The sequence below is a fragment of the Sphaerisporangium rhizosphaerae genome (assembly GCF_042665155.1).
In the GTDB taxonomy this organism is placed as follows: domain Bacteria; phylum Actinomycetota; class Actinomycetes; order Streptosporangiales; family Streptosporangiaceae; genus Sphaerisporangium; species Sphaerisporangium rhizosphaerae.
Genome location: NZ_JBHTCG010000004.1, coordinates 286111 through 343781, shown reverse-complemented (window position 1 = coordinate 343781; position 57671 = coordinate 286111). Strand labels below are relative to the sequence as shown.

47 protein-coding genes and 3 pseudogenes (2 of these 50 only partly in view) are annotated in these 57671 nt (G+C 70.6%); 31 read left to right on the top strand and 19 right to left on the bottom strand.

The genetic code is table 11. The features are described 5' to 3' along the window. Positions 1-340 carry the 5' end (the start) of a copper resistance protein CopC gene (locus ACFQSB_RS08655; RefSeq protein WP_380825466.1) on the bottom strand. It extends 638 nt beyond the left edge of the window, so the window shows 340 of its 978 coding nt (coding positions 1-340); it begins with the start codon at positions 338-340; its stop codon lies off the left edge, out of view. A 223-nt stretch (positions 341-563) separates the two neighbouring features. Next, positions 564-1508 (bottom strand): RNA polymerase sigma factor SigJ, encoded by a 945-nt coding sequence (gene sigJ / locus ACFQSB_RS08650; protein ID WP_380825465.1) that lies wholly within the window; start codon positions 1506-1508, stop codon positions 564-566. Between the two features lie 225 nt (positions 1509-1733). Between sigJ and ACFQSB_RS08645 the strand changes: the two genes are divergently transcribed. After that, on the top strand, positions 1734-2489 hold the full coding sequence (locus ACFQSB_RS08645; RefSeq protein WP_380825462.1) for a ZIP family metal transporter: 756 nt from the start codon (positions 1734-1736) through the stop codon (positions 2487-2489). Between the two features lie 61 nt (positions 2490-2550). Here ACFQSB_RS08645 and ACFQSB_RS08640 read toward each other — a convergent pair whose 3' ends face one another. Both ACFQSB_RS08640 and ACFQSB_RS08635 read right to left on the bottom strand, forming a co-directional pair. Continuing rightward, positions 2551-3234 (bottom strand): class I SAM-dependent methyltransferase, encoded by a 684-nt coding sequence (locus ACFQSB_RS08640; RefSeq protein ID WP_380825461.1) that lies wholly within the window; start codon positions 3232-3234, stop codon positions 2551-2553. A gap of 227 nt (positions 3235-3461) precedes the next feature. Beyond that, positions 3462-4133 carry a CBS domain-containing protein gene (locus ACFQSB_RS08635; RefSeq protein ID WP_380825460.1) on the bottom strand — a complete coding sequence of 224 codons (672 nt, stop codon included), beginning with the start codon at positions 4131-4133 and terminating at the stop codon, positions 3462-3464. A 161-nt stretch (positions 4134-4294) separates the two neighbouring features. On the opposite strand from ACFQSB_RS08635, the gene ACFQSB_RS08630 reads away from it, so the two are divergent. Continuing rightward, the gene (locus ACFQSB_RS08630) at positions 4295-4957 is read left to right on the top strand and encodes a response regulator (protein WP_380825458.1); all 663 of its coding nucleotides are present in this window, start codon (positions 4295-4297) and stop codon (positions 4955-4957) included. Positions 4958-5092: 135 nt separating this feature from the next. On the opposite strand, the gene ACFQSB_RS08625 is transcribed toward ACFQSB_RS08630, so the two are convergent. After that, on the bottom strand, positions 5093-5659 hold the full coding sequence (locus tag ACFQSB_RS08625) for a hypothetical protein (RefSeq protein WP_380825457.1): 567 nt from the start codon (positions 5657-5659) through the stop codon (positions 5093-5095). A 184-nt stretch (positions 5660-5843) separates the two neighbouring features. Between ACFQSB_RS08625 and ACFQSB_RS08620 the strand changes: the two genes are divergently transcribed. Together ACFQSB_RS08620 and ACFQSB_RS08615 are read left to right on the top strand one after the other, a co-directional pair. After that, entirely contained in the window at positions 5844-6914 is a 1071-nt protein-coding gene (locus ACFQSB_RS08620) for an Acg family FMN-binding oxidoreductase (protein ID WP_380825455.1), read from the top strand. A 30-nt stretch (positions 6915-6944) separates the two neighbouring features. Continuing rightward, positions 6945-7802, top strand: a complete 858-nt coding sequence (locus ACFQSB_RS08615; protein ID WP_380825454.1) for a universal stress protein — start codon at positions 6945-6947, stop codon at positions 7800-7802. Between the two features lie 93 nt (positions 7803-7895). Here ACFQSB_RS08615 and ACFQSB_RS08610 read toward each other — a convergent pair. Continuing rightward, positions 7896-8183 (bottom strand): annotated as a pseudogene (locus ACFQSB_RS08610) (PEP/pyruvate-binding domain-containing protein); the annotation flags it as partial. A 132-nt stretch (positions 8184-8315) separates the two neighbouring features. Between ACFQSB_RS08610 and pflB the strand changes: the two are divergent. The 3 genes and pseudogenes from pflB to ACFQSB_RS08595 form a co-directional block, all read left to right on the top strand. Further along, positions 8316-10577, top strand: a complete 2262-nt coding sequence (gene pflB / locus ACFQSB_RS08605) for a formate C-acetyltransferase (protein ID WP_380825453.1) — start codon at positions 8316-8318, stop codon at positions 10575-10577. Between the two features lie 8 nt (positions 10578-10585). Then, positions 10586-11377 carry a pyruvate formate-lyase-activating protein gene (gene pflA, locus ACFQSB_RS08600; RefSeq protein WP_380825451.1) on the top strand — a complete coding sequence of 264 codons (792 nt, stop codon included), beginning with the start codon at positions 10586-10588 and terminating at the stop codon, positions 11375-11377. A gap of 43 nt (positions 11378-11420) precedes the next feature. Further along, a pseudogene (locus tag ACFQSB_RS08595) lies at positions 11421-12317 on the top strand (PEP/pyruvate-binding domain-containing protein); the annotation flags it as partial. 40 nt (positions 12318-12357) lie between these two features. Here the strand turns inward: ACFQSB_RS08595 and cydB are convergent. After that, complete coding sequence (cydB, locus tag ACFQSB_RS08590) at positions 12358-13329, bottom strand: cytochrome d ubiquinol oxidase subunit II (RefSeq protein WP_354842883.1); 972 nt, start codon at positions 13327-13329, stop codon at positions 12358-12360. Between the two features lie 11 nt (positions 13330-13340). Beyond that, positions 13341-14427: pseudogene (locus ACFQSB_RS08585) on the bottom strand (cytochrome ubiquinol oxidase subunit I). Between the two features lie 377 nt (positions 14428-14804). Between ACFQSB_RS08585 and ACFQSB_RS08580 the strand changes: the two are divergent. The 3 genes from ACFQSB_RS08580 (at position 14805) to ACFQSB_RS08570 (ending at position 20356) form a co-directional block, all read left to right on the top strand. After that, the gene (locus ACFQSB_RS08580; RefSeq protein WP_380825450.1) at positions 14805-17234 is read left to right on the top strand and encodes a bifunctional acetate--CoA ligase family protein/GNAT family N-acetyltransferase; all 2430 of its coding nucleotides are present in this window, start codon (positions 14805-14807) and stop codon (positions 17232-17234) included. A gap of 268 nt (positions 17235-17502) precedes the next feature. Next, complete coding sequence (gene adhE, locus ACFQSB_RS08575; protein WP_380825447.1) at positions 17503-20130, top strand: bifunctional acetaldehyde-CoA/alcohol dehydrogenase; 2628 nt, start codon at positions 17503-17505, stop codon at positions 20128-20130. A gap of 4 nt (positions 20131-20134) precedes the next feature. Beyond that, positions 20135-20356 (top strand): Na+/H+ antiporter NhaA, encoded by a 222-nt coding sequence (locus ACFQSB_RS08570; RefSeq protein WP_380825446.1) that lies wholly within the window; start codon positions 20135-20137, stop codon positions 20354-20356. Here the strand turns inward: ACFQSB_RS08570 and ACFQSB_RS08565 are convergent. After that, entirely contained in the window at positions 20262-22808 is a 2547-nt protein-coding gene (locus tag ACFQSB_RS08565; protein WP_380825445.1) for a cation-translocating P-type ATPase, read from the bottom strand. The two genes, ACFQSB_RS08570 and ACFQSB_RS08565, sit on opposite strands and share 95 nt — an antisense overlap. Before the next feature lie 292 nt (positions 22809-23100). On the opposite strand from ACFQSB_RS08565, the gene ACFQSB_RS08560 reads away from it, so the two are divergent. The 3 genes from ACFQSB_RS08560 (at position 23101) to ACFQSB_RS08550 (ending at position 29859) form a co-directional block, all read left to right on the top strand. Further along, positions 23101-25023 carry a multicopper oxidase family protein gene (locus ACFQSB_RS08560; protein ID WP_380825444.1) on the top strand — a complete coding sequence of 641 codons (1923 nt, stop codon included), beginning with the start codon at positions 23101-23103 and terminating at the stop codon, positions 25021-25023. Between the two features lie 116 nt (positions 25024-25139). Next, positions 25140-28241 carry a helix-turn-helix transcriptional regulator gene (locus ACFQSB_RS08555; RefSeq protein ID WP_380825441.1) on the top strand — a complete coding sequence of 1034 codons (3102 nt, stop codon included), beginning with the start codon at positions 25140-25142 and terminating at the stop codon, positions 28239-28241. 340 nt (positions 28242-28581) lie between these two features. Then, a complete protein-coding gene (locus ACFQSB_RS08550; protein WP_380825440.1) occupies positions 28582-29859 on the top strand; it encodes a chymotrypsin family serine protease in 1278 nt (425 codons plus the stop codon). A gap of 100 nt (positions 29860-29959) precedes the next feature. Here the strand turns inward: ACFQSB_RS08550 and ACFQSB_RS08545 are convergent, their stop codons facing one another. After that, positions 29960-30658, bottom strand: coding sequence for a CBS domain-containing protein (locus ACFQSB_RS08545; RefSeq protein WP_380825439.1), 699 nt, complete (start codon positions 30656-30658; stop codon positions 29960-29962). A 788-nt stretch (positions 30659-31446) separates the two neighbouring features. On the opposite strand from ACFQSB_RS08545, the gene ACFQSB_RS08540 reads away from it, so the two are divergent. Together ACFQSB_RS08540 and ACFQSB_RS08535 are read left to right on the top strand one after the other, a co-directional pair. Beyond that, complete coding sequence (locus ACFQSB_RS08540) at positions 31447-32040, top strand: CHRD domain-containing protein (protein WP_380825437.1); 594 nt, start codon at positions 31447-31449, stop codon at positions 32038-32040. 410 nt (positions 32041-32450) lie between these two features. Continuing rightward, positions 32451-33068: a hypothetical protein gene (locus tag ACFQSB_RS08535; RefSeq protein WP_380825434.1), complete on the top strand. Its 618-nt coding sequence runs from the start codon at positions 32451-32453 to the stop codon at positions 33066-33068. Positions 33069-33329: 261 nt separating this feature from the next. Here ACFQSB_RS08535 and ACFQSB_RS08530 read toward each other — a convergent pair whose 3' ends face one another. From ACFQSB_RS08530 to ACFQSB_RS08520, 3 genes are all read right to left on the bottom strand, one after another. Next, positions 33330-34712 carry an NAD-dependent succinate-semialdehyde dehydrogenase gene (locus tag ACFQSB_RS08530; RefSeq protein WP_380825433.1) on the bottom strand — a complete coding sequence of 461 codons (1383 nt, stop codon included), beginning with the start codon at positions 34710-34712 and terminating at the stop codon, positions 33330-33332. A gap of 59 nt (positions 34713-34771) precedes the next feature. Continuing rightward, complete coding sequence (locus ACFQSB_RS08525) at positions 34772-35410, bottom strand: adenylate kinase family protein (protein WP_380825431.1); 639 nt, start codon at positions 35408-35410, stop codon at positions 34772-34774. A 157-nt stretch (positions 35411-35567) separates the two neighbouring features. After that, entirely contained in the window at positions 35568-35906 is a 339-nt protein-coding gene (locus tag ACFQSB_RS08520) for a hypothetical protein (RefSeq protein WP_380825430.1), read from the bottom strand. A gap of 928 nt (positions 35907-36834) precedes the next feature. Between ACFQSB_RS08520 and ACFQSB_RS08515 the strand changes: the two genes are divergently transcribed. The 9 genes from ACFQSB_RS08515 to ACFQSB_RS08475 all read left to right on the top strand — a co-directional run bounded on the left by ACFQSB_RS08515 (position 36835) and on the right by ACFQSB_RS08475 (position 46685). Beyond that, positions 36835-37809, top strand: coding sequence for a DnaJ C-terminal domain-containing protein (locus ACFQSB_RS08515; protein ID WP_380825429.1), 975 nt, complete (start codon positions 36835-36837; stop codon positions 37807-37809). Continuing rightward, entirely contained in the window at positions 37806-38117 is a 312-nt protein-coding gene (locus tag ACFQSB_RS08510; protein WP_380825427.1) for a chaperone modulator CbpM, read from the top strand. The genes ACFQSB_RS08515 and ACFQSB_RS08510 overlap by 4 nt, the downstream gene beginning before the upstream one ends. Continuing rightward, on the top strand, positions 38108-40726 hold the full coding sequence (gene clpB / locus ACFQSB_RS08505) for an ATP-dependent chaperone ClpB (RefSeq protein WP_380825425.1): 2619 nt from the start codon (positions 38108-38110) through the stop codon (positions 40724-40726). Before ACFQSB_RS08510 ends, clpB begins: the two co-directional genes overlap by 10 nt. 2 nt (positions 40727-40728) lie before the next feature. Continuing rightward, entirely contained in the window at positions 40729-41172 is a 444-nt protein-coding gene (gene trxA / locus ACFQSB_RS08500; protein ID WP_380825424.1) for a thioredoxin, read from the top strand. Further along, complete coding sequence (locus tag ACFQSB_RS08495) at positions 41156-42829, top strand: FAD-dependent oxidoreductase (protein WP_380825422.1); 1674 nt, start codon at positions 41156-41158, stop codon at positions 42827-42829. Before trxA ends, ACFQSB_RS08495 begins: the two co-directional genes overlap by 17 nt. A 27-nt stretch (positions 42830-42856) precedes the next feature. Then, positions 42857-43306 carry a DUF1931 family protein gene (locus ACFQSB_RS08490; protein WP_380825421.1) on the top strand — a complete coding sequence of 150 codons (450 nt, stop codon included), beginning with the start codon at positions 42857-42859 and terminating at the stop codon, positions 43304-43306. Positions 43307-43496: 190 nt separating this feature from the next. Continuing rightward, positions 43497-44648 (top strand): glutathione-independent formaldehyde dehydrogenase, encoded by a 1152-nt coding sequence (locus ACFQSB_RS08485; protein ID WP_380825419.1) that lies wholly within the window; start codon positions 43497-43499, stop codon positions 44646-44648. Positions 44649-44758: 110 nt separating this feature from the next. Next, positions 44759-45235 (top strand): nuclear transport factor 2 family protein, encoded by a 477-nt coding sequence (locus ACFQSB_RS08480; RefSeq protein ID WP_380825416.1) that lies wholly within the window; start codon positions 44759-44761, stop codon positions 45233-45235. Between the two features lie 340 nt (positions 45236-45575). After that, positions 45576-46685 carry a DUF2267 domain-containing protein gene (locus ACFQSB_RS08475; RefSeq protein WP_380825414.1) on the top strand — a complete coding sequence of 370 codons (1110 nt, stop codon included), beginning with the start codon at positions 45576-45578 and terminating at the stop codon, positions 46683-46685. 115 nt (positions 46686-46800) lie between these two features. Here the strand turns inward: ACFQSB_RS08475 and ACFQSB_RS08470 are convergent, their stop codons facing one another. The 4 genes from ACFQSB_RS08470 to ACFQSB_RS08455 form a co-directional block, all read right to left on the bottom strand. Beyond that, positions 46801-47052: an MDR/zinc-dependent alcohol dehydrogenase-like family protein gene (locus ACFQSB_RS08470; protein WP_380825412.1), complete on the bottom strand. Its 252-nt coding sequence runs from the start codon at positions 47050-47052 to the stop codon at positions 46801-46803. Between the two features lie 204 nt (positions 47053-47256). Beyond that, a complete protein-coding gene (locus ACFQSB_RS08465) occupies positions 47257-47463 on the bottom strand; it encodes a heavy-metal-associated domain-containing protein (RefSeq protein WP_380825411.1) in 207 nt (68 codons plus the stop codon). 19 nt (positions 47464-47482) lie between these two features. After that, complete coding sequence (locus tag ACFQSB_RS08460; RefSeq protein ID WP_380825409.1) at positions 47483-47764, bottom strand: metal-sensitive transcriptional regulator; 282 nt, start codon at positions 47762-47764, stop codon at positions 47483-47485. Between the two features lie 59 nt (positions 47765-47823). Beyond that, a complete protein-coding gene (locus tag ACFQSB_RS08455; protein ID WP_380825407.1) occupies positions 47824-49209 on the bottom strand; it encodes an MFS transporter in 1386 nt (461 codons plus the stop codon). A 299-nt stretch (positions 49210-49508) separates the two neighbouring features. On the opposite strand from ACFQSB_RS08455, the gene ACFQSB_RS08450 reads away from it, so the two are divergent. From ACFQSB_RS08450 to ACFQSB_RS08435, 4 genes are all read left to right on the top strand, one after another. After that, positions 49509-49721, top strand: coding sequence for a heavy-metal-associated domain-containing protein (locus ACFQSB_RS08450; RefSeq protein WP_380825405.1), 213 nt, complete (start codon positions 49509-49511; stop codon positions 49719-49721). A 197-nt stretch (positions 49722-49918) separates the two neighbouring features. Next, positions 49919-50692: a hypothetical protein gene (locus ACFQSB_RS08445; protein WP_380825404.1), complete on the top strand. Its 774-nt coding sequence runs from the start codon at positions 49919-49921 to the stop codon at positions 50690-50692. A 20-nt stretch (positions 50693-50712) separates the two neighbouring features. After that, positions 50713-52950, top strand: a complete 2238-nt coding sequence (locus ACFQSB_RS08440; protein WP_380825403.1) for a heavy metal translocating P-type ATPase — start codon at positions 50713-50715, stop codon at positions 52948-52950. Between the two features lie 205 nt (positions 52951-53155). Next, positions 53156-53311 (top strand): hypothetical protein, encoded by a 156-nt coding sequence (locus ACFQSB_RS08435; protein WP_380825401.1) that lies wholly within the window; start codon positions 53156-53158, stop codon positions 53309-53311. Positions 53312-53464: 153 nt separating this feature from the next. Here the strand turns inward: ACFQSB_RS08435 and ACFQSB_RS08430 are convergent, their stop codons facing one another. Continuing rightward, entirely contained in the window at positions 53465-54415 is a 951-nt protein-coding gene (locus ACFQSB_RS08430) for a M56 family metallopeptidase (RefSeq protein WP_380825399.1), read from the bottom strand. Next, a complete protein-coding gene (locus ACFQSB_RS08425) occupies positions 54412-54786 on the bottom strand; it encodes a BlaI/MecI/CopY family transcriptional regulator (RefSeq protein WP_354842828.1) in 375 nt (124 codons plus the stop codon). The genes ACFQSB_RS08430 and ACFQSB_RS08425 overlap by 4 nt, the downstream gene beginning before the upstream one ends. A 283-nt stretch (positions 54787-55069) precedes the next feature. Between ACFQSB_RS08425 and ACFQSB_RS08420 the strand changes: the two genes are divergently transcribed. The 3 genes from ACFQSB_RS08420 to ACFQSB_RS08410 form a co-directional block, all read left to right on the top strand. Further along, positions 55070-56026, top strand: a complete 957-nt coding sequence (locus ACFQSB_RS08420) for a C40 family peptidase (protein WP_380825397.1) — start codon at positions 55070-55072, stop codon at positions 56024-56026. 69 nt (positions 56027-56095) lie between these two features. Continuing rightward, complete coding sequence (locus ACFQSB_RS08415; RefSeq protein ID WP_380825395.1) at positions 56096-56416, top strand: SHOCT domain-containing protein; 321 nt, start codon at positions 56096-56098, stop codon at positions 56414-56416. A gap of 102 nt (positions 56417-56518) precedes the next feature. After that, on the top strand, positions 56519-57671 hold the 5' end (the start) of the coding sequence (locus ACFQSB_RS08410) for a heavy metal translocating P-type ATPase (protein ID WP_380825393.1). It continues 1193 nt past the right edge of the window; 1153 of the gene's 2346 nt are visible here — the first part of the coding sequence; its start codon is at positions 56519-56521; the stop codon falls past the right edge of the window.

Genomic DNA, 57671 nt, shown 5'->3' with positions numbered 1-57671 from the left:
GGTACAGGTGCGGCTCCCAGGAGCCGTTGACCAGGAAGAACTCTCTGATCGGCTCGTCGAGGCGCCGCGGCTCGCCGTGCGACCAGTGCCGGTCGACCCGTGCGCCGTCCGGGGCGGTGACGGTGAAGTACGCGTACGACAGCGGCTTCTCGGTGAAGTACAGCGAGACCGCGTCCAGCGGCTCGGTGACCGTGGCGTCCTTGGCCGGCACCGACAGGGCGAGCTGCCCGTGGGCCTCGGCCGGCGTCGCCGGGACGACGAGCGCGAGAGACGCGATGACGGCCAGCAGCAGTACCCGCAGGGAGAGACCCTGGCCTTGTCCAAGCGCGGACGAGCGCAACGAGACCCTTTCCGGAACACGGGCGCCGACCACGTCGATGACGATCGAGATGAGTACCCGTCGAGGGCGCGGGTGCCGCCCGATTCCGCCCAACGGATATTGCGCCCACATTGTGGCCATGAACCGAAGGGAGCGTCAACCCTCCCGTCCGCGCCCCGGCGCACCGGTCCCGGCTTCGCGTTCATCGCGGCGGGCACGGCGCGCCAGGGACACGCCGCCGACGCTAGTGCTCCCGGTTCACCGTCCAGGGCCGGAGCTTGTCGGGGTTGCGTACCGCCCAGATGTGCTGGATCCGGTCACCCGCGACGTCGAACGCCGCCACCGTCACGGTGACGCCGTCCCGCTGGGCGACCAGGCCGGGCCGGCCGTTGACCGTACGCTCCAGGATCGTCAGTTCGGGGATCACGGCGGCGATCTCCAGGAACAGGCGCGCGATGCGCTCGCCGCCTTCGACCGGGCGCGGCACGGCGCTGACCACGCCGCCGCCGTCGGCGGTCACCCTGGCGCCGGGGTCGAGGAGCCTGACCAGGGCTTCGATGTCCTTGGCCTCCCAGGCCCGCTTGAAGTCCCTGACGATGCCGGCCTGCCTGGCCGCCGGAGTCGCGGCGGCCTGGGTCCCGCGGATGCGACGCCGGGCTGAGGAGGCCAACTGGCGGCACGCCGCCGGGGTACGGCCGACGATCTCCCCCACTTCGGCGAAGGAATAGCGGAAGACGTCGTGCAGGATGAACGCGACGCGCTCGGCCGGCGTCATCGACTCCAGCACGACCAGGAACGCCATGTTGACCGACTCGTCGAGGGTGACCCGGTCGGCCGGGTCCGCCGTGGCGCCGCCCGGCCGCCCGGCGATCCACTCCTTGGGGTCGGGCAGCGGCTCGGGGATCCATTCGCCCACATAGCTCTCCCGCCGGGCCCGTGCCGAGCCGAGCACGTCCAGGCAGATGCGACCGGCGACCTTCGTCAGCCAGGCGCCGGGCGACTCGATGGCCTCCTGCCGCTGCCGGGACATGGCGTACCAGCGCGCGTAGGTCTCCTGGACGACGTCCTCGGCCTCGGCCAGGGAGCCGAGGAGCCGATAGGCGAGATTGATCAGCTGGCGCCGCTCGCCCATGATCGCGGCCAGGCCCGGATCGGCCCGGTCGTCCTGCGGCCCTGATCGGGTGGTCATGGCGTCGCCGTCCTTTCCCTTCGTCGCATCCGCATCCGCATCCGCATCCGCGCCCACACCGGACCGACGAGGTGACCCCCCGGAATGTGAGGTCGACGTCTCACCCCGCATCACCGGCGGCGGTGTCGCCGGGTCGCCGGGTCGCCGGGTCGCCGGGTCGCCGGGCCACTGTGACACCATCCATCCTGAAGCGGCCCGGGAGCGGTGCGAGATGGAGGGGCCGGCATGCCGCAATGGTTGCAAGCAGGGTTGTGGGGGCTCGTCGCGGGAGGCGCGCTGGTCGCCGGGGCGGGGGTCGCCTGGCTGGTTCGGGTGCCGGCCAGGCTGATCGCCGCGATCATGGCTTTCGGCGCCGGGGTGCTGATCTCCGCACTGTCGTTCGACCTGGTCGACGAGGCGGAGCGTTCCGGCGGCCTGGGCGCGGCCGCGACGGGTTTCCTGGCCGGGGCGGTCCTGTACGTCGCGGCCAACGCCTGGCTGGCCCGCCACGGCGCCCGGCATCGCAAACGTTCCGGGCACCAGCAGGTCGACGAAGGTCAGACGCAGGGAAGCGGGGCGGCCATCGCGATCGGGGCCCTGCTCGACGGCGTCCCCGAATCGGTGGTGCTCGGCCTGTCACTGCTGAACGGCGGCGGCGTCGGGGTCGCCGTCCTGGCGGCGGTGTTCATCTCCAACGTGCCCGAAGGGTTGTCCAGCGCCTCCGGCATGAAGAACGCCGGCCGCGACGCGCGCTATGTCTTCGGAGTCTGGGGCGGCATCGCGCTGGCCAGCGGCATCGCCGCCTCGGTCGGCAACCTCACCCTGCGGACCGCCTCCCCGGCCGCCATCGCGATCATCACCGCCGTCGCCGCCGGAGCCATCCTCGCGATGATCGCCGACACCATGATCCCTGAGGCGTTCGAACGCGCACACGTCCTCACCGGCCTCATCACGACGATCGGCTTCCTCACCGCCTTCACCATCGAACGCCTCGGCCACTAGGGAGGGCCCCCGCCGATCCCCCGCCCGCCACCGTGCCGCCCGCTCGCGACGCCTTGACGGCTCAGGCCCTCTTCCGGGCTTTGACGGCCAGGACGATCGGGGTGGGGGAGGAGCCGCTCTCGGCGAACCGTTCGAGCGTCAGGCCGGCGTCGAGGAAGGTGTTGAGCAGTTCGGGCAATGGCCAGTGAGCGGCTCCGACCTTGACCCGGAGTCCGTGGTCGTTCCAGGACTTCTTGGTCCAGTGGCTGTCGAGGTAACCGGGGCTGATCACCACCGCCTGCGGATCGCGGCGGTCGGCGAAGGATCCGCAGTAGCACGGGTGGATGCCGATGTGCACGAACACTCCGCCCGGCCGCAGCACCCGGACCACCTCGCTCAGCACCGCCGGGTAGCCGGGCATGTCGCTGTGCGCCATCACCGCGATGGCGGCCGGGACCGAGCCGTCACGCAACGGCAGCCGCTCGGCGTCGGCCCGCGCGACCGCGAGCCGGCCACGGGCGTAGTGCAGCATCCGGCTGGACAGGTCGACGCCGACCGGGGTCCAGCCCAGTTCGCGTACGCGGGCGGCATGGACGCCGGTGCCGCAGCCGACCTCCAGGCAGACGCCCTCACCTTCGCCCAGCAGGTCGTCGAGCAGCCTGCCCAGGCCCAGGGGATTGCCGTCCCCCGCCGGGGCCTGCTGCGCGCCGAGGAATTCGCGTTCGTACCAGTCGGCGATCTCGTCGTACGCCGCCGTCACCGCCATCCGCCGCCCATCCTTTCGCCCCGCGGCCGTGCTCCGGCCACGGCGAGGACCTCCTCCAAGGGCGGCCATGGGTCGCCCACGGCCGCCTTCTCATTCAAGGGTCCGGCGCACCCGGACGCGAGGCCTTCCGCGCCCGGCGAAACCATCCCCGGACGCCGCTCCGCCCGTCCGGCGTTTCCCCGCGGCGATCTCGGCCGGCGCCGTGCGGGACGGGCCTTCGGGCGTTGTCACAGGTAGAGGGGGGAGATGGAGGCCTGGTCGTCCTGGAGGAAGGTGAGGTCGCAGACCAGGGCGATGACGCCGTCGACGGTCTCGGCCGACGCGGCGAGGCGGGCGGCCTGGGAGCGCAGGAGCGTCTGGCCGGTCAGCGTGACGACTCCCGCCTCGACGGCCACCTCCAGTCCTTCGCCGGTGATCTCCTGGGCCTCGATCAGCCGCCGGACCTCGCGCTCGATGTCGGCCGACGGGCGGGTGTAGATCTTGATCAGGTCCTTCTGGTGGACGGTCCCCGCGACGCGGCCGGTCAGCATGTTGATCACCGGCAACTGCTTGATGTGCGCGGCGTGCATCAGCCGGGCCGCCTCGCGGATCGAGGTGTCCTCGGTCACCGTTATGGCCGGGCTCGTCATGAGCTCCTGGGCCGTGGTGCCGGCGGCCTTGCGGTTCTCGCCGCGCCGTCTGCGGCTCTCGAACAGAGCGCCGGGGGCGGAACGAGGCCGGATCTCCTTCAGCAGGACGTCGTCGGTCGTGACGACTCCGACGGGACGCCGGTCGGGGTCGACCACCGTGACGGCGCCGACGTCGAACCGCCGCATCGTGGCGACCAGTTCGGCGAACGACGCGTCCAGCGGCACGGTGATGGCCACCTTTCCCATCACGTCTCTGACTTTCACCGTCATGACGAGCCTCCTTCTCTCCCTCCTCACGATGCCCGAAGGCGATCGCACCGGGCAGCGGTGAAAGTCCCTTGCTTCAGGGACTTTCGCTCGGTCGAGAAGGCCGGTCGTCTCCGGGAGTGGCGCCCTACCGTCACAGGCTCACCGGAGTTACTGTCCAAGACATGATTCGGGTGTTCCTGGTCGACGACCACGAGGTGGTGCGCCGCGGCGTCGCGGCGCTGCTGGATGCCGAGGATGACATAGAGATCGTCGGCGAGGCCGGCACGGCCGAGTCGGCGGTGGCGCGCATCCCGGCGCTCAAGCCCGATGTGGCGGTGCTCGACGTGCGCCTTCCGGACGGCAGCGGGGTCGACGTCTGCAGGGAGGTGCGCTCCAGGGTGCCCGAGCTGGCCTGTCTGATGCTCACCTCCTACGCCGATGAGGAGGCGCTGTTCAACGCGGTCATGGCCGGCGCCGCGGGCTACGTCCTCAAGCAGATCCACGGCTCCGACCTGGTGGGGGCGGTGCGCACGGTGGCGGCGGGCCAGTCTCTGCTCGATCCGAGGACCACCGCCACCATGTTGCAGCGGCTGCGCGAGCAGGCCGGCCGCAAGGACCCGCTGGCCGCCCTCACCGACCAGGAGCGGCACATCCTGGAGCTGATCGGCGAGGGGCTGACCAACCGCCAGATCGGCGACCGGATGTACCTGGCGGAGAAGACCGTCAAGAACTACGTGTCCAACCTGCTGAACAAGCTCAACATGCAGCGCCGTACCCAGGTGGCGGCCCTGGCGGCCCGGCTGAAGGCCGACCAGGGGGAGGGCGGCGACCGGACCGGGGGCTGACGCCCGATCCGGCCGGGGGCGCCGGCACGGATCCCGCCCGGTGGGTGGCCACGCCCGCCGGGCGTCCGCTGTGACCGCACGCGTCGGCGCCCGCTCCTCGTGGCGAGGAGCGGGCGCCGGGGCGGTCATGGAGGACTACTTGAGGACGGGGTGGCGCCGCACGATCGCGGTGCCGCTCCACCACCGGCCGATGCCGAGGGTGTCGCCGGCGCCTGCCAGGGCGAGGCCGGCCAGCACGATGGCGTAGATGATGTGCTCGTCCACGAACGGGTTGGTGGTGAGGGGCAGTTCGGCCGCCCACATGAACACCAGCAGGAGGCCGCCGGTGGCCGCGGCGATCCTCATGCCGGCGCCCAGGATCAGGGCGGCGCCGATGCCGGCCAGTCCGGCCATGAACAGCCAGTCGACCCAGGCCTGGCCGGCGAGGCCGCTGAAGAATCCGCCGAAGGCGTGCTCGGTGGTGCCCTTGAGGAAGCCGGTGGTCGGGCTGCCGCCGTTGATCCACGCCCGGGCGGAGGGGGTGGCGAAGCCCCAGCCGAACAGCTTGTCCAGGAAGGCCCAGAGGAAGACCCAGCCGATCGCGATGCGGGCGAGGGCGAAGACGTAGTCGGCCGGACGGGTCTCGTCGTGCGGCAGGCCGGCGTTCACCGCGGGGGTGCGGGGCGCGGCGTCACCTTCGTGGCGCCCTTGGGTGAGTGACATGGCTGGCCCTTTCATCGCGGGGCTGACGTGGTGTTCGCACTAATCACACCTTTTCCAGGTCTTTGCCAGCAGTGCCATACGGATCGCGTCGACCGGCCGGTAGGCCCGGCGCCTCCGGGACCTTCGGCCCTGCCGTCCATCCGGCGTCCGGCGGGAGCCTCGGAGTCGACGAAGGAGGCACGCCATGCCTGTCCCCACTGAGACCGACCTCGGTGTCCGCCGGCTGCTCGCCGCGGCCGGTCAGGCGCCCTCGATCCACAACACCCAACCGTGGCGCTTCCGGATCACACCGAACGCCGTGGAGCTGCTCGCCGATCCGGACCGCCGGCTCAGAACGACCGACCCGCGTGGCCGGTCGCTGCACGTCAGCTGCGGTGCCGCGCTATTCAACCTGCGCCTGGCCGTCCGCGTGGCCGGATACCGGCCGCTGTCGTGGCCGCTGCCCGACCCGCAGACCGACCCGCGGCTGCTCGCGGTCGTCCACATGCCCTACGCCGGCCCGCCCACCCCGCTGGAGCAGGAGCTGTACGCCAACATCGGCAAGCGGCGCACCAACCGTGAACCGTTCGACGACAGGCGGGTGCCTTCGTGGGTGCTGGCGGACCTGCGTATCGCGGCGTCCAGAGAGGGCGCCAACCTGGTGCTGCTCGGCGGGCGCGGCTCGGCGGACCTGCTGGACTATGTCGCCATGGCCGAGGGGGAGCTGGCCGGGGACCACGACTACCTCGCCGAACTGCGGGCGTGGACGATGAGGGGAAAGCACCGCGACGGCCTGCCCGGTTACGTGCTGGGCCCGCGCCCCGCCGGGGACTCGGCGGCGGTCCGCGACTTCGGCACGCATCCGGCCCGGCCCGACGCGCGTTTCGAGCGTCACCCGCAGATCGCGGTGCTCACCACCTCCGGCGACCGTCCCGTCGACTGGCTCCGGGCCGGGCAGGCGCTGCAGAGGGTGCTGCTGCTGGCGAGCGCGCACGGCGTGTCGGCTTCGTTCCTCAACCAGCCGCTGGACCTGCGGGACATGCGCCACCGCGTCGATCCGCACCACCGCCGCGGCCACCCGCAAATGATCATCAGGTTCGGGTACGGCCCGTGCGTGCCTCGCGCTCCGCGCCGCCCGCCCGTCGAACTGCGCACCGGCCGAGGCCTAAGACCCTGGCCGCGAGGACTTCCGGCTCGTCGATGTGGTGGACGAGATCGGTTACGACGAGGAGTACGACCCCAAGTGGTCCGGCTCGTAGCGGGTCAGGAGAACTGACGCCCGCCGAGCGGACGGAGAGGACAGAAGATGTTCGGAAAGATCGTGGTGGGCACCGACGGTTCACCCTCGGCGGTGGCGGCGCTCGACTGGGCCGCGGACGACGCCGCCCGTAAGGGCGTTCCGCTGCACATCGTCTCGGTGGTGGAGAACTGGCCCTACAGCATCGCGAGGTACCCGGCTCCGCCCGACGTCGGCGACAGCCTGGTCCGCGGCGCCGCGCGCGTGCTCGGCGAGGCCGAGGCTCGCGCCCGGCGGCGCCGCCCGGAGATCGAGGTCACGATCGCGGTCGTCGAGGGCGTCCCCGCCACGGTCCTGTGCGAGCAGGCGAAGGACGCCGCTGAGGTGGTGGTCGGCAGCAGAGGGCTCGGCGGCTTCGCCGGAGCCGTCGTCGGCTCGGTCAGCGCGCACGTCGCCGGCCATGCCCACGGTCCCGTGGTGGTCGTGCGCCCGGACGCCGAGGCCCGGGACGGCGGCGAGGTCGTGGTCGGCGTCGACGACTCCCCGCAATGCGGCCCCGCCCTCGTCTACGCCTTCGAGCAGGCCTCGCTGCGCGGCGCCGCCCTGCGTGCCGTGCACGCCTGGCGCCTGCCCGTGCACGCCTACGCCCCCGAGATCGCCTACGACATGGACGAGATCCGCCGGGCTCAGCACCAGGTCGTCTCCGACAAGCTGGCCGAGCTGAGCGGCGGGTATCCCGGCGTCACGGTGATCGAGGACGTGCCGTGCGCGCACCCCGTCGACGCGCTCGCCCAGGCCTCGGAGAAGGCCGATCTGGTCGTCGTCGGCTCCCACGGCCGCAGCGGCGTGGGCGCTCTCCTGCTCGGCTCGGTGAGCCGTGCGCTTCTGCACCACGCCTGCTGCCCCGTGGCCGTCGTCCGTCCATGAGTGAAGTCCCCGCGCCGCGGCGCCTCCTCCAGGGGTCTGGAGGAGGCGCCGTGTCGTCGTGCCCGGTCCTCACGCGGGGCGGCCCGAGCGCCGCGCGGCGAGGACCCCGGTGGCGATCGGCTTGGGCGCGCCCGACACGTTGAAGCGGGGGAACATGAGCCGCGCGAGCCGGGCGCCGTCCACCTGGAGCAGCGCCTCGTCCAGGTCGATGACGCCCTCGTCGACCAGTTGCGCGGCGATGGTGAAGGCGGCGGCGGCCGTGCGCTTGCCGACGCGGGTCTGCAGGAGCCAGAGCTTGCCGTCCTCGATGGTGAACTCGATGTCGCACAGGTCGCGGTAGCGCCGCTCCAGCACCGCCATCGCGGCCGTCAGCTCGTCGAAGCGGGCGGGCACACCTCGCGGGAAGCCGCGGCGGGAGGACTTTCGGCCCGCCGATCAAGGACCTCCGTTCGATGAGCCGGCGGGGGGACCGGACGAAAGTGGGAGCGAGACCCTGACACCGGGAGGTTCGCGATGACGGTCACAGCGGGACGGCGGCAGGCGACCGGGCTCGAGGCCTGGCGCGGTTTCCAAGGAACGGCCTGGCGCACGGCCATCGACGTCCGCGCCTTCATCCAGGACAACTACACGCCCTACCACGGCGACGAGTCGTTCCTGGCCTCCGCCACCGATCGCACGCTGGCCGTATGGCGCGAGATCGCCGGCATGCTCCCCGAGGAGCGGCGGCGCGGCGTCTACGACGTCGACGCCTCGACGCCCTCCTCGATCACGGCTCACCGGCCCGGGTACATCGACCGGGCCGACGAGCTGATCGTGGGGCTTCAGACCGACGCACCGCTCAAGCGGGCGATCATGCCCGCCGGCGGCCTGCGGATGGTGGAGAACGGCCTGGCCGCGTACGGCCACACCCTCGATCCGCGCGTGCGGGAGATCTTCACCAAGTACCGCAAGACCCACAACGACGGCGTCTTCGACGCCTACACCCCCGACATCCGCGCCGCGCGCCGTTCGGGGGTCATCACCGGCCTGCCCGACTCCTACGGCAGGGGCCGGATCATCGGCGACTACCGCCGCGTCGCGCTGTACGGCGTCGACCGGCTGGTCGAGGCCAAGAAGGCCGAGCTGCGCGGCCTCGACGGCGCCTTCTCCACCGACGCGGTGATCCGCGACCGCGAGGAGCTCTCGGAGCAGGTGCGCGCCCTGGCGGAGCTGCGGGAGATGGCCGCCTCGTACGGGTGCGACGTCTCCCGGCCCGCCGCCACCGCCCACGAGGCGGTCCAGTGGCTGTACCTGGCCTACCTGGCCGCGGTGAAGGAGCAGAACGGCGCCGCCATGTCGCTGGGCCGTACCGCGACCTTCCTGGACGTCTACCTGCAGCGCGACCTGGCCGAGGGCGCCATCACCGAGGAGCGCGCCCAGGAGCTGATCGACGACTTCGTGATCAAGCTGCGCATCGTCCGGTTCCTGCGCACCCCCGAGTACGACGAGCTCTTCTCCGGCGACCCCACCTGGGTGACCGAGTCGATCGGCGGCATGGGCGAGGACGGCCGGACACTGGTGACCCGTACGAGCTTCCGCTACCTGCAGACCCTGCGCAACCTCGGCCCCGCTCCCGAACCCAACCTGACGGTGTTCTGGTCGCCGCGGCTGCCCGAGCCGTTCAAGCGGTTCTGCGCCCGGCTCTCGATCGAGACCAGCTCGATCCAGTACGAGAGCGACGAACTGATGCGACCGTACTTCGGCGACGACACCGCCATCGCCTGCTGCGTGTCGGCCGCGCCGGTCGGCAGGCAGATGCAGTTCTTCGGCGCCCGGGTCAACCTGGCCAAGACCCTGCTGTACGCGATCAACGGCGGCCGCGACGAGATGACCGGCGAGCAGGTCGGCCCGGCCGTCCCGCCTCTGGAGGGCGAGTACCTGGACCACGACCAGGTCGCCGCCGCGTTCGACCGGATGATGGACTGGCTGGCCGCCACGTACGTAAACGCCCTCAACGTCATCCACTACATGCACGACAAGTACGCCTACGAGCGCATCGAGATGGCGCTGCACGACTACCCGGTGGCGCGCACTCTGGCCTGCGGCATCGCCGGGCTGTCGGTGGCCGCCGACAGCCTGTCGGCGATCAAGTACGCGCGGGTCAGGGTGGTCCGCGACCGGACGGGACTGGCGGTCGACTACGAGGTCGAGGGCGACTACCCGGCCTTCGGCAACAACGACGACCGGGTGGACCGCATCGCGACCGGCCTGGTCCGCTCGTTCATGGCCAAGGTCCGCCGCCACCCCGCCTACCGCGACGCCGAGCACACCCAGTCGGTGCTGACGATCACCTCCAACGTCGTGTACGGCAAGCACACCGGGAACACCCCCGACGGGCGCCGCTCGGGCGCGCCGTTCGCGCCGGGCGCCAACCCGATGAACGGCCGCGACCGGCACGGCATGGTCGCCGCCGCCCTGTCGGTGGCGAAGCTGCCCTACGACCAGGCCAGGGACGGCATCTCGCTCACCAACACGGTCACGCCCGAAGGACTGGGCCGCACCCCGGAGGAGCGGGTGGTGAACCTGGTCGGCGTCCTGGACGGCTACGCCGACGCCGGCGGCTTCCACATGAACGTCAACGTGCTGACCAGGGCCGTGCTGCTGGACGCGATGGAGCACCCGGACCGCTACCCGCAGCTCACCATCCGCGTGTCGGGGTACGCGGTGAACTTCGTCCGCCTGACGCGCGAGCAGCAGCAGGACGTCGTGGACCGCACCTTCCACGGGTCCCTGTGATGGTCGTGGTGAACGCCCGGGAGACGGTGCTGGGAGAGGCGGCGGGCGAACTCTGCTCGCCGCCCGGGGCGCCGGGCACCGGTGTCATCAGTTCGTGGGACATCTCGGTCGGCGTCGACGGCCCAGGGACGCGGTTCGTGGTGTTCACGTGCGGCTGCCCGCTGCGCTGCCTGTACTGCCAGAACCCCGAGACGTGGCGGATGCGCGACGGCCGCCGGGTGACCATCGACGAGGTCATGGCGGAGGTCGGCAGGTATCGCCGGTTCATCACCGTGGCCGGCGGCGGCGTCACCGTCAGCGGCGGCGAACCGCTGCTGCAGCCTCGCTTCACCGCGGACGTGCTGCGCCGCTGCCGCGACCTCGGCCTGCACACCGCGCTCGACACCTCCGGCCTGCTGGGCGACCGCGCGACCGACGCGATGCTCGCCGACACCGACCTGGTCCTGCTCGACATCAAGTCCGCGGACCCGGCGGGCTACCGGCGCCTGACCGGCGGCTCCCTGGAGCCGACTCTGCGTTTCGCCCGCCGCCTGGCCGACCTCGGCCGGCCCACGTGGATCCGTTACGTGCTGGTCCCCGGTCTCACCGACGACCCGGGGGACGTCGACCGGCTGGCCCGTTTCGTCGCCGGCCTCGGGAACGTCGAGCACGTCGACGTGCTGCCCTTCCATCGCATGGCGGCGGAGAAGTACCAGCGGCTGGGCCTGACGTTCCCCCTGGCCGACACCCCGCCGCCCGGCCAGGAGCTGCTCGACCGCGTCCACGCGCAGTTCCGCGCGCACGGCGTGACCAGCGTCTGACCGGCGGCACCAACGACCCGGATCCGAACGGAGGCGAGACGCGATGCGCACCTATGTGTACGACTTCGCGGACGGCGGCAAGGAGATGAAGGAGCTTCTCGGCGGCAAGGGCGCGAACCTCGCCGAGATGACCCGGCTCGGGCTCCCGGTCCCGCCGGGCTTCGTCATCACCACCGAAGCGTGCCGCGCCTACCTCGCGCGAGGTGAGGTGCCGGAAGGACTCATGGACGACGTCGCCGCCCACCTGAGGCGGGTCGAGGCGGTGATGGGGCGCCGGCTGGGCGATCCCGCGGATCCGCTGCTGGTCTCGGTCCGCTCGGGGGGCAGGTTCTCCATGCCGGGCATGATGGAGACGATCCTCGACATCGGCCTGACCGACGCCGGCGTCGCCGGCCTGGCCGCCGCGTCGGGGAACGAGCGCTTCGCCTGGGACTGCTACCGGCGGCTCATCTCCATGTACGGCTCGACCGTCGCGGGCGTGCCCGCCGAGGAGTTCGAGCGGGCGCTGGAGGCTCATCGCCGTGCCGCCGGAGTGAGCCACGATCCCGACCTCACCGCGCGCGACCTGCGCGACCTGGCGGAGGAGTACAAGAAGATCTTCCACGCGCACACCGGCGGGCCGTTCCTCCAGGACCCGCACGAGCAGCTGCGGGGCGCCGTCCTGGCGGTGTTCCGGTCGTGGAACACCGAGCGCGCGCGGATCTACCGCCGCGCCGAGCACATCCCCGACGACCTCGGCACCGCCGTGACCATCATGGCCATGGTCTACGGCAACCGCGGACCGGACTCGGGCACCGGGGTGGCCTTCACCCGCGACCCGGCGACCGGCGCCCGCGGCGTCTACGGCGTCTACGGCGACTATCTGCGCGACGCCCAGGGCGAGGACGTCGTGGCCGGCATCCGCGACACCCTCCCGCTCCAGGAACTGGCCGCGCTGGACCGGCGCTGCTTCCAGCCGGGCCGGGGCTCGCGCGCCGGGCTCAGCCGCCGGTGAGCCGCTTGCGGAACACCCAGTACGTCCACGCCTGGTAGGCCAGGACGATCGGGGTGAAGCTCACGGCGACCCAGGTCATGACGGTCAGCGTGTAGGGGGTGGAGGAGGCGTTGACGACCGTGAGGCTGTGGGCGGCGTCCAGGGCGGGCATGACGTCCGGCCACAGGTTCCCGAACAGCGTCGCGGTGACCGCGGCGATCGCCGTGGCGTTGGCGGTGAACGCCCAGCCGTCCCTGCCCCGGATCGTGGCGCCCAGGGCGCAGGCGACGCCGGCGGCCGCGACGGCGGCGGTGACCCAGGTGGCCGGCTTGCCGGAGTCGAGCTGGGTGAGCAGGAGGAACGCGCCGCCGATGACCAGGGCGAGCAGCCCGAGCTGCCGCGCCACCCGGCCCGCGGCCTGGCGCAGCTCCCCTTGGGTGCGCAGGGCCAGGAACACGGCTCCGTGCAGGGTGAACAGCGCCAGCGTCGCCGCTCCGCCGAGCAGGGCGTAGGGGTTGAGCAGGTCCAGCAGCGTGCCGGTGTACTCGTGATCGGCGTCCAGGGTCACGCCGTGCACGATGTTGGCGAAGGCCACTCCCCACAGGAAGGCGGGGACCACGGAGCCCCAGAACAGGGCGCGGTCCCACCCCCGGGTGCCGTCGCTCTTGTTGCGGTACTCCAGCGCCACCCCTCTGGCGATCAGCGCCAGAAGGATGAGGAACAGCGGCAGGTAGAAGCCGCTGAACAAGGTGGCGTACCACTCGGGGAACGCGGCGAAGGTCGCGCCGCCCGCGACCAGGAGCCAGACCTCGTTGCCGTCCCAGACGGGCCCGATCGAGGCGACGACGACGCGGCGCTCGGCCTCGTCGCGGGCCACGAGCGGCAGCAGCACGCCGACGCCGAAGTCGAAGCCCTCAAGGACGAAGTATCCGGTCCACAGGACGGCGATGAGCACGAACCAGACGGTTGTGAGTTCCATGGGACGGGTCCTCAGTAGGAGAGCGCGGGTACGGGGTCGTTGGGCTCGGCTTCCGTCTCGACGCCCAGCCGGACGAACTTCAACAGAAGCCGCACTTCGATGACGGCGAGCAGCCCGTAGACCAGCGTGAAGCCGACCAGGGTGAGCGCGACCTCGGGGACGTCCGCCCCGGGGACACGGCGGCCGCCGTGCGCATGACGCCGAAGACGGTCCACGGCTGGCGCCCCATCTCGGTGAAGATCCAGCCGAGGGAGTTGGCGAGGAAGGGCAGGCCGATGCCGAGCACGGCGGTCCGGTAGAACCAGCGGCTCGCCGGCAGGCGTCCGCGGCGGGTCAGCCACAACCCGGCCAGGGCGAGCAGCCCCGCCAGCAGCCCGAAGCCGATCATCAGGCGGAACGACCAGTACGCCGGCCCCACCACCGGCCGGTAGTCGCCCGGGCCGTACAGCCGCTGATAACGGGCCTGGATGTCGTTGATGCCCTCGACCTTGCGCTCACCCCGGCCACGAAGGCGCCCGCGGTGACGAACGCGCCGAAGATCACGTGGGGGAAGGTGACCAGGGTGGTGGGGTTGGTCAGGACGGCCCAGATGTCGGTCAGCTCGGCCCGGCCGCTCACCGGGTTGAGCCTGTACCCGACCGGGTGCTGCATCCAGGAGTTCGCCGCCAGGATGAAGGAGGCGGAGACCGCCGTGCCGGCCGCGGCCAGCCAGATCGTCGCCAGGTGCAGGCGCGGCGGGAGGCGGTCCCAGCCGAAGATCCACAACCCGAGGAACGTGGACTCCATGAAGAAGGCGATCAGCCCTTCCATGGCCAGCGGCGCCCCGAAGACGTCCCCGACGAACCTCGAGTACGCGCTCCAGTTCATGCCGAACTGGAACTCCTGCACGATTCCCGTGACGACGCCCATCGCGAAGTTGATGAGGAACAGACGCCCCCAGAACCGGGTCAAGCGCAGGTAGGCGAGGTTCTTCGTGCGGTACCAGGTGGTCTGCAGCCCGGCCACGATGAACGACAGCCCGATCGTCAGGGGGACGAACAGGAAGTGGTAGACGGTCGTGATGCCGAACTGCCACCGGGACAGGTCAAGGACGTCCATCAGGGCTCCAGGAGTTTCGAGGCACTCCCGGAAGGGTCCGGCATGCGGCGGCGTCGTCCCCAGGGCCGTCGGGTCACATGTCGCGGGACCTTGGTCCCACCGACGGACGCGCACGCCGGCCCCGGCGAGGGGTGAGGGCGGGGCGGAAAACGCGGTGGTCGGGCCGGAAGGACGGTGGAGCCTCCGGTGCGCGGCGGTGATCCCCGGCGGACCAAAGTCCTCTTCACGGTGGCCCTCCGGCACTGCCGCCGTTGCGGCATGGGCGGGACCGTGGCAGTGAACCACACACCGAAGCAGACCCGACGACGGCGGCAGGCGCGGCGCGGCCGTCCTCCCGCATGCCCGCATCGCGGTCCGGCACGGAACGGGAGACCGTCATGTCCGAGGAATGCGACGTCCTGCTCCGCGACGGCGGCATCGCCCACCTGCGCCCGCTCGCGGCCGGCGACGGCGCCGGCCTGCACGAACTGGTCGAGCGCACATCGGAGCGTTCGGCCTACCTGCGCTTCTTCACCGGCGGCCGGGCGACGGCGCACGCCTATGTCGACCGGCTCACCCGCCCCGGCCGGCAGGGCCTGGTGCTGGTGGCGGTCCTCCACGGCCGGCTGGTCGCCATCGCCGAGCACACCCCTGCCGCCGCACCCACGGCCGCCGAGATGGCCATCCTGATCGACGACGCCGCCCAAGGACTGGGGCTCGGCACCCTGCTGCTGGAACACCTGGCCGTGCGGGCCGCGGAGGCCGGCGTCGCGGAACTGACCGGCGAGGTGCTCGCCGAGAACCGGGCGATGCTGAGGATGCTCCACGACCTCGGACTGCCGGTCGACCTGGAGTACGACGGCTCCCTGGTGCATCTGCGCATCCGCCTGGACCCGGGTGACCGGCTGCTGGAGAGCGTCGCGGCCCGCGACCACCAGGCCGAGCGCGCCTCGCTGGCCCGCGTGATGGCGCCGGCGTCCATCGCCGTCGTCGGCGCGGGCCGGGACCCGTCGGGCGCCGGGCACAAGGTGCTGCGCAATCTCCTCGACGGCGGGTTCCCCGGCCCGGTGTACCCGGTCAACCCGAAGGCGGCGCGCGTGGCCGGGATCGAGGCGTACCCGGACCTGCGTGCGGTCCCCGGACCGGTGGACCTGGCCGTGGTCGCGGTCCCCGCGCCGGCCGTCCTGAGCGTGGCCCGCGACTGCGCCGCCGCCGGGGTGAAGGGGCTGGTGGTGCTGACGGCCGGGTTCGCCGAGAACGAGGGACGGCCCGCCGAGCGGGAGCTGGTGGCGATATGCCGGTCGGCCGGCATGCGCCTGGTCGGCCCGAACTGCCTCGGGATCGTGAACACCGCGGCGCGGATGAACGCGAGCTTCCTGCCCGCCCCCCTGGTCGGGGGCGGCATCGCGGTGATGTCGCAGTCGGGCGCCGTCGGAGCGGCCCTGCTGGAGCGCCTGCCGGTCTCCTCGCTGGTGTCGGTCGGCGACAAGGCCGATGTCAGCGGCAACGACCTGCTCGAATACTGGGAGGACGACGAGGCGGCGCGGGTCATCGCGCTCTACCTGGAGTCGTTCGGCAACCCGCGCAGGTTCGCCGGGATCGCCGCCCGGGTGGGGCGCCGCAAGCCGGTGCTGCTGATCAAGAGCGGACGGTCCGTGGCGGGTGACAGGGCGGTGCGCTCGCACACCGCGGCCGCCGCCACGCCCGACGTCGCGGTGGACGCCCTGGTCCGCGCGGCCGGAGTGATCCGGGTGGACGGCGTGCGGGACCTGCTGGACACCGCCCGGCTGCTGACGGCCCAGCCGCTTCCGGCCGGTCGCCGGGTGGCCATCGTCGGCAACTCCGGCGGCCCGCAGGCGATGGCCGCCGACGCCTGCGAGCGCGAGGGGCTGGTCGTCCCGGAGCTCGTGCCGTCCGCCGCGCCGTCCGCGTGGGTGCGGGCCGGGTCGGCGCTCGGCAACCCGGTGGACCTGACCGCCGACGCCTCCGCGGAGGAGATCGGCGCGGCGGTGGAACGCGTGCTCGCCGAGGCGGGGGTGGACGCCGTGCTCGTCGTCTACACCCCTCCGTTCGGATCGGGGCCGGAGGCGACCCGCAAGGCGATCGGCGAGGCCGCCCGCGCGTCCCGCAAGACCGTGGTGGCCTGCGTGATGGGCCACGAAGGGCTGATCGACGGGCGCATCCCCGTCTACGCCTATCCCGAGGAGGCCGTGCGGGCGCTGGCCCGCGTCACGGCGTACGCCGCGTGGCTCCGCACGCCGGACGACCGCGCCGAACCGGCATCCCGCGGACAGGCCCGCGGCGCCAGGGAGATCGTGCTGTCAGAGCTCGCCGCACGGCCCGGCGGCGGCTGGCTGGACCCGGTCACCACCGGACGGCTGCTGCGGTGCTTCGGGGTGAACGTCGCCGAGTCGATCAGCGTGGACGGCCCGGAGAGCGCCCGCGTCGAGATCATCGTGGGCGGCGTCAACTATCCGGCGTTCGGCCCGCTCGTCATGGTCGGCATGGGGGGCGTCACCGCCGACCTGCTCGCGGACCGCGCGTTCCGGGTGCCGCCGCTCAGCCTGGACGCCGCCGCGGAGCTGATCGCCGACCTGCGCTGCTCGCCTCTGCTCTACGGCCACCTCGGCAGGCCGAAGGCCGACGTCAGGTCGCTGGCCGAGCAGATCGTCCGCGTCGGCCGGTTGCTGGACGCCCTGCCCGAGGTGGCCGAACTGGACCTCGACCCCGTGATCGTCTCCCCGTCCGGCGCGGTGGCCGTGGACGCCCGCGTACGGCTCGCGCCCAGCACCCCCGCACCCTCACCCTTCGCCCGCCGACTCCGCTGACGGCCTCCGACGGCGGAGGCGGTGACAGCCCGATGACGGCCGGGGTCGCCCGCGCGACCCCGGCCGTCATCTCGACCTGTCCGCCGCCTCAGCCCTCCGCGGCGCCCTCGGCGCCGGTACAGGAGCGGCGCGGGCGCGGACCGGGGTCCAAGGTCCCGAGCCGGGGTGTCGTTCGGGCAGGGGATCAAGGTCCAAGCGCTCCGGTGCCGGAGGCGGCGGATCGAGATGCTCGGAGTGACCGCATCACACGAGATGCCGAGGTGATCACATGACCGCGCACGTGGCGCACGTACCGGCCGCCGTCAGCGAGATGGTCGACGCCCTTGTCGGGAACGGGCTCAAGGCGCTGGAGGAGTACGCGGCCTTCGACCAGGAACAGGTGGACCACATCGTGAAGAAGGCGTCGGTCGCCGCGCTCGACGAGCACGCCGGGCTGGCCGAACTGGCGGTACGGGAGACCGGCCGCGGGTTGTTCGAGGACAAGGCGGTGAAGAACGTCTACGCCTGCGAGCACGTGACCAACGGCATGGCGGCGCTCAAGACCGTCGGCGTCATCGCCCGCGACGACATCAGCGGCCTGGTGGAGATCGCCGAACCGGTCGGCGTGGTCTGCGGGATCACCCCGGTCACCAACCCCACCTCCACCACGATCTTCAAGGCCCTGATCGCCCTGAAGACCCGCAACCCGATCGTGTTCGCCTTCCACCCCGCGGCACAGGAGTGCAGCGCCGCGGCGGCGAGGGTCGTCCGCGACGCGGCCGTCGCCGCGGGCGCGCCGGAGCACTGCGTGCAGTGGATCGAGGACCCGTCGCCGGTCGCCACCAGCGCGCTCATGCGCCATGACGGCGTGTCCACGATCCTGGCCACCGGCGGCGGCGGCATGGTCCACGCGGCGTACTCGGCGGGCAAGCCCGCGCTCGGCGTCGGCCCGGGGAACGTGCCCGCGTACGTCGAACGCACGGCCGACCTGCGCCGGGCCGTCAACGACATCGTGCTGTCCAAGGCGTTCGACAACGGCATGATCTGCGCCTCCGAGCAGGCGGTCATCATCGACGCGGCCGTGTACGACGCCACGCTCGCCGAGTTCGGCGCGCTGCACGCCTACCTGGCCACGCCGGAGGAGAAGCGGAAGCTGGAGGACCTGCTGTTCGGCGCGGCCACGGGCGCACCCGGGGCCTGTACCAGGATCAATCCCGACGTCGTCGGCCGGTCCGCCGCCTGGATCGCCGGGCGGGCCGGTTTCACCGTGCCGGAAGGCACCTCGATCATCTTGGCCGAGGTCGGTCAGGTGGGCCCGGCCGAGCCGCTGACCAGGGAGAAGCTCTGCCCGGTGCTGGCGGTGCTGCGCGCGGCCGGCGCCGAGGAGGGCATCGTCCTGGCCGAGCGCATGGTGGAGTTCGGCGGCCTCGGCCACAGCGCCGCCGTCCACACCCGTGACGAGGCGCTGGTGGAAAGGTTCGGAGCGAGGGTGAAGGCCGTGCGGATCATCTGGAACGCCCCTTCGTCGCAGGGCGGCCTCGGCGACGTCTACAACGCCTTCATCCCCTCCCTGACCCTGGGCTGCGGCAGCTACGGCCGCAACTCGATCTCCCACAACGTCTCCGCCGTCGACCTGCTGAACATCAAGCGGATCGGACGCCGTACCAACAACCTCCAGTGGTTCAAGGTGCCCGCGAAGATCTACTTCGAGCCGCACGCGATCCGCTACCTGACCGACATGCCCGGCGTGCACCGGGTGACGATCGTCACCGACGCGACCATGACCCGGCTCGGCTACGTCGACCGGATCCTCACCGTGGTGGGCCGCCGCGCCGAGCGGGTGGCACTTCAGATCATCGACGACGTCGAGCCGGAGCCGAGCGTCGCCACCGTGGACCGCGGCGCCGAGCTGATGCGCGCGTTCCGCCCCGACACGATCATCGCCCTCGGCGGGGGATCGGCGATGGACGCGGCCAAGGTGATGTGGCTGCGCTACGAGCACCCCGAGGTCGTGTTCGCCGACATGCGGCAGAAGTTCTTCGACATCCGCAAGCGGGCCTTCAGGTTCCCGGCGCTGGGCGGCCTCGCGCGGCTGGTCTGCGTGCCGACGACCTCCGGCACCGGGGCCGAGGTCACGCCGTTCGCCGTGATCACCGACACCGCCACGGGCAAGAAGTACCCGCTGGCCGACTACTCCCTCACTCCGAGCGTCGCCATCGTCGACCCGGTCCTGGCCGCCGATCTGCCGCCGACCGTCACCGCCGACAGCGGCTTCGACGCCCTGACCCACGCCATCGAGGCGTACGTGTCGGTCTACGCCAGCGACTTCACCGACGGCCTGGCCCTGCACGCCATCAAGCTGATCATGGGCAACCTGGAGAGCGCCGTGCGGCACGGATCCGGCGACCCGGTCGCGCGCGAGCGGATGCACAACGCCGGGTCCATCGCCGGCATGGCCTTCGGCAACGCCTTCCTCGGCATCGTCCACGCCATGTCCCACACGCTGGGCGCGAGCTTCCACATCGCCCACGGCCGGACCAACGCGGTGCTGCTGCCGCACGTGATCCGCTACAACGGCACGATCCCGGCCAAGCCGACCGGCTGGCCGAAGTACGAGCACTACCGCGCCCCCGAGCGCTTCCAGGAGATCGCGCACGCGCTGGACCTGCCCGCCGCGACCCCGGAGCAGGGCGTCGAGTCCCTGGCCGCCGCCATCGAACGGCTCCGCGACGCCGCCGGCATCGAGCCGTCCTTCCAGGCCATGGGCATCGACGAGAAGGAGTTCATCGCCGCGCTCCCCCAGCAGGCGCGCAACGCCTACGAGGACCAGTGCGCCCCCGCCAACCCCCGCATGCCGATGCTCGACGACATGCGGTCCCTCATGCGCACGGCCTACTACGGCACGCCCGGACGATGAGCGCGTGGAGCTCAAACGCGAGTTCGTCGCCGGGGACCTGCGCGACCCGCGGCGGGCGGCGGTGCCGGTGGCCGCCGCCTTCGGCGGCGCCGCCGTGCCGGCGGTCCTGTACCTGGTGGCCCTGGTGCCACCTACCGCGCGGGGCCGGAGGACGGGGTGTAGACGGACCGGTGGAGGACGCGGTCGAGACGGGTGGCGACGTAGCCGAGGGTGGACAGGGCGGTGACGATCAGCAGGTCGCCCGGGGCCAGGGGCCGGGTCCCGAGGAGTTCGCGGAGCGGCGGGAGGTAGAGCCCGGCCAGCTGGAGCACGAGGGCTCCGGCGACCGCGAGCAGCAGCGCGGGGTTGGCCGAGGAGCCGGGCCGGGTGCGGGAGCCGATCGCCACGCCGAGCTGGGTGGCGCCGAGGGCGAAGAAGGCCATGCTCTGCCACGGGCGTCCGGTCTGGTGGGCCCAGATGGCGACGCCCAGGGTGACGGCGGTGAGGACGATGGCGATCCGGAGCACGCGCTGCCACAGGCCGGCCCCCAGGATGCTCTGGGTGGGCGGCCGGGGCGGCCTGCTCATGGACCCCGGCAGGGCGGGCTCGCCGCCCAGGGCCACGCCCGGAAGCCCGTGGGTGAGCAGGTTGATCCACAGGATCTGCGCGGGCAGCAGCGGGAGTGTGAGCCCGGCGAACGGGCCCAGCAGCATCACGGCGATCTCGGCCGCGCCGCCGGACAGCCCGTAGACCAGGAAGCGGCGGATGTTGGTGTAGACGCGGCGGCCCTCCTCGACGGCGGCGACCACCGTGTCGAGGTCGTCGTCGGCCAGCACCAGATCGGCCGCCTGGCGGGCCACTTCCGTGCCGCGCTCGCCCATCGCCACGCCGATGTCGGCGCGTCTCAGCGCGGGCCCGTCGTTGACGCCGTCCCCGGTCATCGCCAGCGTGTCGCCGCGATGACGCATGCTCTCGATGATGTCGAGCTTCTGCTCGGGCGTGGCCCGGGCGTACACGCTCGCGGTGCCCTCGCCCGGTGCGCCGGCGTCGCGGCAGTCGACGACCCGGCCGCCGGTCTCGATGATGCCGAGGTCGGTGGCGACGGCGCGAGCCGTCCCCGGGTGGTCGCCGGTGATGAGGACGGGCCTGATCCCGGCGCGCTTGCAGGCGTCGATGGCGGCCGCCGCGGCCGGCCGCGGCGGATCGAGGATCGCGATCAGCCCGAGCAGCGTCAACCCGCGCTCCTCGACGGTCGCCGGGACGTCGTCCAGGTCCGACGCGGCGACGGCCAGCACCCGGTAGCCGTTCTGGGCGAGCCGGTCGGCGCGCTCGCGGGCACGGGTGAGGACCGCGGGGGCGTCGGTCAGGACGGAGGGATGGAGCAGCGCCTCGGGCGCGCCCTTGCAGATCGTCCGGGCGTGGCCGCCGGGCGTCCGGTGGACGGTCGTCATGCGCTTGCGCCCGCTGTCGAAGGGCCGCTCGGCGACCCGCGGGAAGCGCTGCTGCGTCTGTGACCGGTCCAGGCCCAGCTTGGCGGCGGCGGCGAGCAGGGCGGCCTCGGTGGGATCGCCCAGCGCCGGCCACCGGCCGCGCGGGTCCGGCGTCAGTCGCGCGTCGTTGCACAATGCCGCCGCGGTCAGCAGGTCGGTGAACGCCTCGGCGCCGACGGCCCCTTCGGGGATGATCCGGCCGTCGGGGGCATAGCCGGAGCCGGTGAGCCGCGCTTCTCCGGCCGGGGTCCACACCAGCCGGGCGACCATTCTTCCCTCGGTGAGCGTGCCGGTCTTGTCGGTGGCCAGCACGGTGACCGAGCCGAGGGTCTCGACGGCGGGCAGCCTGCGCACCAGGGCGTCGCGTGCGGCCATGCGGCGCGCTCCCAGCGCCAGGCTCAAGGTGACGACCGCGGGCAGCGACTCCGGGACGGCCGCCACCACCAGGCTGATGGCGGTCACGACCATCAGCTCGACCGGCAGGCCGCGGACCAGGCCGAGGGCGAGCACGATCACGCACAGCAGCACGGTGACGCCGGCCAGCATGCGGCCGACATCGGTCAGCCGCCGCTGGAGGGGGGTGAGACCGCCGCCGTTGACCATCATGGACGCTATGCGCCCGGCCGTGCCGGCCGCTCCGACCGCGGTGACCACCGCCCGTCCGCGCCCCCGGGCCACGACCGTGCCCGCGGACACCGGCCGGCCGGCGCCCTTGTCCACCGGGACGGACTCGCCCGTCAGGGCCGACTCGTCGATGAGCAGCCCGGCCGCCTCCACCAACTCGGCGTCGGCGGGGACGATGTCCCCCTCGGCCAGCACCACGACGTCACCGACGACGACGCCGGCCGCCGGGACCTGCGTCTGCGTGCCGTCGCGTACCACGCGCGCCGTTGGAGCGGTCAGTTCGGACAGGGCGGTGATGGCGCGGTCGGCCCGGACCTCCTGGACGACCCCTACCGAGGTGTTGACCACGATCACCAGCATGATCACGGCCATGTCGGTCCAGTCGCCCGTGGCCAGGGTCAGCGCCGTCGCCACCAGAAGGACCAGGATGAGCGGGTCGCGGAGCTGGGCGGCGACGCGCCGCCACAGCGGGACGGGCGGTCTCCGGGGAAGCAGGTTCGCCCCGTCCCGTTCCAGTCGTGCGGCCGCCTCCGCGGACGACAGGCCGCGGCCGGCGGCGGTCGCGGTGACATCTCCCCTGGTCATGGGTCGACTCCGGCGCGGCCGGCGAGTGATCGGGTCATGGTTCGAGCCTCTGACCGGCGACGCCGCGGGCACAGAGTCTTTGGTCCCCTGGCGGGGCGGCGGGCCGGGCCGCACGAGCCGCACGGACCGGACGCGCGACCGCCGGTGCCCCGGATGGCGGCAGGTGTAGATTCGCAGGTAGAAGTACTGATGGTCCTCGATGAGCCGTGGAGCGGTTGGTCGCGGAGACGACCCGACGGCGTCGTGACCGGCCTGAGTTGGACATTCTCGTCCGACATCCGAGGAGGCCGAGGTGATCACGAGACGTGAGTTCATGAAGACGGGCGCGGCGGGCGCCTTCCTCCTGGTCGCCGGGCGGCGCCTGCGCCTGGGAGGCGCGGCGGCCCCCTGGGGCATGATGGACCCGGCGGCGATCGCCAAGTACGTCACCCCGCTCGCCGTTCCTCCGGTCATGCCGTCCCTCTCCGCGGCGGGCGATCCCGTGGACCGGTACCTCATCGGGGTCCGGCGGTTCCGGCAGCAGATCCTCCCTCCGAGGAGCCCGGCGACCACGGTCTGGGGCTACGGGTCGGTCCGGCACCCACGCACCTTCAGCTCGCCCGGGTTCACCCTGGAGGCCACGGTCGACAGGCCCGTCCTGGTGACGTGGGCGAACGAACTGGTCGACGGGGACGGCCGCCACCTGCCGCACCTGTTGCCGGTGGACCCGACCCTTCATTGGGCCAACCCGGGGGGCGGCGTGCGGGGCCGTGATTCGGGTCCCGACCTGACCTCCACCCCCGGCCGATACGACGGGCCGGTGCCGATCGTCACCCATCTGCACGGCGGGCACAATCTCGAGGACAGCGACGGTTTCCCCGAGGCGTGGTACCTCCCGCGAGCGAGAGACATCCCTCCGCACTACGCGACCGAAGGCTCCCAGTACGCGGCTTTCGCCGCCGGCTTCGCCGACCGGACCGGCATCTCCTGGCGCCCGGGGTCCGCGGTGTTCCGTTACGGGAACGACCAGCCCCCCACCACGATGTGGTACCACGATCACGCGCTGGGCGTGACCCGGCTCAACGTGTACGCGGGCCTGGCGGGCTTCTACCTGCTGCGCGGCGGTCCGTCCGACCTGCCGGCACCCATGCTGCCGGGACCGGCGCCACGGCGAGGCGATCCCGCCGGCACCCGGTACCACGAGATCCCGATCGTCATCCAAGATCGCTCGTTCGACGCCGACGGCTCGCTTCACTATCCCGGCAGCCGCAGGGACTTCGACCGGATCGCGGGGCCCTACATCCCCCACAGCGATCTTCCGCCGATCTGGAACCCGGAGTTCTTCGGCACCGCCATGATGGTCAACGGCCGCACCTGGCCGTACCTGACGGTCGAGCCGCGCCGCTACCGGTTCCGCTTCCTGAACGGCTGCAACGCGCGGGTCCTCGACCTGAAGATCGTCACGCGGCCCGCCGCGAAACGCCCGGTGGCTCCGGCCCTGCCCTTCTGGCAGATCGGCTCGGACGGGGGGTTCCTGCCCGAGCCCGTCGAACTCGGCAGGCTCCTGCTCGCCCCGGCCGAGCGAGCCGACGTGATCGTCGACTTCACCCGCATGCCTCAGGACTCGGAGCTGTACCTCATCAACGAAGGACCCGACGGGGCCTACCGCGGGGATCCGCGGGCCGCCCCGGCCGACCCGGCGACGACCGGGCAGGTGATGAAGTTCCTCGTGCGGGAATCGGTGGAACCGGATCTCAGCGAGCCTCCCGACCGGCTCGCCCTTCCCGCGCCCGGCCCGCTCGCCCCGGAGACGAAGACCCGCAAGGTCGCCCTGCTGGAACAGACCTCGGCCACCATCGCCGGCGCCCCGCCGACGGCGGCGCTGCTCGGCACCGTCGACGGCGGGGTCAGGGCGAGGATGTGGTCCGATCCGATCACCGAGACCCCCGTGGTGGGCTCCACGGAGGTCTGGGAGATCCACAACCGGACGGTGGACGCCCACCCCATCCACATCCACGAGGCGCAGTTCGAGGTGGTCGACCGGCAGCCGTTCACCGGCGCCTCCCGGTCTCCGGAGCGCTGGGAGACGGGGTTCAAGGACACGGTGATCGCCTATCCCCACGAGATCACCCGGATCAGGGCGACGTTCGACCGGGCAGGGCTGTTCGTCTGGCACTGCCACCTCCTCGAGCACGAGGACAACGAGATGATGCGCCCCTACCGCGTGACGGGCTGAAGGCGCCGCGATCCCGCCTCCGCCGCTGGTCGCGGCCGCGGGAAAATGCGTCGTACGCGGCATTTGCCGGCTGTAGCCTGACCCCTGCGGCACGTTCCAGGAACGTGAGGAGCAGGATGGCTCACCCGGATCCCGACGATCATCTCCGGCGCCGGCTGCGCACCTTGCAGCGGGTCGTGGGCGGTCCCACCGACGCGACGCTGGCTCGCCGCAGCGGGGTCGCGGCGGCCACCTTCTCCGAGGCGATGGCCGGCAAACGGCGACTGCGGGACGAATTCGTCGCCAAGGTCATCGCCGGCTGCGTGGCCTGTGCCCGCGCCGCGGGGAGAGCCGGGCTGGACGAGCAGCACGTTCTGCAGGCGCTGCGGCTTCCCGGCCACACCGCCGCGGACAACGGCATCTTCGAACGCGACGACTACCTGGACTCCTGCTCCTCGGTGCTCGACGAGGTCCGCGGACGGGCGGGGGCCACGATCGTGGTCGAGGGCCCCGCGGGCATCGGCAAGTCCGAACTGCTCGCGCGGGTGTGCGCGGAGAGCGCCGTGCGCGGGATCACCCCCTTGGTGGTGCGCGGCAACCAACTCGACCAGACGATGGCCTTCAGCGGCGTCCGGACGCTGCTCGGCCGCTGGGCGGCCGGCCACAGTGGCCACGACCGGCAGCGCCTGTTCGCCGGCGCCGCCGCGTTCGCGCGGGTCCCCCTCGGCCTCCCGCACACCCGGCGAGGTTCGGAGATCGGCCTCACCGAAGCCCTGTACTGGCTGCTGGTCAACGCCACCGACCCCGCCGGCGGCGACGAATCGCTGCTGCTGGCCGTCGACGACGCGCACTGGCTGGACGAGGAGTCGCTGAACTGGCTGGAGTTCCTCAGCGACAGGCTGGCCGGACTGCCCGTGGTGTTGCTGCTGGCCTGCCGGCCGGACGAGCCCGCGCAGCCACCGGCGCTCACCCGTGTCACCCTGCGCGCCACCTCCGTCATCCGGCCCCGGCCGCTCAGCCTGGACGCCGTGCGCGCCATCGTGGGCCGCGGCCTCGGACCTCCGGGCTCCCCTCCGGACGAGACGTTCTGCGCGGCCTTCCACCGGCACAGCGGCGGCAACCCGTTCTACCTGCGGTGGATGATCGACCTGGCCCGCGAGCGGCGGCTCGCGCCGACGGCCGGATCCGCCGCGCGCGTCGCCCGCCTCACCCCCCGCCAGGTCGTGGTGCACCTCAACGAGCGTCTGCGCACGCTCGGGCCGCCGGCGGAGCGGCTGGCCCGCACCATCGCCGTGCTCGGCCCCGGTATCCCCCTCGGCCAGGCCGTCCACCTCGCCGGACTGACCTGTGAGGAGGGCAGGCGCGCGTACGACCTGCTCTGCAGAGCCGGGATCCTGGCCGACCACTCCAGCGTCGACTTCCGGCACCCCATCATCCGGAGCGCGGTCTACGACGACATCGACCCCTCGCAGCGCAGCGACACCCACCTCGCGGCGGCACGGTCGCTGCACCAGGCCGACGCCGGCCTCCAGCCGGTGGCCGCCCACCTGCTGCGGGTCAACGCCGCGGGCGACCCCTGGGTGGTCGACCGGCTGGTCGCCGCGGCCGACGCGGCGATGGGCTCCGGCCTGGCGGCCACGGCGGCCCGCTACCTCGGGCGCGGGGTCGCCGAGCCGCCCCCGCCCGCCCGGCGTTGCCAGGTGCGAACGCGTTACGGGCAGGCGCTTGCGCTGGGCGAGGTGGCCACGGCCATCCCCGAACTGCTCGCCGCCCGCGAGCAGGCCGCCGACGACGCCCAGGGCGTCGAGGCCGCGATCGCGCTCGCCAAGGTGTACGGCTACGCCAACCGGCTCGGCGACGCCGTCCGATCGCTCGACCGGGCCCTGGACGGCTGCCGGGACGACGGTCTCCGCGACCGCCTGCGGGCCGAGCAGTTGCTGTGGGCCACCTGGTGGGCCGACGACCCGCACCGGCCCGACCGCATGCTGCTGCTCGACCGGGCCGCCCCGCCGCTGCGGGGCGCCACCCACGTGGAGCGTCTGATGATCGCCCTGCACGCGTGGAGCCTGGTGCTGCGCGGGGAGCCCCGCACCGCCGCGGCGCAGGCCATCGGGCCCGTGATCCGCGACGGCGTGTCGTTCGCCGACCTCGACCAGGGCATGGAGGTCGGCACCGTGACCGCGTTCGTCCACCTGTTCTCCGACGACCTGGCGACGTCCGGTCGCCTGTTCGAGCAGGCGGTGGACGAGTTCGACCGCAACGGCTGGCGCGGCACCCACCTCACCTTCGCCCGCGTCCACCTGGGCAACGTGGCCCTGCGGGAGGGCAGGATCGCCGACGCGGTCGCCGACGCCGAGATCGCGCTGCGCCTGGCCGACCGCACCGGCCCCGGGACGCCCGCGGAGCAGTTCGCCACCGGCACCCTGATCGAGGCACTGCTCGCGCGCGGCGACGTCGACCGCGCGGAGGCGGTGTACGGCGAGCGCCGGTACGGCGCCTCCTCGGCCGACGCCTTGGTGCTCCCCATACCGAACGCGGTCCGCGGCGCCCTCCAGATCGCACGCGGCCAGACCGCCGGCGCCGCCGCCACGCTGCGCCGGCTCGGGCAGTGGCTGGAACACGCGTCGCTGCTCAACCCGTCGGTGTGCATGTGGCGCTTCGACCTCGCCCAGGTGTTGCGGCACACCGCGCCGGACCAGGCCCGCGAGATCGTGGACGTCGGGATGCGGCGGGCGGAGCGATTCGGCAGCCCGCTGGTCCGTGCGCGAGCCCTGCGCACGCTGGCCGCGCTGCGACCGGCCTCGGCCGCGGAACCGCTCGAGGAGGCGGTCCGGATCCTGCGCCCCACCCCGCACCGCCTCGAACTGGCCCACGCTCTGGCCGAACTCGGCGCGGCCCTGACCAGGAGGGACCCCACGTCCTCGCCGCGGACCGGCCACGACGCGCGCGTGCCGCTGTCGGAGGCGCTGACCCTGGCCGACGAGTGCGGCGCCCTGGGTCTGGCCGACGCCGTCGCCCGGCGCCTCGGGGACGCTCCTCACCTCCAGCGCCGGCGGACCAACGCGCTGGATCCGCGCCGGCGACGCGTCGCCCTGCTCGCCGCGGACGGACGCTCCGAATCCGAGATCGCCTACAGCATGGTCCTCGACCTGGACACGGTCACCACGCTGCTCCGTGAAGCACACGACATCCTCGGAGTCGGCTCCCTCGCCGAACTGCGCCGCGCCCTGACGCGGTGACCCTGATCCCTGCCCTCTGATCCGGCGGATCCTGCGACCCGGCAAGCCTTCTGTGGCGGACCGCGGGACCCGGCATGCCCTCTGAACCGGTGTGCTCTCTGAACCGGCGGACCGTGTTAACCGGCATGCCGTCTGTGGCGGCATGCCGGCCGAACCGGCACGGGCCGGTCGCCGGATGCCGGAATCGTTCGGTTATTCGGCGGCGATGGCGAAGCCCCGGCGCGCTCGGTGAAATGACTCGACTCCTCCGATGACCGCGCCCCGCGGATCGGATCCCTCCAAAGGCGAAACGGAGCCGCATGACGGCCTCCGTCACCCTGTCCACGATCAAGGGGAAATGATGCCAATCGCAGCACATCGCGGCACGTTAGCCGGCCCGCGCAGGTCGGCGGCACGGTACGTGGGGGTCCTGAGCGCGGTCGTGCTGAGCGTGACCGCGCTCAGCACGACCTCCGCTCTGGCCGATCCCGATCCCGATCCCGCTCCCGGCGCGGGCAAGAACGCCGTCGAGGCCGTCCCGTTCAGCCACGTTCCGGCGGACATCCGGCAGAAGATGCTCGACCAGGTTCCGCTGAAGGAAGCGGCGTCGAAGATCTCCTGGGCCGTCGAGAAGGAAGGGGCGGCCGGCGGGTTCGCCGGCATCGTCCTGCAGCCCAAGTCGGTCGAGCTGTGGTGGAAGGGCAGGCTCCCCGCCTCCGTGAACAGCGCCCTGGCCAAGGCGCGCGGCGTCGCGGCCGTCGAGGTCAAGGCCGCGCGTCACTCCCAGGCCGAGCTCAAGAAGGCCGCGGCCGGCCTGCTGGCCGACCTGAGGAAGAACCCGCAGGGGGCGCTCACCCAGGTGGCCGGCTCGGTCACCGGCGCCGGGCTCGTCGTGACCACCAAGGCCGCGGCCAAGACGCTCGCCCCTCGGGCGACGACGGTCGGCGGCGTTCCGGTCACCTACGTCACGGGGGAGGTCCCGCAGGCCGACGGCCGGTACAACGACTACGACCCCTACTACGGCGGCGGCGCGATCATCAACGACGACAACCACGCCCGGTGCACGGCCGGCTGGGCCGTCACCGACGGCGGCGGTCAGAGCTACCTGCTGACCGCCGGTCACTGCGGCCGGACCGGCGGCGGCTGGCACAACGGTTCCTGGACCACCCCCGGCACCGGCCTGTGGGTCGGAACCGGCGCCCAGGAGAACCCCGGTCACGACATCCTCCTCATCACCGCGAGCTCCGCCGGGCGCATCTGGGACGGCGACTCCTCGGGCACCTTCACCAAGGGCGTCGCCGGCTGGGACTGGGTCTACGCCAACGAGTGGGTCTGCCAGTCAGGCTCCACGAGCGGCGCCGTCTGCGGGATCCAGAACACCGCCGACTTCGCCTACGGAGGCTGGTACCTCGACGCCTACGGCAACACCGAGTACTGGTCGGACCTCATCGTCGCGCGCCGCACCGACGGCGGGCTGCCGAGCCAGGCCGGCGACAGCGGCGGCCCGGTCTTCGCCCTGAGCGGCGACTACAACGTCGTGGCGAAGGGAACGGTCACCGCCCACAACGGCTCGACCTTCTACTACCAGGACTTCGCTACGGCCGTCCGCGACTTCGGGATCTCCGTGAAGACCGGCTGAACCACCCCGCGGTTTCGACAACCTCATGAAGCCGACCGAGCCGGCCCGCGACTCCGAGCCGTGGACGCGGCGGCCGCTGACGTGGAGCCGGCTCGGCCCCTCATTTCCGCCCGGCACTCAAGGTGTCGTCCTGTCGCCACCGCAGTTCGTCGAGCACGTCCACCACGCCGTTGACCCGCCCGATCATGGCCACGATGGTCCGGGCCTCGCTGTGATGGGCGATCTCACCGCCGACGGTCACCACACCCTGCGACACCGAGACCCGGACTCCTGAGGTGTCCATCCACAGGGGGCCGCTGAGGATGTCGTCGCGGATCTCGGCGGCGATGTCGTCGTCGGTGCGCGTGAAGACCTTGAGCACGTCGTGACGGCTGACGATGCCCACCAGCAGACCTTCCTCGTCGACCACCGGCAGCCGTTTCACCCCGTGCACGTCCATGGCCCGGGCGGCGGCCACCACACTGGCGTACGGCCTGCAGGTGATCGCCGGCGCGGTCATCAGCTCGGCGGCCGTCTCGCCGCGCGCCTTCTCCTCAGGGTCGGAACCGCCGCCGATGCGCCGGCGCAGCCTGGCCCGCAGGGGAGGCCGGTAGTCCTCGCCGTAGTAGCGCTGCCTGAACTCCTCCTTGCGCAGCAGATCGGCCTCGGAGAGGACGCCGATCACGTGTCCTTCGCCGTCCACCACCGGCACGGCGCTCACACCGTGACGCACGAGCACCTCGGCCACGTCCTTGAAGGGGGTGCTGCCGTTGACGGATGCGACCTGCCAGGTCATCACGTCCCGCACCTTCTTGTGCATGATCGGCTCCCTCCGGGCGCCGGCGCGGCGCCCGTCTCTCGCTGCGAGCGTCCCCGTCCGCGGCAGCGCCCACGCCCCGCCCACGCTCCTCTTCATCGAATCGTGGAACGGGATCAGCGGCGAAGAGACGAAGGTCCCGTGCCCCGAGACATTCGGCCCCACCGGATCCGGATGGGGACCAGGCCAGGCGGCTTTTCTGAGGGTGGAGCCGTCTCGGCCACGTGGTTCACGAGCCGGTCGTCCCCCTGGGCGTGCGCGACTCGCGGTGCTGCACCGTGAACCTCGGGGGTCCGGAGCAGGTTGCGGTACCGGGCGGGAGTGGTGGTCCGGCGGCGGCAAAGATCACATTCGAACCTGTGTACGACTCTGTGGAAACTGTGGATAACCCGTGGCATGCCGGTCCATCGACGGAGCCCTCACGTCCGGCACAACGATCGCCACTCGATTCTCGAGATCGACGCGCTGGTGACGGCAGGTCAAGGGTGGAGGCTCGCCTGCTGAACACGGTGGATGGCGCGAGCCGGAGATCATGTTCCGTGACGCACGGCATGGAAGTGCCGCGAATCGGCGAGCGCCCACCCCCGTGATCTTGAGGACGCGGGTGGCAGAGCTGCCCTGAATCGCGGGCGCCGCGCCGTGGTGAGTGGGCGATGGGGCGGGATGTGTGCCGTTATGCACGTAAGCGGTGTTGTGTGGATTCCTACGTATAGACGCGGCGACGGTCGGCCTAACGTCTGGGATGTCCGAAACGAGCGATTCGGCGCCTCCCTCACGAAAGAAGCTTTGTGATGAACGTTCAGCAGACCACCGGTACCACCACCTCCTGGCAGCGTCTGGCCGGCCGTGTCGCGGCCGGCGCGGTGACCGCGGCCCTCGCCGTCGGGATCGCGGCGATCCCGGCAGGCGCGGCGACCACCCCGGCCGCGACCTCCGCCGCGTCCGTGTCCGCCGCGTCCACCGTTTCGGCTGCCGGGCACGTGACGGTGAAGCCCAAGAGCTACTACTTCGGTGCGGTGCTGCTGGGCCGGAACGAGGTGCGCGAGCCGGGTAAGAAGGTCAACGACCGCGATGGTGTGGCGGTGGCCAAGTTCCGCATCCAGGGCGACCGGATGTTCTATCTGGTGCAGTGGAAGCGGACCGGCAGGCCGACCGCGTTCCACATCCACCGCGGTAAGGCGGGCGTCAACGGCCCGGTGGTGATCGACCTGCTGCACGACGGGAAGATCCGCGGCAACACCGCCTTCGGTTCGGTGAAGGTCAAGGACCTCAGCGTGCTGGCCGGGATCAAGAAGAACCCGAGGAACTGGTACGCCAACATGCACACCAAGCAGTTCGCCGACGGCGCCGTGCGCGGCCAGCTCCTCAAGACCGGCCGCTGGTAACCGGTCACCCGCGCGGAATCATGCACCGGTTCGGCAGGTCATAGGCCGGGGCCGGGCCGGCCGGCTCGCGACCCGGGCGTGAGGTGAAAAACGAAAGCCCACGTCGTGACGAATAGAGATGTGGCCGGAGGCGCGTAACGCCTCCTGCCACATCTCCTTTCACGGGTCCCGCACGACCTCGTATCCCGCTTCCACCACAGCGGCGACGGATCAACCCCTCCATGACCGTCACGGACGAGCCGGGGCGTCGGAGGCCTCCATGATTCCGGCCTCGGCCTCGGGGCCTCCTGGATCTCGGCCTCAGCCTCGGGACCGCTCTTGCCGATGGCCTCCGCGACGCACTGAACCAGGCGCTCCCGAAGGAGCGACACCTCATCTCTAAGTACCCTAGGGGGGTACAGTATCCCCATGTGTTGCATCGGCGGCGACGGTCGTCCGCTCTGACCTCTGACGGGGTGTGGTCGGTCACGCTCACGCTGCCCGCCGCGGGCGCCTACCGGGTGTTCGCCGACTTCGCGCCCGCCGGTGGCAGCGCGATGACGTTGGGCGCCGATCTGCTGGTGGCAGGCGATTATGAGCCGAGGGCGTTGCCGGCGGTCACTCGCGAGGTCGAGGTCGACGGCTACTCCGTCGGCCTCGGCGGCGACCTGGTTCCCGGACGGTCGAGCAGGCTGACGTTGCGGGTGACCAAGAAGGGGGAGCCGGTGACCGATCTGGAGCCGTACCTCGGCGCCTATGGGCACCTGGTGGCCCTGCGGGCCGGAGACCTTGCCTACCTGCACGTCCATCCCGACGGCGCGCCCGGCGACGGCCGCACCAAGCCCGGACCCGAGATCGTCTTCCACGCCGAGGTGCCCAGCGACGGCGACTACCGGCTGTTCCTGGACTTCAAGCACCAGGGCCAGGTCCGCACCGCCGGCTTCACCCTGCGCTCCACGCGGACCGCGGCTCAGACGCCGACGAGCCCCGAACCGGCCACCGCCGACCCCGAGCCCGAGCCCAGTGGGCACGGCGACCACGGCCACTGAACGAGAGAAAGGAGAAGGTGATGTGTCGTCAGACAGAGCGTGATGTCCACCGTCTAGATGTACTCGGTCATGAGGTTGATGACAGTCGGCCGGGCCGTCTCCGCCTTCTTCCGATGTGGACAACGCCGCAGACGGAGGCGCACGCGATAACGGGTCGGTCGCCCGCGGCCGGGCGCATCGACATTGGTAGGTGCTGCCACAACGACACTCCGTCGGGCCCCGCGCATCTTCAACCTTGGTAGCGCTCGTGGCCGGGCATGCTCACGGCGCGGCGTCGAGCGGAACGATGTCGATCAGCTTCTTGTTGACGAACTCCTGGATGCCGAGCCAGGACAGCTCCCGCCCGTAACCGGACTGTTTGATGCCACCGAACGGCAACTCGGGCGCGGTCCAGGTGGGATGGTTGATGAAGACCATGCCGCTCTCGATGCGGTGAGCGATCTTCTTGCCGTGCTCGATGTCGGAGGTGAAGACCGCGCCACCGAGCCCGAAGCCGGTGTCGTTGGCGATGGCGATCGCCTCGTCCTCGTCCCGGACTCTGAAGAACATCGCCACTGGGCCGAAGAGCTCCTGGCCGTAGACCGGGTTGTCGCGGCTCACGTCGGTGAGGATCGTCGGCTGGACGAACGCTCCGGTCTCCGGCACCGGAGGGCCGACCTCGGTCGCCCGGGCACCGTGCTCGACCGCCTCGGCCACCTGTGCCTTCAGCTTGTCGGCGGCCGACTGGGATGACATCGGCGGCAGGGTGGTCCGCTCGTCCATCGGGTCCCCGGCGACCAACCCGCTTATGGCCGCGATGAACTCCTCGAGGAACTTGTCGGCGATCTGCTCGTGGATGAGGAGCCGCTTGGTGGCCACGCAGGACTGCCCGCAGTTGTTGAGGCGGCCCCACGCGGCCCAGTGGACCGTCGGACCCAGATCGGCGTCGGGCATGGCGATCAGCGGGTCGCTGCCGCCCAGTTCAAGGGTGGTCCTCTTGATCGCCTTGCCGGCGCGCGTCGCGATGACACTGCCCGCCTGCTCGCTGCCGGTCAGGGCCACCCCCATCACGCGCGGATCGTCGATCACCTTCCCGACCTGCTCCTTGGTGACGAAAAGGTTGGTGTAGACGCCATCCGGCGCACCGGCCTCGCGGTAGAGATCCTCGAAGGCCAGCGCGGACCGGGGTACGCCCGACGCGTGCTTGACCATGACGACGTTTCCCGCCATCACGTTGGGGACCGCGAATCGCGCCAGCTGGTAGTACGGGAAGTTCCACGGCTGCACGCCGAACAGGACACCTAGCGGGCTGCTGACGACGACCGCCTCGCCCCTACGCGTGTCGATCGGGACCGGCTTGAGGAAGTCCTCGGCGTTGTCGGCGTAGTAGTCGAAGATGTCGGCGCTCAGGAGCACCTCTTCGACGCTCTCGCCGATCCGCTTTCCCATCTCCAGGGTCAGCAGCCGGGCGAACTCGTCCCGCCGCTCACGCAGGATCCGGGCCGCGTGTCTGGTGACGGCCGCTCGCTCGTCGAAGCTTCGCCGACGCCATTCCCCGTACGCCGACCGAGCACGTGACAGGGCGTCCTCGAGTTCCGCGTCGGTGATCTCCGGGAACGTGGCGACGACCTCACCACTGTAAGGATTGACCGATTGATAAGGCATGATTCCCCCCCGAATATGCCTAGTCGGGTCTTATGCCCGCCTTGCCGACGGCCGAAACGTTAAGAGGGGAGCCCAAGGAGCATACGGATCTCCTCCTGGACGATGTCCAGATCGCGGCTCGCGTCGACGACGAAGACCGGAGCCTTGTGCCGGAGCCGGTCCAGCAGGGCGCCGATGCTTCCCCGATGGTCGTTGATCCGGACAGTGAGCGCTTCCGGGGTGTCGTCCTCCCGCGCCTCGAGGCGGCCGCCGCAGGAGGCGCAGACGCCCTCGCGCCGGGGCCGGCCCTCGATGAGGTTGTCGTCGAGGCCGCAGTCGCCGCACATCCGTCTGGACAGTGCACGGTCGCGAGCCTGTGCATCGGGCACGTCGAGGCAGATGACGGCGTCGACGTCGTACCGCTCGAGGAAGAACTCCGCCTGCCGCCGGTTCCGCGGGAATCCGTCAAGGACGAACCCGTGGTTCCAATCGTGCTGCTCCAGGCGCTCACGCATGATCCCTTCCACGAGGGAGTCATCGACCAGCCGGCCGGCCGCCATGGTCTCTCGTACGCGTGCGCCGATCTTGGTGTGATGGCCGACATGCCACCGGAGGATGTCCCCGGCGCCGATCCGCACGAGATCGAAGTCCCGGGTCAGCATGGCGGTGTGGGTGCTCTTGCCGCTCCCCGGCACCCCTACCAGCAGATACTTACGCATCGTAAGACCATCACACACCTGTTCTCATCGCCTGGACCCGCTCGCGCAGCAGCGTCATCCGGGTCTTCGGGGCGGTGCCGTGATTTCGCATTTCCTCCAGGGTGTTCGGCGACAGCGACGCGAAGCCGCGCCAGGGCGCCGACCGCGCCGGCCGTCGTCACGGCCCGCCGACCGCCGGCAGGTGCGGAACCGATGCACGGCGCTGTTCCGGGCTGGCCGTGACCCGTCGGCGCGGCTGGTCGCTGTCCAAGAGTGCGGGCAGGCTGTCGCGGCGCCCTTCGATGATGGCCCTGACGCCCATGGTGCCGCAGTTGGGACAGATGATCTCGTCGCCGGTGGGGGGCACAACCGGAACACCGTCGAGCCGGTAGAAGGCGAACGTCGCGCCGACGTCGTCGCTCACGTACTGCACGTCGTAGTCCGCCGTCCAGGTGTGCCCGCAGCGCCCGCAGACGAATCTGTAGCGCTCCACGGCGACTTCGACCAGCATCGTCATCGCCGTCACCCCCCGGCGCTTCGTGAACTTCCCTTCATCGTTCCCGCCACCGGCTCTCGCGCACGCGCCGGACCGTTTCTTGACCGTGCCGGATCCTGGCCCACTACCGGGACGATGAGCAGTGACCCGACGCTGCGTAAAGATCTTGATCCACAGGTATTGACGGTCGCCCCTGGCTGGTGAAGCGAGATCACATCGACGGACTCGGGGAGGGAGGGTGGAAGATCCTCTCCGCGACCACGGGCGGGTCAGGCCCAATGAGCCCGGCCCTCGCCTGCCGCCTGCGTTGTTTGATCTGAAAATGGGTATTCGGGGGTGTCGTGGGAGCGATCCGGGCCATTTCACTGGATGGAGAGGTCAGAGGTCGTGGGGTCGCTCTTTGGGCTGTGGCCGACGGCGCGTGACCGAGGCTCCACGGCAGCGGAACAGTCAACCGCAGAGGTTGGTCCATGAGAATGGACCATGCGTCCATCGTAGGGACGGTCTGCGGTGGTGAGAAGAAGGTGCTAGGCCGCTGGACCCTCGGCTGGGCGTTGTTCACGGGCGCGCGAGCTCCGGTGTATGGATCGGGCTGCTGGTCGGCCCGGTGTCTCTCATCGCCAGCCCTGATCGTGGACCCTGGGTTCCGCGATGGTGTTCGGCCTGAATTGGGGCGCGATCGTCTACGCCATGCAGCGCAGGGCGTTCGTGTCACTGCCTGCGGTCGTGGCCGGCAGCTACGAGATCTTGGTGGCCCCGGAGTTCGTGTGCAACTCGCATGGGTGGCCGCAAAGACCTTCGAATAGGCCGAGGCAGACGGTCGCGGGGTCGGGTTCGCGCATACGGACCTCCTGGCCGGGAGCGTCCGACGGCGCATTGCGGGATCAGTGGAACCGGGTAAGCGAGGAGCCGAGAAGAACGCGCGGGAATGGCAGGGGGATAGGGCGATATGGCCGATCGCGACTTCTACGACATCCTCGGGGTACCGCGAACGGCCGGCCCCGAGGAGATACAGCGGGCCTACCGCAAGCTAGCGCGCTCCTATCATCCCGACGTCAACAAGGACCCCGAGGCCGAGGACCGTTTCAAGGAGGTGTCGGAGGCATACGACGTGCTGTCCGATCCCGACACTCGGCGGCGCTACGACGCCTTCGGCCGGGACTTCCGGCAGGTGCCCGAGGGAGTGGACCCGGCGGCGTACGCCCGGGCCGGGGCCGGGGCGGGCACAGGAGGCCGGGCCGGATGGGCACGCGGTCCGGCCGGGCAGGAGGTCCGGTTCGACACTGGAGAGGGCATCGACTTCGAGGAGCTGTTCGGCGGCATGTTCGGAGGGCGCGGGGGACGTGCGGGCCGCCGTTGGGGTCCGATGCCCGGCGCCGACCAGGAGGCCGAGTTGCCGCTGACGGTCGAGGAGGCCTACCGCGGCGGCCACCGCACGATCACCCTTCCCCACCGCGGAGGTTCCCGTCCGCTGGAGATCACAATCCCCCCGGGCGTCCGTAACGGGCAGCGGATCCGGCTCGCGGGTCAGGGCGGCGAGGGCGCCGGCGGCGCGAAGAGCGGCGACCTCTACTTGATCGCGCGAATCACTGATCATCCCCGCTACCGCGTCGAGGGACGGGACGTCCATGTCCGGCTTCCCCTCACCCCGTCGGAGGCCGCGCTGGGCGCGACCGTGGCGGTCGAGACCCCGGGCGGGGAGGCGAAGGTCAAGGTTCCGCCTGGTTCCTCCTCCGGGCGCCGCCTGCGCCTGCGGGGGCAGGGTATGCCCAACCCTCGCGGCGATCCCGGGGATCTGTTCGCCGAGGTCCAGATCATGGTCCCTCGCACGCTGAGCGCCGAGGAGCGCCGCCTCTATGAGCAACTGGCCGACGTCTCCGGCTTCAACCCGCGCTCCGCATCGGACGGGAGGACCCGGCCATGAGCCATCTCCTCGTACGGCTCCCGCTCCTGGACCTGGAGTCTTTCGCACGGGCGACCGGTTCGCATCCGGAGTTGGTGCGCCGCCTGGTCGCGCTCGGCCTGTTCGATGCCTTTCGCGACGCGACGGGGGATCTCTGCTTCCCGCCCTCCCAGCTCGCGGCCGCCGGGCGCTTCCAGCGGCTGCACACGCAATTGGCCGTCAACTACGCCTCGCTGGGCCTGGTGGCGGACCTGCTCGACCGCATCGCGGAGCTCGAAGCGGCTCTGCGGACCCGCGCGAGAACTCCCGGAGGTGTGCCATGGACGTGAACCGCCTTACTCAGAAGTCACAGGAGGCCCTGCATAGCGCGCAGACAAAGGCGACCCGCCTCGGGCACACCGAAGTCGACGGCGAGCATCTCCTGCTCGCGTTGCTGGAACAGTCCGAAGGGCTGGTTCCCCGCCTGCTCTCAGCCGTCGGCGCCGGCGTGGACAAGCTGACCCTGGAGTTGGAGGCCGAGTTGGAACGCCGGCCCCGCGTGACCGGTCCCGGCGCCGCACCCGGTCAGGTGTACCTGACCCAGCGGCTGTCCCGCCTGCTGGAAGCGGCCGATCGAGAGGCCAAGAGGCTGAAGGACGAGTACGTCTCGGTCGAGCACCTGCTACTGGCGTTGCTCGACGAGGGGCCGGACACCGCCGCCGGGCGGCTGCTCAAAGCGCACGGGGTGAACCGCGAGCGCTTCCTGGAGGTCCTCACACAGGTGCGCGGCAACCAGCGAGTGACCTCTGCCAACCCGGAAGTCGCCTACGAGGCTCTGGAGAAGTACGGCCGCAACCTGGTGACCGCCGCCAGGGCGGACAAACTGGACCCCGTTATCGGCCGCGACGGCGAGATCCGCAGGGTCGTGCAGATCCTGTCGCGCAAGACCAAGAACAATCCCGTTCTCATCGGCGATCCGGGAGTCGGCAAGACCGCGATCGTCGAGGGCCTCGCCCAGCGCATCGCCCGCGGTGACGTCCCGGAGGGCCTGAAGGACAAGACGATTTTCAGTCTCGACGTGGGCGCCCTCGTCGCGGGGGCGAAATATCGCGGCGAGTTCGAGGAACGCCTCAAGGCCGTGCTGACCGAGGTCACCTCGGCGGAAGGGCGGATCCTGCTGTTCGTCGACGAGGTCCACAACGTCGTCGGCGCGGGTGCGGCCGAGGGTTCCATGGACGCAGGGAACATGCTGAAGCCGATGCTGGCCCGCGGCGAACTCCACATGATCGGCGCCACGACGGTCACCGAATACCGCAAGCACATCGAGAAGGACGCCGCGCTGGAGCGCCGCTTCCAGCCCGTCTTCGTGGACGAGCCGTCGGTGGAGGACTCCGTCTCCATCCTGCGCGGCCTGCGCGAGCGCCTCGAGGTGTTCCACGGGGTGAAGGTCACCGACAGCGCCATCGTCGCGTCGGTCGTCCTGAGCCATCGCTACATCAGCGACCGCTTCCTGCCCGACAAAGCGATCGACCTGGTCGACGAGGCGTGCGCGATGCTCCGTACGGAGATCGACTCCATGCCGGCCGAGCTGGACGAGCTCACGCGCCGGGTGATGCGCCTGGAGATCGAGGAGGCGGCCCTCGCCAATGAGGACGACCCGGCGAGCCGGACCCGCCTGGAGGCGTTGCGCGCCGAGCTCGCCGATCTGCGCGCCCAGGCCGACGCCATGCGTGCCCAGTGGGAGGCCGAGCGGCGCGCATTGCACAAGGTGCAGCAACTGCGCCAGGAGATCGAGGTGGTCCGGCGCGAGGCCGAACAGGCCGAACGCATGTACGACCTGAACCGTGCCGCCGAGCTGACGCACGGCAGGTTGCCCGAGCTGGAACGCAAGCTGGAGGCCGCAGAGACGCAGCTGGAATCCAAGCACGGTGCCGGGCGGTTGCTCCGTGAGGTCGTGACGGAAGAGGAGATCGCCGGCATCGTGTCCCGCTGGACCGGCATCCCGGTCAGCAGGCTCCAGGAAGGCGAGCGGGAGAAGCTGCTGCACCTCGACCAGATCCTGCACGAGCGCGTCATCGGTCAGGACGAGGCCGTGCGGGCCGTCGCCGACGCGATCATCCGGGCGCGCTCCGGGATCAAGGATCCGCGCCGGCCCATCGGCTCGTTCATCTTCCTCGGTCCGACCGGCGTCGGAAAGACCGAACTGGCCAAGACTCTCGCCGAGGCGTTGTTCGACACCCAGGACAACATGGTCCGCGTCGACATGAGCGAGTACCAGGAGCGCCACACCGTCAGCCGGCTGGTCGGCGCCCCGCCCGGGTACATCGGGTACGAGGAGGGCGGCCAGCTCACCGAGGCCGTACGGCGCAAGCCGTACTCGGTCGTGCTGTTCGACGAGATCGAGAAGGCGCACACGGACGTCTTCAACACCCTGCTGCAGGTGCTCGATGACGGGCGGCTCACCGATGCCCAGGGCCGTACGGTCGACTTCCGTAACACCGTGATCATCATGACGTCCAATATCGGCTCGCACTTCCTGAGCGAGAAGGCCGGTCCGGCGGGCGAGATCGACCCCGAGGTCCGCGAGATGGTGATGGCCGAGCTGCGCGCGCGGTTCCGGCCCGAGTTCCTCAACCGGATCGACGACATCGTGCTGTTCAAACCGCTCACCGAACCGGAGATCGAGCAGATCGTGTCACTGATGTTCACCGAGATCAGAATGCGGCTCGCCGAACGCAGGATGACGCTGGAGGTCACACCCGAGGCCGTGCGCTTCATCGCCGAGCAGGGCTACGACCCCGTCTACGGCGCACGGCCGCTGCGCCGCTTCATCGCCCGCGAGGTCGAGACCCGTGTCGCCCGCGCCCTGGTCGCCGGCGACGCTCTCGACGGCGCGGTCATCCGCGTCGGAATGACCGGCGGCACACTGTCGGTGACGTATGAGAATCCGGAGGTCTGACCATGCGGTCACAGACCAAGGACGCGAGCGTCGTCCGATGCCCGAAATGCGGGCGGAAGAACCGGTTGCCCAGTGCTGCGGCGGGAATCCCGCAGTGCGGCTACTGCCACCAGCCGCTTCCCTGGGTCACCGAGGCCGGGGACGGTGACTTCAGCGAGGTCGTCGAGGCGGCCCGGATTCCGGTGGTCGTCGACTTCTGGGCACCCTGGTGCGGGCCGTGCCGCATGGTCAGCCCGGCGCTGGAGCAGGTCGCGGCCGATCTGGCCGGTCGCCTGAAGCTGGTGAAGGTGAACGTGGACGAAGCGCCCCGGCTCTCGGAACGCTTCGACGTACAGGCCATCCCGACGCTTGTCGTGATCCAACAGGGCCGGGTCCTCAGCCGGCGATCGGGCGCGGCGCCGGCTCCCGCCCTGCGCGAATGGGTGGACCATGCGCTGGCCGTCTGAGCTCTGCGAGACGCCGGACCCGCAAGGGGCTTACCCGCGGCTGAGCGACGCGCAGCTCCAGGCGCTGGCCCCGCACGGCGAGCGGCGCCGGGTCCACCAGGATGAGGTCCTGTACGCGGAGGGCCTTCCGTGCGCCGAGTTCTTCGCGGTCCTGGCCGGCAAGGTGGCGACGGTCGAGGGATTCGGAGTCGACGATCAGGTGATCGGCGTCCACGGGGCAGGCCGGTTCCTGGGAGAGCTCAACGTGCTCACCGGCCAGGTGGGCTTCGTCACCGGCGTGGTGGCCGAGGACGGCGAGGTCCTCGCCGTGCCGGCGGACGCGCTGCGCCGCTTGGTCGCCGGGGAACCGGCACTCGGCGACCTCATCCTGCGGGCCTACCTCATCCGCCGCACGATGCTCATCGGACTGGGGGCCGGCTTCCGCATCATCGGCTCCCGCTTCTCGGCCGACTCCCGGCGGCTGCGGGAGTTCGCGGCACGCAACCGGCTGCCGCACCGATGGGTCGACCTGGAGCAGGACCAAGAGGCAGAGCGGTTCCTGCGGAGCATGGGCGTCACCCCGGAGGAGACCCCGGTCGTGATCTGGCGTGGCGAGACGGTGCTCCGCAACCCGAGCAACGCGGAACTCGCCCGGGCGATCGGGCTGTCCGCACCACGGGTACAGGAGGAGACCCACTGCGACCTGCTCGTCATCGGGGCCGGGCCGGCGGGACTGGCGGCGGCGGTCTACGGGGCGTCGGAGGGCCTCGCGACGATGGTCCTGGACAATGTCGCGACGGGCGGCCAGGCGGGCACCTCCTCACGGATCGAGAACTACCTCGGCTTCCCGTCCGGGATCTCCGGCGGTGAGCTGGCGGAGCGGGCGGCGATCCAGGCCGGCAAGTTCGGCGCGCGCTTCTACGTTCCCGCACAGGCATGCGGACTGCACCTGAACGCGGGCGATCACATCGTCACTGTAGGGGAGGGAGGAACGATCCACGCGCGCACTCTGATCATCGCGACCGGCGTCCGCTACCGCAGGCTCGACGTGGGGAACCTGGAAAGGTTCGAGTCCACGAGCGTCTACTACGCGGCGACCATGTTCGAAGCCCAGATGTGCGAGCGGGACCCGATCGTCGTCGTGGGCGGAGGCAACTCGGCCGGTCAGGCCGCCCTGTTCCTGGCCCGGCACGCCGCGTGCGTCCGGCTGCTCGTGCGGGACGAAGCGCTGTCCAGGAACATGTCCCGCTACCTGGCCGTCGAGATCGAACGGCACCCCCGGATCCAGACCATGCTGAACACCGAGGTCCGGGAGCTGATCGGGGAAGACAGGCTCGCCGCGGTCATCGCCGAGAACAACCGCACCGGCGAACGTTCCACGATCGAGGCCCGCGCGATGTTCATCTTCATCGGCGCGGAGCCGCACACCGCCTGGCTGGCCGACGAGATCGCGCTCGACCCGCGGGGCTACATACTGACGGGCGCGGACGCCGGCCGGTCGGGCAAGGAAGGAGTGCCCGACTCCGTCGGCCGGCCGTTCCCGCTGGAGACGAGCAGCGCGGGCGTGTTCGCGGCCGGGGACGTGCGGAGCGGGTCGGTCAAGCGGGTGGCCGCGGCGGTCGGTGAAGGCGCCATGGCCGTACGGCTGATCCACGACTACCTCCAGGCCGGAGAGTGACTCCGGGCCGGAAGGAAGGAGACCTCCATGGTTGTCATGGCGGTGTCGAAATTCGAGCGCTTCTTCCGCAGCGCCGCAGGTGTCGATGTCGACAAGGACGACCTGCGGCGCTACGGCGACTTCGTGAACGACAAGGTATACGACCTCCTGGTGATCGGTCAGGCCCACGCCAAGGCGAACCGTCGCGACATCATCGAACCCTGGGATCTGCCCATCACCAAGGGCCTTCAAGAGAGCATCCACCGGTTCCGTCTTCTCGATGAGGACATCGAGCTGAAACCCATCCTGGAGCAGCTCGCCGCGTTGCCTCCGCTCGACCTGTCGGTCGCCGAGGAGACCGTCGGCCGCTTGCCCGAGATTGTCGGTGGCCTGTCAGTGGCACTGGCTCAGACTTTCACGATCGTGGATCCGGATGTGAAGAACCCCGCGACCGAGCAGTGGGAGCGCACGACAGGTGTCTTCGACCTGCTGCTCTGAGGCGATCGGGGCCGCCTCGGCGATCAGCTCCGAATGCCCGGCGAGTTCGGAGCCGCGTCCTGCCAGGGGCGCGGTCATGGCGAGCAGGGAAGGAGGCACGAACCGTTGACCCGCTGTACGGCGAAGAACCTTCCATCCCGTCGCTGACGGGTAAGGCGATCCTTCGCAGTCAAACGCAAGGGGAGGAATCATGAGAGCAGTCGTGTACAACGGACCTCGGCAGGTCAACGTGGAGCAGGTCCCAGACGCGCGCATAGAGCGGCCCACCGATGTCCTGGTTCGCATCACCACGACCAACATCTGCGGGTCGGACCTGCACATGTACGAAGGCCGGACCGACTTCGAGACGGGCCGCGTCCTCGGTCACGAGAACCTCGGCGAGGTGGTCGAGGTCGGGCAGGCCGTTGACCGCGTCCGCGTCGGCGACGTGGTCTGCATACCGTTCAACATCTCGTGCGGCTTCTGCGCGAACTGCGAGAAGGGCCTTACGGCCTTCTGCCTCACCACCAATCCCGAGCCGGGCATGGCCGGGGCGGCGTACGGCTTCGCGGACATGGGACCCTACAACGGTGGCCAGGCCGAGTTGTTGCGCGTGCCGTACGGCGACTTCAACTGCCTCGTCCTTCCGGACGACGCGAAAGAGAAGCAGGCCGACTACGTGATGCTCGCCGACATCTGGCCCACCGGCTGGCACGCGACGCAGCTCGCCTGCGTGCAGGCGGGTGAGACCGTCGTGATCTACGGGGCTGGGCCCGTCGGGCTGATGGCCGCCTACTCCGCCACGCTCAAGAGCGCGAGCAAGGTGATGGTCGTCGACCGCCACCCCGACCGGCTCGCCAAAGCCGAGGAGATCGGCGCGATCGCGATCGACGACTCCAAGTCGCCACCGGTCGATCAGGTCATGGAGCTCACCAAGGGCCTGGGCGCCGACCGGGGCTGCGAGTGCGTGGGCTACCAGGCGCACGACCCGCAGGGGCACGAGCACCCCAACATGACGCTCAACAACCTCGTCAAATCGGTCAAGTTCACCGGGACCATCGGCGTCGTCGGCGTCTTCATCCCGTCGGACCCCGGCAGCCCCGACGATCTCTTCAAGCAGGGCGAGATCGCCTTCGACTACGGGATGTTCTGGTTCAAGGGCCAGACGATCGGCAACGGCCAGTGCAACGTGAAGAACTACAACCGGGCGCTCATGTCACTCATCCACGAAGGAAAGGCCCGGCCGTCCTGGGTCGTCTCACACGAACTGGACCTGGACGACGCACCGGACGGCTACGAGCACTTCGACCGGCGGGACCTCGGCTGGACCAAGGTCCTCATCCATCCCGGCGAGCTCAGCTGACAAGCGGCGCACGGACCACCGCCGCGAGTGTCAACGGATCGTGCCGACCAGCCCAGGGCGAAGGCCGGCCGCCGTAATGGCGCTTCCGAAGGCCCCTGTCAAAGGAGGTGATGATCACGAGCGACGCTCGCACGCTCAAGGGCAAGCTGTTCGAAGCCTTCAACGCCCACGATCTGGATCGTATTCTGCAGTGCCACAGCCAGGACGGGGTCCTGGTGACACCAGAGGGCGTCGCGGAAGGACACGACCAGATCGCCTCGTTCTACGAGGAGATCTTCAAAGGGTTTTCGGACCTGCGCATGACGGTCTGGCACATAGTGCTCTGCGCCGATCCCGCGGTGACCGAATGGATGCTCACCGGCACGCATGGCGGGCCTTTGGCGCTGCCCGGCGGGGGGGTGCTGGACGGAACCGGCCGTCCCGTCGCCGTTCGCGGCACCAGCACCTGCTCCGTCGGCAACAACAAGATCATTACTCATCGGATCTACTACGACCAACTTGAGCTGTTCAGCCAGCTTGGTGGCGAACTCGTCTTCAATGATCGCTCATCATCCGCGGGCGAGGGACGGCCGTCGCCCGGCGACTGAGGATTCGATGTCGCCAGCCGTTCGGCGTGGCCGTCGGGCGGCTCCGCGGCGCCCGTCCCACTCTGCTGACGGTGGTCCGCCGCCGGTTCCGGGCCGCCCGTCGGCACCGCGGAAGGGCGATCAGCTCGTCCGCCGATGGGTACCGAGTGCCGCGCCTTCCTCGGTACAAGGCGCTCACCGAAAGGGTGCGCCATGCCGGTGAACTTACTCGCCGACAGCAACGCGGCCGCTTCAGCGCCGCCTCCGGCGACGCCCGGCTGGACGGGTTCTTCCACCCGGACATCACCGCGCGTCGGCAGTTGATGGCCGCCAACGGAGCCCGTACCGGCGAGGAGCGCCAATGGCCACTAGTGATCAGCGTCGGCCGGAGATCGTCGTCGGACTCGTGGCGACCCCGCCGGACTACCCGGCCCTGGTGGTGGCGCGGCTCACCGCCGAACTGGCCGACCGGCTCGCCGAGCAGGTGGACGCGGATGTGCGGTGGATCGTCCGTGAAGGCTGGGGTGAAGTGGCTCCGCGGCGCGACGGCGGCGTCGAGGGGCTACTCGACGATCTTGCCCGTCGGCGCGCCGACGCCCGGTGGGACGTCGCGATCTGCCTGACCGACCTGCCGCTGCACACCGAGCGGGTGCCGCTGGTCGCGCAGACGTCCGCCCGGCGCCGAGTCGCGATGGTGTCCTTGCCCGCGCTGGGGCTGCGCCAGCTGCGAGCGGTCCGCGCAGCCGTTCCGGGTCTCGTGGGCCGGCTACTCACCGACGCCACCGAGGAGCGGGTGCTACTGGCCGGTTGGGCGCCGGCCGAGCTGACCGGCCAGGTCGCCGCCATTCACCGGGTGGTCGGCGAGGCTGATGCCGGGGAACTGGGCTACGTCGCCTCGCGGCTGATCGGCCGGGTGCGGCTGGTGACCGGAATGGTCCGGGCCAACCGCCCGGGGCGGGCTCTGCTGGGCCTGTCCAAATTGCTGGTCGGCGCCTTCGGCACGGCCGCGTTCGCGCTCACCACCGACACCATCTGGCAGATGGGCGATGCGCTCGGTGGACTCCGCCTCGCCCTGATCATGATCCTCGGGCTGACCGCGCTGGTGGCCTGGCTTATCGTCGCGCACGACCTATGGAAGAAACCGGACCAGGAGACACCGGCTGAACTGGCCCGGCTGTTCAACCTGGGCACGATCCTCACCCTCACCCTGGCCACCGCGGTGTCCTATCTGGTGCTGTTCGCCGGAACGATACTCGCCGCAGCGCTGCTGATCGACACATCCGTGCTGGAACAGACCCTGCGGCGGTCGGTCGATTTCACCGACTACCTGATACTGGCCTGGATCATCAGCTCGCTGGCCACCGTCGGCGGCACGATCGGCTCCGGGCTGGAGGACGAGGAAACGGTGCGGGCCGCCGCTTACGGCTACCATCCCGAACCCGGCGGCTGGCGGGACGAGAAGGAGGCATAGTTCCCGCCCCGGGGCAGGGCTCGTCCGCACTGCCGGACGGGCACCGCAGACCAGCGCCGCCGGATAGACCCGCATCCGGCCAACACGCTCGCCGCGGGTCGGATGCGGGTGGTCGTCAGGGTTTGAGGGCGACCTTCTCGCAGTTGTCCTGCTTGTTCTTGAAGAGCTCGAAGCCGCGTTCCGCCTCGTCGAGCGGCAGCCTGTGGGTGATGACCCGGGTGGGATCGAGCTCTCCGCGCTCGATGCGCTGGAGCAGCGGCTTCATGTAGCGCTGCACGTGGCATTGCCCGGTACGCAGGGTCAGCGCCCGGTTCATCCACGCGCCGGCGGGGAACTTGTCCAGCAGGCCTCCGTAGACGCCGATCACCGAGACCACGCCGCCACGGCGCCGTGCGCGGCCAGTTGCTCAAGACCGGCCGCTGGTAACCCTGTCAACCGGCCGGAACGACACGTTCTGGTCCGGCAGGTCACGTGCCGGGTGTGAGGTCAAGAAGCCCCGTCACGGCGGGGTGGCGTAAAGGGATGTGGCCGGAGGCGGCGAGACGCCTCCGGCCACATCGCCTTTCAAGAATCAGCGCACGACCTCGTATCCCGCTTCCTCAACAGCGGCGACGATCTTCGCGGAGTCGACGGGGCTTTCGCTGTCCACGGTCAGCAGGCCGGTCGAGAGTTCGACCTCCACGCCGGTGACGCCGGGAACCTCGCCGACCTCCTCCTTGACCGAGCTCACGCAGTGCCCGCAGGTCATGCCCTTCACGGTGTAGGTGGTGGTGCTCATATCGATCAACCTCTCCTGACTAGGAACGGACGAGCCGGGCGATGGCGTCAGAGGCTTCCTTGATTTTGGCCTCGGCCTCGGGGCCGCCCTTGACGGTGGCCTCCGCGACGCAGTGGGCCAGGTGCTCCTCAAGGAGTGACAAGGCGAAAGACTGCAGGGCGCTGGTGGCGGCCGACACCTGGGTGAGGATGTCGATGCAGTACTTGTCGTCTTCGACCATGCGCTGCAGTCCGCGCACCTGTCCTTCGACGCGGCGAAGCCGTCGTAGATGATCCTGCTTGTTGTGGGTGTAGCCGGCCATCGTTCTCCCCTCGTCTCTGTTCTAGCATACCCCTTACCCGTATGGGGAGATGCGGTGGGTCAGACTCGTGCCGGCTCTGCCCCGACGGGCGATGGGGTGGGCTTGCGCATGAGAACCAGGGAGAGGACGGCGCCGAGCAGTGCAACCACGCCGGCACCGATGAAGGCGGCGTGGAATCCGTCGGTGAGCTTGAGCACGTTCCCCAACTCGGTGGCGCCCTGTGCCGTGGCGATGGCGGTCATGACGGCGAGGCCGAGCGCTGAGCCCACGTTGTAGGTGGTGTTGACGATGCCGGACGCCAGGCCGCTCTCCTCAGGACGGGCGCCGGACATGGCTGACATCATCGCCGGGATATAGGCGAGGGACATGCCGACCGCGGCGACCAGGCTGGCGGGCAGCACGTCGATGGCGAAGCTCCCGTCCGGTCTGGCGAGTGCCAACCCCGCGACGCCCGCGGCGAGCACCGCGAGCCCGCCCACGATGAGCGCCTTGACCCCGAAACGGCCCATGAGTCGCGCCGTGATGGCGACCATGAAGAGCATGATGGTGACGGTCATCGGCAGCAACGCCGCGCCGCTGGCGAACGCGCCGTAGCCGAGAACCTGCTGCAGGTAGAGGTTCAGGAAGTACCACATCGGGATCCAGGCAGCACCCAGCAGCCCCATCGCCAGATTGGACACGGCCAGGCCAGGCACTCGCCAGATGGCCAGGGGCGTCAGCGGCTCGCGCACCATGCGTTGCGTCCCCAGGAATAGCCCCAGCAGCACCGCGCCGGCAGTGGCGCTGATCCAGTCGGCCGACACGATCGCGTACACGAGCAGGGCGAGGCTCGCGGTGACCGATATGGCGCCGAGCACGTCCAGTGCGCCGCGCTTGCCCTCGACGGCAGGCAGCAGACCGATGGCGGCGAGCGTGGCCAGGCCGATCGGGATGTACACGATGAACACCCAGGGCCAGCTCAGGTACTCGGCGATCACACCTCCCAGGAAGACGCCCGCCGTGCCGCCCGCCGGGGCGGCGGCGCCGTACAGCGCCATGGCCTTGCCCAGTTCCTTCGGGTTCCGCCCGAACAGCATCATGAGCAGCGTCATCGCGGCCGGTGCGATGAGCGCCCCGCCGACGCCTTGCACGGCGCGGCCGAGGATCTCGATCGAGGCGGTGCCGGCCGCCGCGGCGACGACGGAGCCGGCGATGAGGATCAGCCATCCGGTGGTGAAAACCCTGCGCGGGCCGAACAGGTCGGACAGGCGACCGCCGAGGAGCAGGAGGCCGCCGAAGGCGACCACGTAAGCGTTGAACACCCATTGCAGGTCGCCTGGGGAGAAGCCGAGGTCGCGCTGCATTTCGGGAAGCGCGACCCCGATGATCGACGTGTCCATGATCACCATGAACTGTGCGGCGGCGAGCACGAGCAGCGCCCACCATCGGCGGGGATGGGGAGACATTGCTCCCTCCTTTCTAATACCCCAGGGGGGTAAGTTGGAAACGGCTGGGAACGTAACATACGGGGTGGGGGTATCACAAGCGGACGTGCCAAATGATGCACCTGCCGCTCTCGTGCGGCCGCTTCGCTTTGGCGTGGGCTGCGGTGGTCGAGGTTGAACCTGGGCCGGGTTGACCTCCGGGAAGGGGGTCCGGTGTCGGGACGGGGCCGCTCCAAGGGTTGGCAGATACCATAGGGGGGTATAGTGTGCGCAGCATGGGAAGTGGCGGTCGTCGCCGAGGACAAGCCTGGGAGAAGCCGATGAGCGTGGTCACCTACACCGTGAAGGGCATGACCTGCGGGCACTGCGTGAGCTCCGTCAAGGAAGGGGTGACGGGAGTGCCCGGTGTGACGAGTGTCGAGGTCGATCTGGCCAGTGGGTCGCTGACCGTGGAAGGCGACGGCTTGGTCGAGGAGGCGCGGGTCATGGCCGCGGTGCACGAGGCCGGTTACGAAGTGGCGGGCCGGCCGTGAACGCCGGCGTGAAGCTCGGCGGTTATGTCCTGGGGCTTGCCGTGGTGTTCGGTGGCGCCCTTGGCCTGGGGAAGGCGGTAGGACCGGTGAACGCTACATCCGAGCGACACACTGCGGCGCACGTCCTGGAGAAGAGCGCGACCCGCGAGGCGGCGCCGGCTCGGCGACCGGCGGAGGATACCCCCGGAGGGCTCCAGGTGGCTCAGAGTGGCTACACCCTCACGCCGCTCACCACGGGCGTCAGGCCGGACGCGGCGACCGACTTCCGCTTCACCGTCACCGGCCCCGACGGCCGGCCGGTCACCGATTATCAGGTCGAGCACGAGAAGAGGCTCCACCTGATCGTCGTGTCCCGCGACCTGCGCCACTTCCAGCACCTGCACCCCGCTCTGACCCCTGACGGCATGTGGTCGGTCAAGCTCACCCTGCCCGGCGCGGGCGCATACCGGGTGTTCGCCGACTTCGCGCCCGCCGGTGGCAGCGCGATGACGTTGGGCGCCGATCTGCTGGTGGCAGGCGATTATGAGCCGAAGGCATTGCCGGCGGCCACGCGCACGGTCGACGTCGACGGCTACTCCGTCGGCCTCGGCGGCGACCTGACTCCCGGACGGTCGAGCAGGCTGACGTTGCGGGTGACCAAGAACGGCGAGCCGGTGACCGATCTGGAGCCCTACCTCGGCGCCTATGGGCACCTGGTGGCCCTGCGGGCCGGGGACCTTGCGTACCTGCACGTCCATCCCGACGGCGCGCCCGGCGACGGCCGGACCAAGCCCGGACCCGAAATCGTCTTCCATGCCGAGGTGCCCAGCGACGGCGACTACCGGCTGTTCCTGGACTTCAAGCACGAAGGCCAGGTCCGCACCGCCGGCTTCACCCTGCGCTCCACGCGGACGGCGGCTCAGACGCCGACGAGCCTCGAACCGGGGACCGCCGCCCCCGAGCCCAGCGGGCACGGCGACCACGGCCACTGAGCGAGAGAAAGGAGAAGGTGATGTCCCCCCTCACCGATGACCGAAAGAACGCGGTCGAGCTCTCGATCGGCGGCATGACCTGCGCGTCCTGCGCCAACCGCATCGAGCGCAAGCTGAACAAGCTCGACGGGGTGACCGCGACGGTGAACTACGCCACCGAGAAGGCCAAGGTCGTCTTCACCGACGGCATCGAGCCCCAGCGGTTGATCGCCGAGGTCGAGAAGGCCGGTTATACCGCCGCGCTGCCCGCCCCGCCCGTCCATGAAGGGGAGCGGCAGCCGGGTGAACCTGACGAGGTGGCGCCACTGCGGCAGCGGCTGATCACCGCCGTCGTGCTGTCGGTGCCGGTCGTCGCGATGGCGATGGTGCCCGCGCTGCAGTTGCCCAACTGGCAGTGGCTGTCGCTCACCCTGGCCGCCCCCGTTGTCGTGTACGCGGGGTGGCCGTTCCACCGGGCCGCTTGGACCAACCTGCGGCACGGCGCGGCCACCATGGACACCCTGGTCTCCCTCGGCACGATCGCCGCGCTCGGCTGGTCGCTGTGGGCGCTGTTCTTCGGCACCGCAGGTACGCCGGGCATGACCCACCCGTTCGAGCTGACGATCCAGCGCACCGACGGCTCCGGCAACATCTACCTGGAGGCCGCCGCCGGGGTGACCGCGTTCATCCTGGCCGGGCGCTACTTCGAGGCCCGCTCAAAGCGCCGCGCGGGCGCTGCGCTGCGCGCGCTGATGGAGCTGGGCGCCAAGGACGTCGCCGTGCTGCGCGGCGGCGCCGAGGTGCGCGTCCCCAGCGACCAACTGGTGGTAGACGACCGATTTGTGGTGCGGCCGGGAGAGAAGATCGCCACCGACGGGGTGGTCGAGGAGGGCTCCTCGGCGGTGGACGCCTCGATGCTCACCGGGGAGTCGGTGCCGGTGGAGGTGCGCCCGGGCGATGCGGTGACCGGGGCCACGGTAAATGCCGGCGGGCGGTTGGTCGTCCGCGCCACCCGGGTCGGGTCCGACACCCGGCTCGCCCAGATGGCCAAGTTGGTCGAGGAGGCCCAGACCGGCAAGGCGCAGGTGCAGCGGCTCGCCGACCGTATCTCCGGCGTCTTCGTCCCGATTGTGATCGCCCTGGCACTCGGCACGCTCGGGTTCTGGCTCGGCACCGGCGAGGGGGCCGGTGCCGCGTTCACCGCGGCCGTCGCGGTGCTGATCATCGCCTGCCCCTGCGCGCTCGGCCTGGCCACCCCGACCGCGCTGCTGGTGGGAACCGGACGCGGCGCCCAGCTCGGCATCCTGATCAAGGGACCCGAAGTCCTGGAATCCACCCGGGCGATCGACACCGTCGTGCTGGACAAGACCGGCACGGTCACCGAAGGCAGGATGACCCTCGTCGAGGTCCACGTCGCCGACGGGCAGGGCGAGGAGGAGGTGCTGCGCCTGGCGGGGTCGCTGGAGCACGCCTCGGAGCACCCGATCGCCCAGGCCGTCTTCAAGGGCGCCGTCGCTCGGGTCGGCGAACTGCCGGCCCCAGAGGACTTCACCAACGTCGAAGGGCTGGGCGTGCAGGGGCTTGTGGACGGGCACGCGGTGCTGGTCGGCCGGCCGCGGCTGCTGGCCGAGTGGTCGCAGCACCTGACTCCGGAGCTGGAACGGGCTCTGCACGCGGCTCAGACCGCGGGCCGTACCGCCGTCGCCGTCGGCTGGGACGGCGAGGCCCGTGCCGTGCTGGTGGTGGCCGACGTGGTCAAGCCGACCAGCGAGGAGGCGATCGAGCGGCTTCGCGGCCTGGGTCTGACCCCGGTGCTGCTGACCGGCGACAACCAGGCGGTGGCCCGCTCCGTGGCGGCAGAGGTGGGCATCGAGGAGGTCATCGCCGAGGTGCTGCCCGCCGACAAGGTAGAGGTCGTCAGGCGCCTGCAGTCCGAGGGCCGCACGGTCGCCATGGTCGGCGACGGGGTCAACGACGCCGCGGCGCTCGCCCAGGCCGACCTGGGCCTGGCCATGGGCACCGGTACCGACGCCGCCATCGAGGCCTCCGACCTGACGCTGGTCCGCGGCGACCTGCGGGTGGCGGCCGACGCCATCCGGCTGTCGCGGCGCACCCTGCGCGTCATCAAGGGCAACCTGTTCTGGGCCTTCGCCTACAACGTGGCCGCCCTGCCCCTGGCCGCGGCCGGCCTGCTCAACCCGATGATCGCCGGCGCCGCCATGGCGTTCTCCTCGGTCTTCGTCGTCAGCAACAGCCTCCGCCTGCGCCGCTTCAACTGACGAACACCCAAAGAAGCAATGGAACTGTCCTTGGCCACGGCGAAGGACAGTTCCATTGCTGCAAGAGGAGCAAGGTGGACCTGTGCGGCGCGTCGGCGGCCACAAGTCATTGCGACGGAGAGGGAATCTCGGCGACGCGCGAGCCGTTGTGATCAAAGCTGCTGACGGATGACCCTAATGCGATCACCGTGATCATTCATGCCCTTTGATCGGCCCTGAAGGCACCGCCTTCGCCGGCGGGATCACCGCCCTGCTCCTCGGATCGGTGCTGGTGCTGAACCGGGCCTCCACGAGGAAACGATCTTCGCTCGCGCACGGCCGTCACCGCAGACAGGGAAGGCACCACCGCGTCGCCGCCTGAAGCCGCGTGCGGGCCGTGCGACGCGTAGAGAATCGGCGAACAGCGCCGGAGCGCACTCATCCGAGCTGCCTGAACCGGGCAGGACAAGTCCTGCCATCGGATCACCTGCCGCGCGGGTCATCCGTTGAGACGTCCTGCGACCGGGACGCGCGCTTACAGGCTGAGGAGTTCGTGACAGTGGTGCGCCAGGAAGGCGCTCACCCCTGGGATCAGCGCCACGGCGGCGGGGCCGGTGAGGAGCAGGCCCACGGCGGCCACGGTGGCGAATCGCTCGTGCCGGGTGAGCGGGTTCTCCGGCCCGAGCATGCGGCGCACGCGGGTCAACGCGGTCTCGCCGCCCATGCCCAAGGAGAAGGCGGGCACCCGCCCCGTGGCAATCCTCACGAGTGCGCCGGCGACATGGATGCGTGCGTGGCGGCGGGCCGCCACGTCGTCCGCCCGAAGTTCGATCAGCCGGGCGACCTCGGTCCTGGCCCGGCGGAACAGCGGCACGCCCGGGAAAGCCCGCGAAAGGATCTCCGCGGCCGCCACCACCAGGTCGTGCCGGCCGCGCAAATGAGCCCGCTCGTGGGCCAGGACGGCAGCCAGCTCTTCCGGCGGCAGGGATCGCAGTGCTCCGGTCGTGATGACCGTCTTGCCTGCTCCGCCCGGCAGGCAGTAGGCGATCGGCTCGACGTGGTCGAGCACGACCGCTCCCAACGCGCTGTTGTGTCTTCCGAGCAGGCGCAGCATCTCCGCGTGCTCATGCCGCTCACGGCGGGTCCTCAGCACCACGGCGGCGGCGCAGTACGCCAGACGGCCCCCGACAAGACCGCCCGACGCCGAAACGATCACCACTTCAGTGGGAGTGACGGAGACGCCGTGAGACAGGAGCGCGGTGCAGGCCTCGAAGAGGTCGGCGATGCCGTGCCCGACCACGGAAGCCGGTATGGCGGCGGCCAGTACGGCGAGCACGGCGGAGGTGAGCACCGAGGCGCATGCCGCGTGCCACATCGCGATGGCCGGACGCGGCGCCCGCTCGGCCCAGTCGCCCCGACCCAGCAGTCGCGGCAGGGCCACCGCCCCGAACAGGGCGTACAACCCCAGAACGATCGCGACGATCACGGACGACTGCCCTTGGGCGGGTACACCTTGAGCGCGGCCTCCAGCGCGTCCGCTTCCTCAGGGCTCAACCGCTCCAGGAAGTGCACCAGCGTGGCGGCCTGGTTGCCACCGTTGGCGAGCGTCGTGCGCATCAACTCGGCGGTGTAGGCCTCCTTGCTGGCGATCGCCTCATAGACGTACGCCCGACTGACCTGCTTACGGCGTAGCAGCCCCTTCTTGTGCAGGTTGTCCATCACGGTCATCACGGTCGTGTAGGCGATCTGCCGTTCCTGTTGAAGGTCTTCGAGTACGTCCCTGACCGACGCCGGCCGCCGGTAGGACCACATGCGGTCCATCACCACCGACTCAAGGTCTCCAAGGCCCCGTACCATCCGCCAACCTCTCCCGCGTGCCGTCCGGCCAATGCTATCGACCCTCGTAGACGGGCCACAGTCTGCGCGCGGTCACGGTGAGGTCTCTGATAAGGGCCACGGTAGTGGACCGGGGCACACGAGTAGCTAATCCGAGCTGAACCGACCGTGCCGAATGTTCGTACTTGCTGCTGCGATCCCCTACGCACCTTAGTAGGATCGCGCCGCAGGTTCGGTAAAGCGTGAGCAATACAGGGATGGTGCTGCTTTGGTCGTGCGCCGCATGCGACGGAGCGCCGTGTCGATGACCGCCGTCATGATGGCGGTCATGGTGGTCCTGGCCGGGCAGGGTGGCGCGGTCGCCGAGCCTCGCCCAACGGTGGCCCAGGCAAAGGCGAGACTGGCCAAGCTCGAGGACCAGGCCGACCAGATGGTCGAGCGGTACAACACGGCCGCGGAGAAGTACAAGGCGTCGAAGAAGAAGTACGACCAGCTCAACGGGCAGCTCACATCAGAACTGACCAAGGTGGCGGAACTGCGCGAGAGCCTGGTGGCGACCGCCGTCGGCACGTACCAGTCCGGTGACACACTGCTCTGGCCGGGTTTCGTCAACCAGCAGGATCCGGCGGTGATGCTGTCCGGGCTGGCGGCCGGCAACCAGATCGCCGCCGGGCGCGACCGCGTCCTGCGCGCGTTCGACTCGGCCAACCGAGGGTTGCGCGACCGGCGTACCAAGGCCAAGGCGGCCTTCGACGAGGCCGGCGACGTCCTTGACGAGGTCCGCGAGGAGCGTAAGAAGGTCGAGAAACTCGTCGGCGAGCAGGAGCGTTTGCTGCGCCGCCTCAACCGGTTCAACCCCGGAAACCCGAACAGTCCTGGCGTCAAGTACACCGGCCCCGCCTCCGGCAACGCCCGCGTGGCCCTGCAGTTCGCCTTCGCCCAGATCGGCAAGCCCTACCGGTGGGGCGCCACCGGCCCCGGCTCCTACGACTGCTCGGGCTTCACCCAGGCGTCCTGGGCCAAGGCAGGGGTCAGCCTGCCCCGCACCACCTACACCCAGTGGTCCTGGGGTGCGAGCCGTCGCGTCCCGCTGGACGCGCTCCAGCCGGGTGATCTGCTGTTCAGCAAGGGGCTCGGTCACATGGGCATGTACGTCGGCGGCGGCAAGATGATCCACGCTCCTCGCACGGGTGACGTCGTCAAGGTCGTCGCCCTGGACGACTACTGGCGCGGCCGCCTGCTAGGAGCGGTCCGCCCCTGACGAAGGGGGACCTACGGCCAGGTCGTATGTGACATTTTCCCCTCGCTGTCCGGCCAAGAGAGACGCATCGTGGATCTGTGGCAGCCGAGTCTCGACCAGTTAGGCAAGGTGATGAAGATGTGGCACTGGGACGGATGGGGAATGGGTGGCTGGGGATACGGCCTTATGACCCTGGCCATGATCGCCTTCTGGGGCCTGGTCATCGTCGGCGTCGTACTTCTCGTCCGCTCTTTGGCGGGTACGTCACAGACGCAAAGGGGCGCAGCCTTTCCGTCGGCGGAGGAAATGCTGGCTCAGCGTTACGCCAGAGGTGAGATCGATGCGGAGGAGTACCGTGCTCGCCTCAACACCTTGCACGGTGCCCACTTCTCGGGTCCTGCGAATAGCTGAGTGAACGGTCGTCGCCATGGTCGCGATGGCCGATGGCGCCGCTTCCGCTCGCCGCTTCGGCCGCTAGATTGGTACGAAGCCCCATAGTAGGAGCGGAGCGGTATGTCGGACAGCGGTAAGACCGTAGTGCTGGACGTGAGCGGTCTGCAGTGGGCGAGCCAGCAGGGCGCGGTGTCGGCAAGCCTCGGGCGCCGACCCGGTGTGCTCGCGGTCGAGGTCAATCCGGTGGCGCAGACGGCGACGGTGGAGTTCGATCCGTCGCGTACGTCGGTGGCCGAGCTGCGCCGCTGGGTGCGCGAGTGCGGGTGTCACTGCGCGGGCCAGTCGGTGCCCGCGCATCTGTGCGACCCGTTGGAGGAGCCGGACCCGCCCGCCGTCCGGCACGCGCACGCGGCCCCGCCGGCTGGTCAGACGTCGCCGCAGGTGATGTCGTCGCATGAGGCGATGGGGCACGGCGGCCACGCGGGGATGTCCATGGCGGCCATGGTGGCCGACATGCGCAACCGCTTCCTGGTGGCGCTGCTGTTCTCGATCCCGATCGTGGTGTGGTCCCCCATCGGCCGGCAGGTGCTGAACCTGCATGTCCCCGTTCCGTTCGGTCTGCGCGAGGATGTCTGGGCGCTGCTCCTGAGCCTGCCGGTGATCTTCTATTCATCGTGGATCTTCTTCGACGGAGCCTTCCGGGCGCTGCGCGCGCGGACGCTGGACATGATGGTGCTCGTCGCGGTCGCCATCGGCGCCGGCTGGGGGTACTCCTTGGTCGTCACCCTGACCGGCGGCGGCGAGGCGTTCTACGAGGCCGCCACCGTGCTCGCCTCGTTCGTGCTGCTCGGGCACTGGTTCGAGATGCGCGCCAGAGGCGGGGCCAACGACGCGATCCGCACACTGCTCGACCTCGCGCCCCCCAGGGCCCTGGTGCTGCGGGATGGGCGGCAGATCGAGGTGCCCACGGCCGAGGTCGTGGTCGGTGACCTGCTGCTCGTCCGGCCGGGCACGAAGATCGCCGTGGACGGGGTCGTCGAGGACGGCGACAGCGAGGTGGACGAGTCGATGGTCACCGGCGAGAGCATGCCGGTGCACAAGCAGTCGGGCTCGCCCGTCATCGGAGCCACGATCAACAGGAACGGCACGCTCCGCGTGCGGACCACCAAGGTCGGCTCGGACACGGCGCTCGCGCAGATCGTCAAGCTGGTCCAGCAGGCGCAGAACTCCAAGGCGCCCGGGCAGAGACTGGCCGACCGGGCGGCCTTCTGGC

Bases quoted from the DNA above. Each gene is read 5' to 3' on its own strand.
- sigJ (WP_380825465.1), bottom strand. From the start codon at position 1,508: ATGACCACCCGATCAGGGCCGCAGGACGACCGGGCCGATCCGGGCCTG.
- ACFQSB_RS08645 (WP_380825462.1), top strand. From the start codon at position 1,734: ATGCCGCAATGGTTGCAAGCAGGGTTGTGGGGGCTCGTCGCGGGAGGC.
- ACFQSB_RS08640 (WP_380825461.1), bottom strand. From the start codon at position 3,234: ATGGCGGTGACGGCGGCGTACGACGAGATCGCCGACTGGTACGAACGC.
- ACFQSB_RS08635 (WP_380825460.1), bottom strand. From the start codon at position 4,133: ATGACGGTGAAAGTCAGAGACGTGATGGGAAAGGTGGCCATCACCGTG.
- ACFQSB_RS08630 (WP_380825458.1), top strand. From the start codon at position 4,295: ATGATTCGGGTGTTCCTGGTCGACGACCACGAGGTGGTGCGCCGCGGC.
- ACFQSB_RS08625 (WP_380825457.1), bottom strand. From the start codon at position 5,659: ATGTCACTCACCCAAGGGCGCCACGAAGGTGACGCCGCGCCCCGCACC.
- ACFQSB_RS08620 (WP_380825455.1), top strand. From the start codon at position 5,844: ATGCCTGTCCCCACTGAGACCGACCTCGGTGTCCGCCGGCTGCTCGCC.
- ACFQSB_RS08615 (WP_380825454.1), top strand. From the start codon at position 6,945: ATGTTCGGAAAGATCGTGGTGGGCACCGACGGTTCACCCTCGGCGGTG.
- pflB (WP_380825453.1), top strand. From the start codon at position 8,316: ATGACGGTCACAGCGGGACGGCGGCAGGCGACCGGGCTCGAGGCCTGG.
- cydB (WP_354842883.1), bottom strand. From the start codon at position 13,329: ATGGAACTCACAACCGTCTGGTTCGTGCTCATCGCCGTCCTGTGGACC.
- ACFQSB_RS08580 (WP_380825450.1), top strand. From the start codon at position 14,805: ATGTCCGAGGAATGCGACGTCCTGCTCCGCGACGGCGGCATCGCCCAC.
- adhE (WP_380825447.1), top strand. From the start codon at position 17,503: ATGACCGCGCACGTGGCGCACGTACCGGCCGCCGTCAGCGAGATGGTC.
- ACFQSB_RS08565 (WP_380825445.1), bottom strand. From the start codon at position 22,808: ATGACCAGGGGAGATGTCACCGCGACCGCCGCCGGCCGCGGCCTGTCG.
- ACFQSB_RS08555 (WP_380825441.1), top strand. From the start codon at position 25,140: ATGGCTCACCCGGATCCCGACGATCATCTCCGGCGCCGGCTGCGCACC.
- ACFQSB_RS08550 (WP_380825440.1), top strand. From the start codon at position 28,582: ATGCCAATCGCAGCACATCGCGGCACGTTAGCCGGCCCGCGCAGGTCG.
- ACFQSB_RS08545 (WP_380825439.1), bottom strand. From the start codon at position 30,658: ATGCACAAGAAGGTGCGGGACGTGATGACCTGGCAGGTCGCATCCGTC.
- ACFQSB_RS08540 (WP_380825437.1), top strand. From the start codon at position 31,447: ATGAACGTTCAGCAGACCACCGGTACCACCACCTCCTGGCAGCGTCTG.
- ACFQSB_RS08530 (WP_380825433.1), bottom strand. From the start codon at position 34,712: ATGCCTTATCAATCGGTCAATCCTTACAGTGGTGAGGTCGTCGCCACG.
- ACFQSB_RS08525 (WP_380825431.1), bottom strand. From the start codon at position 35,410: ATGCGTAAGTATCTGCTGGTAGGGGTGCCGGGGAGCGGCAAGAGCACC.
- ACFQSB_RS08520 (WP_380825430.1), bottom strand. From the start codon at position 35,906: ATGACGATGCTGGTCGAAGTCGCCGTGGAGCGCTACAGATTCGTCTGC.
- ACFQSB_RS08515 (WP_380825429.1), top strand. From the start codon at position 36,835: ATGGCCGATCGCGACTTCTACGACATCCTCGGGGTACCGCGAACGGCC.
- ACFQSB_RS08510 (WP_380825427.1), top strand. From the start codon at position 37,806: ATGAGCCATCTCCTCGTACGGCTCCCGCTCCTGGACCTGGAGTCTTTC.
- clpB (WP_380825425.1), top strand. From the start codon at position 38,108: ATGGACGTGAACCGCCTTACTCAGAAGTCACAGGAGGCCCTGCATAGC.
- trxA (WP_380825424.1), top strand. From the start codon at position 40,729: ATGCGGTCACAGACCAAGGACGCGAGCGTCGTCCGATGCCCGAAATGC.
- ACFQSB_RS08495 (WP_380825422.1), top strand. From the start codon at position 41,156: ATGCGCTGGCCGTCTGAGCTCTGCGAGACGCCGGACCCGCAAGGGGCT.
- ACFQSB_RS08490 (WP_380825421.1), top strand. From the start codon at position 42,857: ATGGTTGTCATGGCGGTGTCGAAATTCGAGCGCTTCTTCCGCAGCGCC.
- ACFQSB_RS08485 (WP_380825419.1), top strand. From the start codon at position 43,497: ATGAGAGCAGTCGTGTACAACGGACCTCGGCAGGTCAACGTGGAGCAG.
- ACFQSB_RS08480 (WP_380825416.1), top strand. From the start codon at position 44,759: ATGATCACGAGCGACGCTCGCACGCTCAAGGGCAAGCTGTTCGAAGCC.
- ACFQSB_RS08475 (WP_380825414.1), top strand. From the start codon at position 45,576: ATGGCCACTAGTGATCAGCGTCGGCCGGAGATCGTCGTCGGACTCGTG.
- ACFQSB_RS08465 (WP_380825411.1), bottom strand. From the start codon at position 47,463: ATGAGCACCACCACCTACACCGTGAAGGGCATGACCTGCGGGCACTGC.
- ACFQSB_RS08460 (WP_380825409.1), bottom strand. From the start codon at position 47,764: ATGGCCGGCTACACCCACAACAAGCAGGATCATCTACGACGGCTTCGC.
- ACFQSB_RS08455 (WP_380825407.1), bottom strand. From the start codon at position 49,209: ATGTCTCCCCATCCCCGCCGATGGTGGGCGCTGCTCGTGCTCGCCGCC.
- ACFQSB_RS08450 (WP_380825405.1), top strand. From the start codon at position 49,509: ATGAGCGTGGTCACCTACACCGTGAAGGGCATGACCTGCGGGCACTGC.
- ACFQSB_RS08440 (WP_380825403.1), top strand. From the start codon at position 50,713: ATGTCCCCCCTCACCGATGACCGAAAGAACGCGGTCGAGCTCTCGATC.
- ACFQSB_RS08425 (WP_354842828.1), bottom strand. From the start codon at position 54,786: ATGGTACGGGGCCTTGGAGACCTTGAGTCGGTGGTGATGGACCGCATG.
- ACFQSB_RS08420 (WP_380825397.1), top strand. From the start codon at position 55,070: ATGACCGCCGTCATGATGGCGGTCATGGTGGTCCTGGCCGGGCAGGGT.